Source organism: Mycobacteriales bacterium (assembly GCA_035690485.1).
Taxonomy (GTDB): domain Bacteria; phylum Actinomycetota; class Actinomycetes; order JAFAQI01; family DASSKL01; genus DASSKL01.
This window is the reverse complement of sequence record DASSKL010000084.1, coordinates 1-53,599: the sequence shown is the minus strand read 5'-3', so window position 1 is coordinate 53,599 and position 53,599 is coordinate 1. Positions and strand designations below refer to the sequence as shown.

47 protein-coding genes are annotated in these 53,599 nt (G+C 71.6%); 9 read left to right on the top strand and 38 right to left on the bottom strand.

Annotated elements, in window-relative coordinates; translation table 11 throughout:
* Both VFJ21_12890 and htpX read right to left on the bottom strand, forming a co-directional pair.
* On the bottom strand, positions 1–239 hold a 239-nt coding region (locus VFJ21_12890), incomplete at its 3' end, for a CorA family divalent cation transporter (protein ID HET7408016.1).
* A gap of 85 nt (positions 240–324) precedes the next feature.
* Positions 325–1,209, bottom strand: a complete 885-nt coding sequence (gene htpX, locus VFJ21_12885; protein HET7408015.1) for a zinc metalloprotease HtpX — start codon at positions 1,207–1,209, stop codon at positions 325–327.
* A gap of 155 nt (positions 1,210–1,364) precedes the next feature.
* On the opposite strand from htpX, the gene VFJ21_12880 reads away from it, so the two are divergent.
* The 4 genes from VFJ21_12880 to VFJ21_12865 all read left to right on the top strand — a co-directional run bounded on the left by VFJ21_12880 (position 1,365) and on the right by VFJ21_12865 (position 7,224).
* Positions 1,365–3,212, top strand: a complete 1,848-nt coding sequence (locus VFJ21_12880) for a 2-oxoacid:acceptor oxidoreductase subunit alpha (GenBank protein HET7408014.1) — start codon at positions 1,365–1,367, stop codon at positions 3,210–3,212.
* The gene (locus VFJ21_12875) at positions 3,205–4,272 is read left to right on the top strand and encodes a 2-oxoacid:ferredoxin oxidoreductase subunit beta (GenBank protein ID HET7408013.1); all 1,068 of its coding nucleotides are present in this window, start codon (positions 3,205–3,207) and stop codon (positions 4,270–4,272) included. The genes VFJ21_12880 and VFJ21_12875 overlap by 8 nt, the downstream gene beginning before the upstream one ends.
* A 127-nt stretch (positions 4,273–4,399) precedes the next feature.
* Positions 4,400–6,736 carry a molybdopterin cofactor-binding domain-containing protein gene (locus VFJ21_12870; GenBank protein HET7408012.1) on the top strand — a complete coding sequence of 779 codons (2,337 nt, stop codon included), beginning with the start codon at positions 4,400–4,402 and terminating at the stop codon, positions 6,734–6,736.
* Between the two features lie 11 nt (positions 6,737–6,747).
* Complete coding sequence (locus VFJ21_12865) at positions 6,748–7,224, top strand: (2Fe-2S)-binding protein (protein ID HET7408011.1); 477 nt, start codon at positions 6,748–6,750, stop codon at positions 7,222–7,224.
* A gap of 14 nt (positions 7,225–7,238) precedes the next feature.
* Here the strand turns inward: VFJ21_12865 and VFJ21_12860 are convergent, their stop codons facing one another.
* Positions 7,239–8,012 carry a sugar phosphate nucleotidyltransferase gene (locus VFJ21_12860; GenBank protein HET7408010.1) on the bottom strand — a complete coding sequence of 258 codons (774 nt, stop codon included), beginning with the start codon at positions 8,010–8,012 and terminating at the stop codon, positions 7,239–7,241.
* Between the two features lie 52 nt (positions 8,013–8,064).
* The gene (locus tag VFJ21_12855; GenBank protein HET7408009.1) at positions 8,065–8,547 is read right to left on the bottom strand and encodes an NUDIX domain-containing protein; all 483 of its coding nucleotides are present in this window, start codon (positions 8,545–8,547) and stop codon (positions 8,065–8,067) included.
* A 35-nt stretch (positions 8,548–8,582) separates the two neighbouring features.
* Here VFJ21_12855 and VFJ21_12850 point away from each other — a divergent pair, with 35 nt between their 5' ends.
* Together VFJ21_12850 and VFJ21_12845 are read left to right on the top strand one after the other, a co-directional pair.
* Positions 8,583–10,322: an acyclic terpene utilization AtuA family protein gene (locus VFJ21_12850; GenBank protein ID HET7408008.1), complete on the top strand. Its 1,740-nt coding sequence runs from the start codon at positions 8,583–8,585 to the stop codon at positions 10,320–10,322.
* A gap of 3 nt (positions 10,323–10,325) precedes the next feature.
* Positions 10,326–11,006, top strand: a complete 681-nt coding sequence (locus VFJ21_12845) for a glycerophosphodiester phosphodiesterase (GenBank protein HET7408007.1) — start codon at positions 10,326–10,328, stop codon at positions 11,004–11,006.
* On the opposite strand, the gene VFJ21_12840 is transcribed toward VFJ21_12845, so the two are convergent.
* From VFJ21_12840 to VFJ21_12750, 19 genes are all read right to left on the bottom strand, one after another.
* The gene (locus VFJ21_12840; GenBank protein ID HET7408006.1) at positions 10,982–11,977 is read right to left on the bottom strand and encodes a polyprenyl synthetase family protein; all 996 of its coding nucleotides are present in this window, start codon (positions 11,975–11,977) and stop codon (positions 10,982–10,984) included. The genes VFJ21_12845 and VFJ21_12840 overlap by 25 nt on opposite strands.
* Before the next feature lie 33 nt (positions 11,978–12,010).
* Complete coding sequence (gene nuoN, locus VFJ21_12835) at positions 12,011–13,579, bottom strand: NADH-quinone oxidoreductase subunit NuoN (protein HET7408005.1); 1,569 nt, start codon at positions 13,577–13,579, stop codon at positions 12,011–12,013.
* On the bottom strand, positions 13,576–15,141 hold the full coding sequence (locus tag VFJ21_12830; GenBank protein ID HET7408004.1) for an NADH-quinone oxidoreductase subunit M: 1,566 nt from the start codon (positions 15,139–15,141) through the stop codon (positions 13,576–13,578). The genes nuoN and VFJ21_12830 overlap by 4 nt, the downstream gene beginning before the upstream one ends.
* A gap of 1 nt (position 15,142) precedes the next feature.
* Positions 15,143–17,032, bottom strand: coding sequence for an NADH-quinone oxidoreductase subunit L (gene nuoL / locus VFJ21_12825; GenBank protein ID HET7408003.1), 1,890 nt, complete (start codon positions 17,030–17,032; stop codon positions 15,143–15,145).
* A gap of 62 nt (positions 17,033–17,094) precedes the next feature.
* Entirely contained in the window at positions 17,095–17,394 is a 300-nt protein-coding gene (gene nuoK / locus VFJ21_12820) for an NADH-quinone oxidoreductase subunit NuoK (GenBank protein HET7408002.1), read from the bottom strand.
* A gap of 52 nt (positions 17,395–17,446) precedes the next feature.
* On the bottom strand, positions 17,447–18,223 hold the full coding sequence (locus tag VFJ21_12815) for an NADH-quinone oxidoreductase subunit J (protein HET7408001.1): 777 nt from the start codon (positions 18,221–18,223) through the stop codon (positions 17,447–17,449).
* Positions 18,220–18,837: an NADH-quinone oxidoreductase subunit NuoI gene (gene nuoI / locus VFJ21_12810; GenBank protein ID HET7408000.1), complete on the bottom strand. Its 618-nt coding sequence runs from the start codon at positions 18,835–18,837 to the stop codon at positions 18,220–18,222. Before nuoI ends, VFJ21_12815 begins: the two co-directional genes overlap by 4 nt.
* Position 18,838: 1 nt before the next feature.
* Positions 18,839–20,134: an NADH-quinone oxidoreductase subunit NuoH gene (gene nuoH, locus VFJ21_12805; GenBank protein ID HET7407999.1), complete on the bottom strand. Its 1,296-nt coding sequence runs from the start codon at positions 20,132–20,134 to the stop codon at positions 18,839–18,841.
* Positions 20,131–22,584 carry an NADH-quinone oxidoreductase subunit G gene (locus VFJ21_12800; protein HET7407998.1) on the bottom strand — a complete coding sequence of 818 codons (2,454 nt, stop codon included), beginning with the start codon at positions 22,582–22,584 and terminating at the stop codon, positions 20,131–20,133. The genes nuoH and VFJ21_12800 overlap by 4 nt, the downstream gene beginning before the upstream one ends.
* Positions 22,584–23,888 (bottom strand): NADH-quinone oxidoreductase subunit NuoF, encoded by a 1,305-nt coding sequence (nuoF, locus tag VFJ21_12795; GenBank protein HET7407997.1) that lies wholly within the window; start codon positions 23,886–23,888, stop codon positions 22,584–22,586. The genes VFJ21_12800 and nuoF overlap by 1 nt, the downstream gene beginning before the upstream one ends.
* On the bottom strand, positions 23,885–24,541 hold the full coding sequence (nuoE, locus tag VFJ21_12790; protein ID HET7407996.1) for an NADH-quinone oxidoreductase subunit NuoE: 657 nt from the start codon (positions 24,539–24,541) through the stop codon (positions 23,885–23,887). The genes nuoF and nuoE overlap by 4 nt, the downstream gene beginning before the upstream one ends.
* On the bottom strand, positions 24,541–25,842 hold the full coding sequence (locus VFJ21_12785) for an NADH-quinone oxidoreductase subunit D (GenBank protein ID HET7407995.1): 1,302 nt from the start codon (positions 25,840–25,842) through the stop codon (positions 24,541–24,543). Before VFJ21_12785 ends, nuoE begins: the two co-directional genes overlap by 1 nt.
* Entirely contained in the window at positions 25,839–26,492 is a 654-nt protein-coding gene (locus VFJ21_12780; protein HET7407994.1) for an NADH-quinone oxidoreductase subunit C, read from the bottom strand. Before VFJ21_12780 ends, VFJ21_12785 begins: the two co-directional genes overlap by 4 nt.
* Complete coding sequence (locus VFJ21_12775; GenBank protein ID HET7407993.1) at positions 26,489–27,058, bottom strand: NADH-quinone oxidoreductase subunit B family protein; 570 nt, start codon at positions 27,056–27,058, stop codon at positions 26,489–26,491. The genes VFJ21_12780 and VFJ21_12775 overlap by 4 nt, the downstream gene beginning before the upstream one ends.
* 6 nt (positions 27,059–27,064) lie before the next feature.
* Entirely contained in the window at positions 27,065–27,427 is a 363-nt protein-coding gene (locus VFJ21_12770) for an NADH-quinone oxidoreductase subunit A (GenBank protein HET7407992.1), read from the bottom strand.
* A gap of 33 nt (positions 27,428–27,460) precedes the next feature.
* The gene (locus tag VFJ21_12765; protein HET7407991.1) at positions 27,461–28,741 is read right to left on the bottom strand and encodes a geranylgeranyl reductase family protein; all 1,281 of its coding nucleotides are present in this window, start codon (positions 28,739–28,741) and stop codon (positions 27,461–27,463) included.
* Positions 28,742–28,858: 117 nt separating this feature from the next.
* The gene (locus tag VFJ21_12760; protein HET7407990.1) at positions 28,859–29,332 is read right to left on the bottom strand and encodes a response regulator transcription factor; all 474 of its coding nucleotides are present in this window, start codon (positions 29,330–29,332) and stop codon (positions 28,859–28,861) included.
* Positions 29,333–29,468: 136 nt separating this feature from the next.
* Complete coding sequence (locus tag VFJ21_12755; GenBank protein HET7407989.1) at positions 29,469–29,786, bottom strand: DUF4229 domain-containing protein; 318 nt, start codon at positions 29,784–29,786, stop codon at positions 29,469–29,471.
* A 78-nt stretch (positions 29,787–29,864) separates the two neighbouring features.
* Positions 29,865–31,640 carry a hypothetical protein gene (locus tag VFJ21_12750; GenBank protein ID HET7407988.1) on the bottom strand — a complete coding sequence of 592 codons (1,776 nt, stop codon included), beginning with the start codon at positions 31,638–31,640 and terminating at the stop codon, positions 29,865–29,867.
* A gap of 343 nt (positions 31,641–31,983) precedes the next feature.
* On the opposite strand from VFJ21_12750, the gene VFJ21_12745 reads away from it, so the two are divergent.
* Positions 31,984–32,241, top strand: coding sequence for a BldC family transcriptional regulator (locus tag VFJ21_12745; protein HET7407987.1), 258 nt, complete (start codon positions 31,984–31,986; stop codon positions 32,239–32,241).
* 41 nt (positions 32,242–32,282) lie between these two features.
* On the opposite strand, the gene ccsB is transcribed toward VFJ21_12745, so the two are convergent.
* The 14 genes from ccsB to VFJ21_12675 all read right to left on the bottom strand — a co-directional run bounded on the left by ccsB (position 32,283) and on the right by VFJ21_12675 (position 50,998).
* Complete coding sequence (gene ccsB, locus VFJ21_12740) at positions 32,283–33,275, bottom strand: c-type cytochrome biogenesis protein CcsB (GenBank protein ID HET7407986.1); 993 nt, start codon at positions 33,273–33,275, stop codon at positions 32,283–32,285.
* A gap of 2 nt (positions 33,276–33,277) precedes the next feature.
* The gene (locus tag VFJ21_12735) at positions 33,278–34,939 is read right to left on the bottom strand and encodes a cytochrome c biogenesis protein ResB (GenBank protein HET7407985.1); all 1,662 of its coding nucleotides are present in this window, start codon (positions 34,937–34,939) and stop codon (positions 33,278–33,280) included.
* 16 nt (positions 34,940–34,955) lie between these two features.
* On the bottom strand, positions 34,956–35,789 hold the full coding sequence (locus VFJ21_12730; protein HET7407984.1) for a cytochrome c biogenesis protein CcdA: 834 nt from the start codon (positions 35,787–35,789) through the stop codon (positions 34,956–34,958).
* Entirely contained in the window at positions 35,786–36,397 is a 612-nt protein-coding gene (locus VFJ21_12725) for a TlpA disulfide reductase family protein (protein ID HET7407983.1), read from the bottom strand. The genes VFJ21_12730 and VFJ21_12725 overlap by 4 nt, the downstream gene beginning before the upstream one ends.
* Before the next feature lie 78 nt (positions 36,398–36,475).
* Positions 36,476–37,114: a histidine phosphatase family protein gene (locus tag VFJ21_12720; GenBank protein ID HET7407982.1), complete on the bottom strand. Its 639-nt coding sequence runs from the start codon at positions 37,112–37,114 to the stop codon at positions 36,476–36,478.
* On the bottom strand, positions 37,111–38,409 hold the full coding sequence (gene hemL, locus VFJ21_12715) for a glutamate-1-semialdehyde 2,1-aminomutase (protein HET7407981.1): 1,299 nt from the start codon (positions 38,407–38,409) through the stop codon (positions 37,111–37,113). Before hemL ends, VFJ21_12720 begins: the two co-directional genes overlap by 4 nt.
* 20 nt (positions 38,410–38,429) lie before the next feature.
* A complete protein-coding gene (locus VFJ21_12710) occupies positions 38,430–42,152 on the bottom strand; it encodes an ATP-binding cassette domain-containing protein (protein HET7407980.1) in 3,723 nt (1,240 codons plus the stop codon).
* The gene (locus tag VFJ21_12705; GenBank protein ID HET7407979.1) at positions 42,149–43,804 is read right to left on the bottom strand and encodes an ABC transporter substrate-binding protein; all 1,656 of its coding nucleotides are present in this window, start codon (positions 43,802–43,804) and stop codon (positions 42,149–42,151) included. The genes VFJ21_12710 and VFJ21_12705 overlap by 4 nt, the downstream gene beginning before the upstream one ends.
* Before the next feature lie 75 nt (positions 43,805–43,879).
* Positions 43,880–45,319 carry a hypothetical protein gene (locus tag VFJ21_12700; GenBank protein ID HET7407978.1) on the bottom strand — a complete coding sequence of 480 codons (1,440 nt, stop codon included), beginning with the start codon at positions 45,317–45,319 and terminating at the stop codon, positions 43,880–43,882.
* 112 nt (positions 45,320–45,431) lie between these two features.
* Positions 45,432–46,433 (bottom strand): porphobilinogen synthase, encoded by a 1,002-nt coding sequence (gene hemB / locus VFJ21_12695; GenBank protein HET7407977.1) that lies wholly within the window; start codon positions 46,431–46,433, stop codon positions 45,432–45,434.
* On the bottom strand, positions 46,430–48,001 hold the full coding sequence (locus tag VFJ21_12690) for a uroporphyrinogen-III synthase (GenBank protein ID HET7407976.1): 1,572 nt from the start codon (positions 47,999–48,001) through the stop codon (positions 46,430–46,432). The genes hemB and VFJ21_12690 overlap by 4 nt, the downstream gene beginning before the upstream one ends.
* Positions 47,998–48,918, bottom strand: coding sequence for a hydroxymethylbilane synthase (gene hemC / locus VFJ21_12685; protein HET7407975.1), 921 nt, complete (start codon positions 48,916–48,918; stop codon positions 47,998–48,000). Before hemC ends, VFJ21_12690 begins: the two co-directional genes overlap by 4 nt.
* 38 nt (positions 48,919–48,956) lie before the next feature.
* The gene (locus VFJ21_12680) at positions 48,957–50,273 is read right to left on the bottom strand and encodes a glutamyl-tRNA reductase (GenBank protein ID HET7407974.1); all 1,317 of its coding nucleotides are present in this window, start codon (positions 50,271–50,273) and stop codon (positions 48,957–48,959) included.
* Entirely contained in the window at positions 50,270–50,998 is a 729-nt protein-coding gene (locus VFJ21_12675; GenBank protein HET7407973.1) for a redox-sensing transcriptional repressor Rex, read from the bottom strand. The genes VFJ21_12680 and VFJ21_12675 overlap by 4 nt, the downstream gene beginning before the upstream one ends.
* Before the next feature lie 215 nt (positions 50,999–51,213).
* On the opposite strand from VFJ21_12675, the gene VFJ21_12670 reads away from it, so the two are divergent.
* Positions 51,214–52,017: a crotonase/enoyl-CoA hydratase family protein gene (locus VFJ21_12670; GenBank protein HET7407972.1), complete on the top strand. Its 804-nt coding sequence runs from the start codon at positions 51,214–51,216 to the stop codon at positions 52,015–52,017.
* Positions 52,018–52,169: 152 nt separating this feature from the next.
* Here the strand turns inward: VFJ21_12670 and VFJ21_12665 are convergent, their stop codons facing one another.
* The gene (locus tag VFJ21_12665; protein HET7407971.1) at positions 52,170–53,105 is read right to left on the bottom strand and encodes a patatin-like phospholipase family protein; all 936 of its coding nucleotides are present in this window, start codon (positions 53,103–53,105) and stop codon (positions 52,170–52,172) included.
* A gap of 138 nt (positions 53,106–53,243) precedes the next feature.
* Here VFJ21_12665 and VFJ21_12660 point away from each other — a divergent pair, with 138 nt between their 5' ends.
* Positions 53,244–53,594 (top strand): hypothetical protein, encoded by a 351-nt coding sequence (locus VFJ21_12660; protein ID HET7407970.1) that lies wholly within the window; start codon positions 53,244–53,246, stop codon positions 53,592–53,594.
* The last annotated feature ends 5 nt before the right edge of the window (positions 53,595–53,599 follow it).

Sequence of the window (53,599 nt, the reverse complement as noted above, 5' to 3'; positions counted from 1 at the left end):
ATGAACAGGTGGTCCTCGTAGCGGTCGAGCTTGGGGCGCTGCCGCTCGTGCGTCGCGTCCTCGACGGCGAGCGGGTTCAGCCCGAACTCCTCCGCGATCAGCGCGAGCTCCTCGGGCCTGGGCTCGCAGAGATCCATCCAGACGATCGTGTCCGGCTCCGCCAGGTAGTCGGACGTCTGCGCGGGCGGGAACCCCTCGGACTCGAGGTTGCCGTTGCGGTAGACCCGCGTGCTGATCACCGGCTAACGGTAACCGCCGGGGAAGTGGAGGCCGGTCCGCGCGCGCGGGGGTCGCGCACGGGCCGGCCTCCGGCTCTGGGGCGCCTCAGTAGCGCACGAGACCGGCCATCGCCTCGAGGCGGCGGATGCGGTCGTGGATCGGCGGGTGCGTCGAGAACAGCCGCGCCACACCCGCAGCGGGGCCGAACGGGTTCGCGATCATCAGGCTGGACACCGGCTGCACCTCGGGCGTGGGCGCCAGCGGCCGGGTGCGGGTGCCCTGCTCGAGCTTGCGCAGGGCGGACGCGAGCGCCAGCGGGTCGCCGGTCAGCCGCGCCCCGGACGCGTCGGCTTGGTACTCCCGCGAGCGGCTGATCGCCAGCTGCACGAGCGTCGCGGCGATGGGCCCGAGCACGATCAGCAGCAGCTCGCCGACGAGGCCACCGCCCTCGTCGTCGTCACGACCCCCACCGAAGATCATCGCCCACTGGGCCAGGTGGGCGAGGTAGACGATGACCGCGGCGAGCGCGCCGGCGACCGAGGAGATGAGGATGTCGCGGTTGGCGACGTGGGAGAGCTCGTGACCGAGTACGGCGCGCAGCTCGCGCTCGTCCATCAGGCCGAGGATGCCCTCGGTGACGCAGACGGCGGCGCGGCGCGGGTTGCGCCCGGTCGCGAACGCGTTGGGCGCCGTGGTCGGGGAGACGTAGAGCCGCGGCATCGGCATCCGGGCCGCCGTGGCCAGCTCACGGACGACGGCGTGCAGGCGCGGCTGTTCCCACTCGCTGACCGGGTAGGCCCGCATCGACCGAAGCGCGATGCGGTCGGACAGGAAGTAGGCGACGCCGTTCAGCCCGAGCGCGAGGACCAGCGCGACGACGAGTCCGGTCCGGCCGCCGATCAGGGACCCGACGAAGAGGATCATCGCCGACAGCAGGCCGAGCAGCAGAGCGGTCTTCAGCCCGTTGTGGCTGCCGCCGTGGTGGTGCATCTCCCCTCCCGGACCGGTTGCCCTGAGAACGCCGAGCACCGGCGCCGCGTTCCCACCGGAGATTGATCGGCCCGGCCGTCGAGATGTTGCGGACGCACGTACCATGTGCGGTGCACGCCGTCGGCGCCGGGTCGACCGTGCCGGAGGTTTCACCCGTGCCCAAGCAGCTTCACGAGCTCGACCGCGTCATCATCCGGTTCGCCGGCGACTCCGGCGACGGCATGCAGCTGACCGGCGACCGGTTCACCTCCGAGACGGCGGCGTTCGGCAACGACCTGTCGACGTTGCCGCAGTTCCCGGCGGAGATCCGCGCGCCGGCCGGGACGATCTTCGGCGTCTCGTCGTTCCAGCTGCACTTCGCCGACCACGACATCATGACGCCGGGCGACCGGCCCGACGTGCTGGTCGCGATGAACCCGGCGGCGCTGAAGGCCAACGTCGGTGACCTGCCGGCGGGCGCCGACGTGATCGTCAACACCGACGAGTTCACCCAGCGCAACCTCACCCGGGTCGGCTACACCGCCAACCCGCTCGAGGACGGCAGCCTCGCCGACTACCACGTGCACGCGATCGCGCTGACGTCGATGACGGTGACCGCGCTGGAGTCCTTCGGCCTCGGCAAGAAGGAGGCCGAGCGGGCCAAGAACATGTTCGCGCTCGGGCTGCTGTGCTGGCTCTACAACCGGCCGACCGAGCACACCCGCGAGTTCATCGAGCAGAAGTTCGCGAAGAGCCCCGAGATCGCCAAGGCCAACGTGGCGGCGTTCGAAGCCGGCTGGTCCTTCGGCGAGACGACCGAGGCGTTCTCGGTGCGCTACCAGGTCAAGCCGGCACCGATGCCCTCGGGCGTCTACCGCAACATCACCGGCAACGTCGCGCTGGCCTACGGCCTGATCGCAGCCAGCCAGCTGACCGGGCTCGACATCTTCCTCGGCTCCTATCCGATCACCCCGGCCTCGGACATCCTGCACGAGCTGAGCAAGCACAAGGCGTTCGGCGTACGCACCTTCCAGGCCGAGGACGAGATCGCGGGCGTGGGTGCGGCCCTCGGCGCGGCCTTCGGCGGCGCGCTCGGGGTGACCACGACCAGCGGCCCCGGGGTGGCGCTCAAGACCGAGACGATCGGCCTGGCGGTCACCCTCGAGCTGCCGCTGATCATCTGCGACATCCAGCGCGGCGGCCCGTCGACCGGGCTGCCGACCAAGACCGAGCAGGCCGACCTGCTGCAGGCGATGTTCGGCCGCAACGGCGAGGCACCGGTGCCGATCGTCGCGGCCCGCTCCCCCGCCGACTGTTTCGATGCGGCGATCGAGGCCGCCCGGCTCGCGACGAAGTACCGCGTGCCGGTCTTCCTGCTCTCCGACGGCTACCTGGCCAACGGCTCGGAGCCTTGGCACATCCCCGACGTCACGACGCTGCCCGACCTCACGGTGACGTTCGCGACCGAGCCCAACCACGACGGGGAGTTCTGGCCCTACCTGCGCGACCCCGAGACGCTCGCGCGGCCGTGGGCGCTGCCCGGCACCCCGGGGTTGGAGCACCGCATCGGCGGTCTGGAGAAGGCCGACGGTTCGGGCAACATCTCCTACACGCCCGACAACCACGACCGCATGGTCCGGCTGCGGGCGGCCAAGGTCGACGGCATCGCGCGCGACATCCCCGACCTCGAGGTCGACGACCCGTCCGGGCAGGCCCGCGTGCTGGTGCTCGGGTGGGGCTCGACCTACGGGCCGATCGGTGCGGCGGTGCGCAGCGTGCGCAACAGCGGCGGCCAGGTCGCCCAGGCGCACCTGCGCCACCTCAACCCGTTCCCGGCCAACACCGGCGACGTGCTGCGCCGCTACGACAAGGTGCTGATCCCGGAGATGAACCTCGGGCAGCTGGCATTGCTGATCCGGGCCCGCTACCTGATCGATGCGGTCTCCTACAACCAGGTCCGCGGGGCGCCGTTCACCGGCGACGAGCTCGCGGGCGTGATCCAGGACGTGATGAGAGATGTCTGACGGGGCCGCGCACCCGGTGTCGCTGCTGGGCCAGTCGGGGCTGGCGCTGATCCCCGCCGCCGACGCACCGCAGAACGCCAAGGACTACAAGACCGACCAGGAAGTCCGCTGGTGCCCGGGCTGCGGCGACTACGCGATCCTCGCCGCCGTGCAGGGGCTCATGCCCGACCTCGGCATCAAGCGCGAGAACGCCGTGTTCATCTCCGGCATCGGCTGCTCCAGCCGGTTCCCCTACTACATGAACACCTACGGCATGCACTCGATCCACGGCCGGGCGCCGGCGATCGCGACCGGCCTGGCATCGGCCCGGCCCGACCTGTCGGTGTTCGTGATCACCGGTGACGGCGACGGCCTGTCGATCGGCGGCAACCACCTGATCCACGCGCTGCGCCGCAACGTCAACATCACGATCCTGCTGTTCAACAACCGGATCTACGGGCTGACCAAGGGGCAGTACTCGCCGACCTCCGAGGTCGGCAAGATCACGAAGTCGACGCCGATGGGGTCGCTCGACCAGCCGTTCAACCCGGTGTCGCTCGCGCTCGGCGCGGAGGCGACGTTCGTCGGGCGCACGATCGACTCCGACCGCAAGCACCTGCAGGGTGTGCTGCGGGCAGCGGTCGAGCACCGCGGCGCATCCTTCGTCGAGATCTTCCAGAACTGCAACATCTTCAACGACGGCGCGTTCGACGTCCTCAAGGATCCCGACAGCCGCGAGTCGGCGATGGTGCGGCTCGAGCACGGGCAGCCGGTGCGCTTCGGCAAGGACGGCGAGAAGGGCATCAAGCTGATGCCGGGCGGGATGCAGGTCTGTGCCGGCGACGACCCCGACGTCTTCGTCCACGACGCCCACGCCGAGCAGCCCGCGATCGCGTTCATGCTGTCGCGCCTGGGCAACGTCGACGGCGCCGGCGTCACGCCCGTCGGCATCTTCCGCTCGGTGCAGCGGCCGGCCTACGACGACCTGCTGCGCGACCAGATCTCGGCAGCCCAGCAGGGCGGCGGCCGCGGTGACCTCGGCAGGTTGCTCACCAGCGCCGACACCTGGCAGATCGCCTGACCGGTTCCGATCGCGCACCTCATTTCCCGTAGTGCGGGCGCAACACTGAGGCGCAGCATCCGTTAGATCGGATATGTACCAGTCCGGGCTGCTGCCCGGAACCGGCTCGGTGCGGCGAGGTGGCGCGATGCAGGACGGGCTCGACGACGGCGCACTCGGTGAGCTGACCCGTCGAAGGTTCATGGGCTACGTGATCGCGGGACCGACGCTGATCGCGGCGGCGAAGCTCGGCTTGTTCCCGGCCGGCACGACCGCGATGTCGCCAGTGCCGACGCCCGACCAGATCTCGGACGTGGTCGACCTCAACGACCTGCTCACCAACGCGGCGAAGCCGACCTCGGGCCTCATCACGGTGGTGATCGAGCGCGACGGCAGCGCGTCGTTCGCCATGCCGCGGTGCGAGACCGGCCAGGGCATCACGACGTCGACCGCGATGCTCATCGCGGAGGAGCTCGACCTTCCGGTCGACAAGGTGCACGTCACGCTCGCCGACGCCCGACCGGAGCTGATGTTCAACCAGGCGACCTACGGCTCCAACACGACGATCTCGACCTACACGCCGTTCCGCGTCGCGGCGGCGGTGGCGCGCCGGCAGCTGCTGCAGGCCGCCGCGATCGAGCTCGACGACGACATGACGCGGCTGCGCACCAGCGGCGGGCACGTCCTCGCGCCCGACGGCACGCAGCTGTCCTACGCCGACCTCGCCGAGCGCGCGGCGAGCACCGTCACCCAGCCGGTGGAGGTGACGCTCAAGGACCCGTCGCAGTTCACGGTCATCGGTACGCCGCAGAAGCGGGTGGACGCGGTCGAGGCGGTCACCGGCCGCAAGCGCTACGCCATGGACATGGACGTCGCGGGCGCGCTGCCGACGATGATCTGCCGGGCGCCGACCGTCAACGGGACGGTGCGCGCGGTCCGCAACACGGCGGCCGTCACGGCGATGCCGGGCATCACCGACGTCGCACCGATCTCGACCGGCGTGGCCGTGCGCGGGCAGACGTTCGGCCAGTGCATCGACGCCGTCCGGGCGCTGGACGTCGACTGGGGACCCGGACCGGTCGACGGCGAGTCCGACGCCACGATCCTGGCCAGGCTCAAGGCGGCCGAGATCCCGCTCGCCGTCCCGTCACTGCCGGCCGGTGCGCGGACCGTCGAGAAGCTGTTCACCTTCTACTGGAAGAGCAACAGCGCGCTCGAGCCGCAGACCGCCATCGCCGACGTGAAGAACGGTACGGCGGAGGTCTGGGCCTGCATGCAGACGCCGATCTACGCGCAGCAGATGGTCGCGCAGCAGCTGGGCATCAGCCAGGACGCAGTGACCGTGCACGTCGTCACCGGCGGGGGCGCGTTCGGCCGGCGGATGTTCCCGAACGTCGCGGTCGAGGCGGCGGAGGCGGCGCAGAAGTTCGGTAAACCGGTGAAGCTCATGTGGCACCGCACCGACGAGTTCCGCTACGGGCGGGTGCACCCGATGTGCATCTCGCGGGTGCGGGCGACCTACACCGCCGGCAGCGTGCTGTCGTTCGAGCAGCGGCACACCAGCGTCGCGACGGACTACACGATGGCACTCGGCGAGATGCTCAGCGCCAACGGCGCGAAGCTCGTGCCGCTCGGCCTCGGCAACTTCCTCGAGTACTCCCAGTCGGTCTTCGAGACGACGACCAACGTGCCCTACAACTTCGGCGCCGTCACCCAGGCGCTCAACGAGATCATGGCGTGGGACACGTTCAACACCGGCAGCAACCGCAACCTGTACAACCCCGATGTCGTGACCGCCGTCGAGCTCGTGGTCGACGAGCTCGCCCGGCTGATGGGTCAGGACGCCTACGCGTTCCGGCGCACGTTCCTGCGCGACGCCCGGGCCCGCGCCGTACTCGACGCCGTCGCGAAGAAGGGCTCGTGGGGGCGGGCGATGGCACCCGGCACGGCGCAGGGCATCGCCCTGCACACCGAGTACAAGGGCGCGACCGCCGCGCTCGTCGAGATCGACGCGCGGCCGCAGACCACCAGCCGTCCGGTGGCCGACGGCGTCACCGGACCGCGGGTGACGAAGGTCGTGTTCGCGATCGACGCCGGTCTGCCCATCAACCCGCTCGGGCTCGAAGCCCAGATGATGGGTGGGATCATGGATGCGATCGGCCAGGTGCTGACCGAGAGCCTGCACCTGCGCAACGGCGCGTTCCTCGAGGGCAGCTGGGACAACTACTTCTACAGCCGGCAGTGGAACACCCCGCCCGAGCTCGACGTCATCGTGCTGCCACCCACCACCGGCGAGCCGGGCGGCGCGGGCGAGTTCGGGGTCGCGGCCACAAAGGCGGCCACCGCGTCGGCGCTGATGCGCGCGACCGGGCAGCTGCCGACCGAGTTCCCGGTCAACCACAACCGGCCGCTGGGCTTCGAGCCCTACCCGACGGTGCCGTCGATCCCGCAGTCACCGACCGACGGCCTGCACCACACCTACTGACAGGAGTCGCCGTGCCCGTCCACACCTTCGTGCTCAACGGCGAGCGGGTGAGCGTCGACTGCGCCGACGACGTGCGCCTGCTCTGGGTGCTGCGCGACCTGCTGGGCGTCACCGGCCCGAAGTACGGCTGCGGCCTCGACGTCTGCAAGGCCTGCACCAGCCACATCAACGGCAAGGCCTTCAACCCGTGCTCCGTGCCGGTGGCGGACATCCAGCCGACCGACGAGGTCACCACCATCGAAGGGCTGCCGGCAACCGTCGGCCGGTCGCTGCACCCGATGCAGGAGGCCTGGCTGGACCACGACGTGCCGCAGTGCGGCTACTGCCAGCCCGGCCAGATCATGGCGGCAGTGGCGCTGGTGAAGGAGGCCCGCGCCAGTGGACGCACGATCACCGACGCCGACCTCGACGGCATCCGCAACGTCTGCCGGTGCGGCACCTACCACCGCATCCGGGAGGCGATCCAGGCCGGCGCTGCGCAGATGTAGCGCCCGCCACCGGGTCAGCCGGCGAGTGAGGCGTCGACGGTGAGGTCCTCGCCGACGCGGATGGCTTCGACGAGGCGTTCGCCACGGCGTACGACGCCACCCGGCCAGACGACGGAGCGCACCAGCTCCCCCTCCACCCGGGCACCGGCGCCGACGACGCTCTCGCCGCCGGAGGCGTGCAGGTTTGCGCGCAGGTAGTCCGCGGGGCTGCCGCAGTCGACGAAGAACGCGCCGGTGGGTACGACGCCGAGCCGGCCGGCCGCTTCGGCCTCGCGCCAGACGACCTCGTAGAGGCCGGCCGGCTCGGGAGCGAGCCGGGAGATGTCCGTCCACGGCAGCAACGACATCCCGGCGAACCGCCACTGCCCACCGAAGTCGACGCGGCGCTCACCGGCCGGGACGACGAGCACCTGCGGTCGTTCGCCGTCCCAGGTCGAGACGAACGCCTCGACGTCGACGCCGGAGGTGTAGGCGTCGGCATTGGCGACGAGCAGACCCCGCCCGGCGACCCAGTCGCGCAGCGCGCCGACGGCGCCGGCGGTGCCCAGGGCTCGTGGTTGCTCGACCGACAGGTGGGCCCGGGCGCCGACGTGGGCGACGATCTGCTCGGCGAGGTGGTGCGCGTTGACTGCGACGTCGTCGGGTCCGCGGCAGGGGAGCGTGGCGAGCACGCGGTCCAGCAACGGCACGTTGCCGACGGGGCACAGCGCCTTGGGCCGCAACAGCGTCAGCGGCCGCAGCCTGGTGCCGGCCCCCGCTGCCAGCACCAGCGCCGCCAGGTCGCTCACGACGTGGCGGAGACAGCGTTGTGCGGTCGCGCGACCAGCAGCATCGACCCGCTCATCGCAGCTGCAGCACCTGGCTCGTCGGGCCCGTCAGGGCCGGCAGCGCGTCGAGCCGATGCCATCCGACCTCGAGGATCTCCGGTCCGCGGCGGCGCGGCTCGTCCGGCAGGTCGGCCTCCCAGCGGAAGACCACGTCGACCCGCCGAGGGTCCGGGTCGACGTTGGCCGTGGGAGGCGGCAGCTGGCCGGCGTCGAGCTCCAGTCGCAGCTCCTCGCGCAGCTCGCGCACCAGCGCCTGCGCCGGCGACTCGCCACGGTCCAGCAGGCCGCCCGGGAGCGCCCACCCGTGCGTGTGCCGCTGACGCACCAGCAGCACCTCGGTGGCCCCACCCCGCGGCGTACGCGTCACGACGAGCACCGCACCCACCGTGTAGCACGGCTTGACGGCGCGGACCAGCAGGCGCCGCAGGGGCGGCGGCAACCGGCGGTAGGTCGACAGCGCCGCGGCCTCCGCCCGGCGGGCGGTCCTCGATCGCACCCGCCCACCCTACGGAGCAGCGTTAAGGTCCGGATATGAGCGAGCCGATCCGGATCGGGAACTGCTCCGGCTTCTACGGCGACCGGTTGTCCGCCATGCGCGAGATGCTCGGGGGCGGCGAGCTCGACGTGTTGACCGGCGACTACCTCGCCGAGCTCACGATGCTGATCCTGTTCCGTACCCGGTTGAAGGATCCCGACAAGGGCTACGCGTCGACGTTCGTCCGCCAGCTCGAGGAGTGCCTCGGCCTCGCACACGACAAGGGGGTCCGGATCGTCGCGAACGCCGGCGGTCTCAACCCGGCCGGCTGCGCGAGCGCAGTGCGCCGACTCGCCGCCCGGCTCGGCATCCCGGTCTCGGTCGCGCACGTCGAGGGTGACGACCTGATGCCGAGGCTGCCGGAGCTGCGGGGGGCCGGCGTCGACCTGGCCAACCTCGACACCGGCGCGCCCCTCGCCGCCGACCCGGTCACCGCCAATGCCTACCTCGGCGGGTGGGGCATCGTGGCCGCGCTCGCCGAAGGCGCCGACGTGGTCGTCACCGGCCGCACGACCGACGCGTCGCTCGTCGTCGGGCCCGCGGCCTGGCACCACGGCTGGGCCCGCGACGACTGGGACGCGCTGGCCGGCGCCGTCGTCGCCGGGCACATCCTCGAGTGCGGCGGGCAGGCGACCGGCGGCAACTACGCCTTCTTCACCGAGGTGCCCGATGTCGAGCACGTCGGCTTCCCGCTGGCGGAGGTGCACGCCGACGGGTCGAGCGTCATCACCAAGCACCCCGGCACCGGTGGGCAGGTCAGCGTGGGCACCATCACGGCGCAGCTGCTCTACGAGATCGGCGGCCCGCGTTACCTCGGCCCCGACGCGACCGCGCGATTCGACTCGATCCGGCTGATGCAGGAGGGGCCGGACCGGGTGCGCGTACACGGCGTCGTCGGCGAACCGCCGCCGTCGACGGCGAAGGTCTGCATCAACCTGCTGGGTGGCTACCGCAACTCGATGACGTTCCTGCTCACCGGGCTCGACGTCGAGGAGAAGGCCGCGCTGGTCCGGCGCCAGCTCGAGCCGGTGCTGTCACGGGTGCAAGAGTCCGACGTCAGCCTGGCGCGCACCGACCACGAGGATCCCGAGACCAACGAGCGCGCCGTCGCGCAGCTGCGGATCACCGTGAAGGACCCAGACGCGACGCTCGTCGGCAGGGCGTTCTCGAGCACCGCGGTCGAGCTGGCACTCGCGTCGTACCCCGGCTGCACCATGACGGGACCGCCCGGTGACGGGTCTGCCTACGGCGTCTACTGGCCGGCGCTCGTGCCGGCCGCGACGGTGTCGCAGCGGGTGGTCCTCGACGACGGCCGCACCGTCGAGGTGCCGCCCACGCTCGCGGCCGGCGGCGAGGCGGCCGTGGCGGCGGCGCCCGCGGCAGCCGCGCCGGGTGGCGCGACCCGCCGGGTGGCCCTGGGCGCGGCATTCGGGGCCCGCTCGGGCGACAAGGGAGGCAACGCGAACCTCGGGGTGTGGGCGCGCAGCGACGCGGGCTATGGCTGGCTGGCCGAGCACCTGACCGTCGACGCGCTGCGCACACTGCTGCCGGAGGCAAAGGACCTCGAGGTCGAACGGCACGAGCTGCCGAACATCCGCGCCCTCAACTTCGTGCTGCACGGCCTGCTCGGTGCGGGCGTCGCCGCCTCGACCCGGCAGGACCCGCAGGCGAAGGGTCTGGGCGAGTGGCTGCGGGCCCGCCACGTCGACCTGCCGGTCGCGCTGCTCGAGGACTGACCGGTGCTGGTGTTCGCCCACCGGGGCGCGCGGTCGCTCTCGTTGGAGAACACCGTGCGCGCGTTCCGGCTGGGCCTGCGCAACGGCGCGGTCGGGCTCGAATCGGACGTGCGGGTGACCGCGGACGGTGTGCCCGTGCTCGCGCACGGCGCCCGCACGATCACCGGGCTCACGATCGCCCGGCGCACCCGCGCGCGGCTGCCGCGATGGGTCCCGTCGCTCGCCGACCTCTACGAGGGCTGCGGCACGGACTACGAGCTGAGCCTCGACGTGCGGGACGACGCGGCGATCCCCGCCGTGCTGGCCGTCGCCGGGGACTACGACGCCACCCACCGGCTCTGGCTGGTGACCGAGTCGTGGGAGGCGGCAGTGCAGTGGCGTACGACGCACGGCGACGGCTTCCGGCTCGCCCACTCGGTGCCGCAGCTCCCGGACGACCTGCCCGCGCACGCGACCCGGCTGGCGGCCGGCGGCATCGACGTGCTGAACGCTCCGGCCCGGTGCTGGACGGCGGACACCGTCGAGACGTGTCACGACGCCGAGCTGATGGCGTTCGGCTGGCGAGTGCTGTCGCGGCGCACCCGGCGCCGCGCCGAGCAGGTCGGCCTCGACGGGATCTACACCGACTGGCCGTGGCTGCTGGCCGCAGCGACCGACGGTCAGCCGGTGCGAGCGACGACGTAGTCGCAGAGCGACTCGAGCGCGTGCCGGGCCGGGCCGGCGGGCAGCGGGGCCAACGTCGCTCGGGCGTCGTCGGCCCACTGCTCGAGGGCCTTGCGCGCCTCGGCCATGACCGGGTGCGGCCGCAGCAGGGCCAGGACGTCGGCGAGCCGGCCGTCGTCGGTCAGATCGCCGTCGAGCAGGTCGCGCAGCTGCGGGTCGATGCCGCTGTCGGGTCGGAGCGCGAGCAGCACCGGCAGCGTGCGCACGCCCTCGCGCAGGTCGGTGCCCGGCGTCTTGCCGCTCTCTGTGCTCTCGCTGGCCACGTCGATGAGGTCGTCGGAGAGCTGGAAGGCCACGCCGATCTGCTCGCCGAACCTGGTCAGCAGGTCGGTCACCTGCGGGTCGGCGCCGGCCATCATGCCACCGAAGCGACCCGACGTCGCGATGAGCGAGCCGGTCTTGTCGCCGACGACGCGCAGGTAGTGCGCGACCGGGTCGACGCCCGACTCGGGGCCGACCGTCTCGCGGATCTGCCCCTCGCAGAGCCGCTCGAATGTCTGCGCCTGGATCCGCACCGCCTCGGGTCCGAGGTCGGCGAGGATGTCGGAGGCGCGGGCGAAGAGGAAGTCGCCGGTGAGGATCGCGATCGTGTTGGTCCAGCGGGAGTTGGCGCTCGGGGCTCCGCGGCGTACGTCGGCCTCGTCCATCACGTCGTCGTGGTAGAGCGTCGCCAGGTGGGTCAGCTCGACGACGACCGCCGCCGGCACCACCCCGCTGGCCGTGGGGTCACCGAACTGCGCCGCGAGCAGCACGAGCAGCGGGCGGAAGCGCTTGCCGCCGGCGTTGACCAGGTGCCGCGACGTCTCGGTCACGAACGGGTAGTCGCTCCGCGTCGAGGCGAGCAGCTGGACCTCGACCGCGTCGAGGCCCTCCTGCAGGTCGCGCCGCAACGCGGCGTCGACGGTGTCGATCCCGAACAGGCTGGACGACACGGGTCTCCTGGCGGTGGGTGACAGCGCGGGCTGTCAGCGGACGAACGGTACGGCGTCGCGGGCGAGGTGCAGGAACGGGTCGGGGTAGACGCCCAGCACCACGGTAACCGCGACCGCCATTGCCAGCGCCACGGCGGTGAACACACCCGGGAGCACGATCGTCGGGCCGACGGCCACGGGATCGGAGAAGTACATCAGCACGATGACGCGGATGTAGAAGAACGCCGTCACCGCGCTCATCACCAGGGCGACGATGACCACCGGCGTGGCGCCGCCGTCGATGCCGGCCAGGAACACGGCGTACTTGCCCGCAAAGCCGCTGGTGAGCGGGATGCCGGCGAGCGACAGCAGGAACAGCGTGACCACGCCGGCGAGCAGCGGGGCCCGCTTGCCCAGGCCCGCCCAGCGCGACAGGTGGGTCGCCTCGCCGTCGGCGTCGCGGACGAGGGCAAGGATGCCGAACGCGCCCACCGTGGTAACGCCGTAGGTCAGCAGGTAGAACAGCGAGCCCGACAGCCCGCGGCTGCTCGCGGCGATGACGCCGACCAGCACGAACCCGGCGTGCGCGATGGAGGAGTAGGCGAGCATCCGCTTGAGGTCCTGCTGCGTCACCGCGAACACCGCGCCGATGATCATCGTGAGGATCGCGACGGCCCACAGGATCGGGCGCCAGTCCCAGGTCAGCGGGCCGAAGCCGACGTAGAGCACCCGCAGCAGCGCGCCGAACGCGGCGACCTTCGTCGCCGCAGCCATGAACGCCGTGATCGGCGTGGGCGCACCGTGGTAGACGTCGGGGATCCAGACCTGGAACGGCGCGGCGCCGACCTTGAACAGCAGGCCCATGCCGAGCAGTCCGAGCCCGAGGTAGAGCAGCGAGTCGTTCTGCGCGGCGGTCTGCACGGCGTCGTGGATGCCGCTCAGCAGATCGGTGTTGGCGTAGCCGTAGAGCAGCGCCAGGCCGTAGAGGAAGAAGGCCGACGAGAAGGCGCCGAGCAGGAAGTACTTCAGGGCCGCTTCCTGGCTGAGCAGCCGCCGGCGCCGGGCCAGCCCGCACATCAGGTAGAGCGGGAGGGAGAGCACCTCGAGGGCGACGAACATCAGGAGCAGCGAGTTGGAGGCGGGGAACAGCAGCATGCCACCGACCGCGAGCAGGAACAGCGGGAAGACCTCGGTCTGCATGCGCCCACCGGCGGCGAGCGTGCGCTCCCCCACCGAGCCGGGTAGCTGGGAGGCCGCCGGGGTGAACGCCGACCCGCCCATCGCGGCGGAACGCTCGGCGACGAGCAGCACGGAGGCGATGGAGATCACGAGGATCGTGCCCCACAGGTAGAGCGAGGGGCCGTCGACGGCGACCGCGTCACGCGCGGTCAGGTAGACCCCGCTGTCGGCGATGACGATCGTCGCGATCAGCGCGCCGACGAGGCCGGTGAGGCTGACCACGACCTCGAGCAGCCAGCGCTGCGCCGCCGGCGCGAACGCCTCGACGAGCACGCCCACCGCGGCCATGCCGAGGACGATGAGGATCGGCGAGATCGCGAAGTAGTTGATGTTCGGCGTGTGGAACTGCGGCGCGGCCAGCAGCAGGGTCGAGGCGCCGCTCACGGCTGCTCCTCCGGGGACGCGACGGACGGTTGATGGTCACGCACGCCCGTCAGGTGCAGGGTCTGGGCGACCGCCGGGTTGATCGCGTCGAGCAGCGGCTTCGGGTAGAAGCCGAGCGCGATGATGAGCCCGATCACCGGCGCGATCACCCAGGCCTCGCGACGGGTGAGGTCGCGGGCTCCCTCGACGCCCTGGCGCACCGGCCCGTGCATCGTGCGTTGGTACATGATCAGGATGTAGAGCGACGCGAGCACGATGCCGAACACGGCCGCAACGGCGAGCGCACGGTGCGTCAGGAACGTCCCGATGAAGACCATGATCTCGCTGACGAAGCTGTTGAGCCCGGGCAGCGCGAGGCTCGACAGACCGGCGACGAGGAACACGCCGGCGAGCCACGGCGCGACCTTGCCCATGCCGCCGTAGTCCTCGATGAGGTTGCTGCCACGGCGGGTCGCCATGAAGCCGACGATGAGGAACAGCCCGGCCGTCGAGAAGCCGTGGTTGACCATGTAGAGCGTCGCCCCGGCGCCGCCCTGCTGGGTGAAGGCGAAGATGCCGAACACGATGAAGCCGAAGTGCGACACCGAGGTGTAAGCAATCAGCCGCTTGAGGTCGCGCTGACCGATCGCGAGCAGTGCGCCGTACAAGATGCTGACCACGGCGAACCCGCAGATGACCGGCCCCCACGTGGAGGCGGCATGGGGGAACAGCGGCAGGCAGTAGCGGATCATGCCGAAGGTGCCGACCTTGTCCATGACGCCGACGAGCAGCACGGCGCCGCCGGTCGGTGCCTCGTCGGCCGCGTCGGGCAGCCAGGTGTGCAACGGCCACAGCGGCGCCTTGATGGCGAAGGCGATCATGAAGCCGGCGAACAGCCACCCCTGCAGCGTCGGCGAGATGTGGTTGTGGACCTGGAGCAGCTCGGTGTAGTCGAAGGTGCCGCCGCCGGGCAGGTGCTGTGCTGCCGCGACGTAGAGGCCGATGACCGACGCGAGCATCAGCAGCCCGCCGAGCAGGCTGTAGAGCAGGAAGTTCACCGCGGCGTAGGAGCTCTTGGCGCTCCCGGGGCTGCCGATGATGAAGTACATCGGCACGAGCATGGCTTCGAAGAAGATGTAGAAGAGGAACACGTCCAGCGACGCGAAGGCGCCGATCATCAGCGTCTCGAGCAGCAGGATCATGACGAAGTACGTCGTCGGGCTGCGCCGGCCCAGCTCCCGCTGGTCCCACGAGGCCAGGATGACGATCGGGACGAGCAGCGTGGTCAGGCCGATCAGCACGAGCGCGATGCCGTCGGCGCCGAGCTCGTAGTGCACGCCCCAGCTGGCGATCCACGTCTTCTTGGTGACGTACTGGAACAGCGCGCCGCCGGTGTGGAACAGCGCACTCATCCAGACGTCGACGACGAACGTCACGATCGCGGTCACCAGGGCGGTCAGCTTGACCAGCTGCGGCCGGTCCTTGGGCAGGAAGAGGATGGCCACGACACCGAGCAGCGGCAGGCCGCCGAGCAGGGTCAGCCAGGAGAAGCCGCCGCTGGTAGCACTCGTCAGGCCGCCCATGTCAGCCCACCGTCACGAGGATCAGGGCGGCCGCGATGCCGATCGCGCCGCCGAGCATCGACAGCGCGTAGGAGCGGACGAAGCCGTTCTGGATGCGCCGGCTGCGTGACGACGTGCCGCCGATCAGCGCGGCGGTGCCGTTGACCGCACCGTCGATGCCGCGCCCGTCGAAGAACACCAGCGCCCGGGTGAGGTACTGGCCGGGCCGCATGATCACCGACTCGTTGAACGCGTCGAAGTAGAGGCCGCGGCGGGCAGCCACCGTGGCGCCGCTGACTGCGACCGGCGCGGTGGTCGGCACCGGCCGCAGGTAGACCCGCCAGTAGGCCGCCGCGATGCCGCCGAGCATCGACGCCAGCGACAGCACGGTCAGCACCCAGGGCGACATCGTGTGCAGGCCCTGCTCGGCGGGCTTGCCGAGCACGGGCTCGAGCCAGTCGGACAGGCCGTTGCCGATGAGCAGCACCCCGCCGGCCAGCGCCGAACCGGCCGCGAGGATCGCCATCGGCACGGTCATCACCTTCGGCGACTCGTGCGGGTGCACGTCGTCGGTCCAGCGGCGCTCGCCGAAGAACGTCATGATCATCAGCCGCGTCATGTAGCACGCGGTGAGGAAGACGCCGAGCAGCGCGACCGACCCGAGTGCCAGGCCCTCGACCCCGCCGAGGTCGAACGCCGACTCGATGATCTTGTCCTTGGAGAAGAATCCCGCGAAGCCCGGGAATCCGATGATCGCGAGGTAGCCCATGCCGAACGTCACGAACGTGACCGGCATGACCTTGCGCAGCCCGCCGTAACGTCTCATGTCGACCTGGTCGTTCATGGCGTGCATGACCGAGCCGGAGCCCAGGAACATGTTGGCCTTGAAGAAGCCGTGGGTCAGCAGGTGGAAGATGCCCCAGACGTAGCCGATGGGGCCGAGGCCGACAGCGAGGAACATGTAGCCGATCTGGCTGATCGTCGACATCGCGAGGACCCGCTTGATGTCGTCGTAGGCCAGGCCGATCAGCGCACCGATGACGAGCGTCAGGGCGCCGACCGCGGCCACCGCCATCCGCGCGTCGGGTGCGCCGTCGAAGATCGGGTTGGACCGGGCGATCAGGTAGACACCCGCGGTGACCATCGTCGCCGCGTGGATCAGCGCCGAGACGGGGGTCGGGCCCTCCATCGCGTCAGCGAGCCAGGTGTGCAGCGGGAACTGCGCCGACTTGGCGCAGCCGGCGAGCAGCAGCAGGAAGCCGACCGCGGTGAGCGTGGTCTGGTGCGTGTGCCCGGCAGCCTGGAAGATGTCGCTGAAGCTGACCGAACCGAAGTCGGCGAAGAACAGCATGATGGCGATCGACAGGCCCATGTCGCCGACGCGGTTGACGACGAACGCCTTCTTGGCCGCGGTCGCCGCGGTCGGCTTGTAGTGCCAGAAGCCGATGAGCAGGTACGACGCGAGGCCGACGCCCTCCCAGCCGACGTAGAGCAGCAGGTAGTTGTCGGCGAGCACCAGCAGGAGCATCACCGCGACGAACAGGTTGAGGTAGGCGAAGAACCGCTTGCGGTTGGGGTCGTCGGCCATGTAGCCGACCGAGTAGATGTGGATCAGCGAGCCCACGCCGGTGATGAGCAGCACGAAGCACATCGACAGCGGGTCGAGCAGCAGCGCCGCATCGACGTGCAGCGAGCCGCTGGGGATCCAGTGGAAGAGCATCTGGTCGAACTGCCGGTGGTGCGCCGATTCGCCGAGCAGCGACACCAGCAGCACCAGGGCGATGACGAAAGAGCCGAGCGGAGCGGCCACGCCGAGCCGGTGGCCCCAGCTGTCACCGCGACGGCCCGACAGCAGCAGCACCGCGGCACTGACGATCGGCAGCAGGATGAGTACGACGGTGAGGTCGTAGATCCCGTGCGCGGCGGCGTACGGCGCAGCATGACTCACGACGTTGCTCACAGCGTCCATTCGCGTCAGTACTTCAGCAGGTTGGCGTCGTCGACCGACGCGGAGCGCCGCGTGCGGAAGATCGTGATGATGATGGCAAGCCCGACCACGACCTCGGCGGCGGCCACCACCATCACGAAGAACGCGATGATCTGACCGTCGAGCGTGCCGTTGAGCCGCGAGAACGTGACCAGCGTCAGGTTGACCGCGTTGAGCATCAGCTCGATGCACATGAAGACGACGATCGCGTTGCGCCGCAGCAGGACCCCCGTGGCGCCGACCGTGAACAGCACGGCCGACAGGAAGAGGTAGTAGTCGACGTTCATCGCGAGGCCCCCGCGGAGTGGTGAGCGCCGGCGAGCAACTTCGTGGGGTGCGTCACTTGTCGAGCTCCTTCTCGACCTCGCCGACCCGCGGCCGGGCACCGGAGACCTGCAAGATCTCGGGCACGCTGCCTTCGGCGATGCTGCCGTCGGGCAGCAGGGCCGGGGTGTCGACCGCGTCGTGGTTGGCGTAGACGCCGGGACCGGGAAGCGGTGACGGGGTGCCGCCGGGGCGGAACCGCGCGAGCATCAGCTCGCGCTGCGACAGCTTGCGCACCAGCCGCTCGCGGTGCGCCAGCACCATCGCGCCCAGCGCGGCGGTGATGAGCAACGCGCTGGTCGCCTCGAACGCGATGATGTAGCGGTCGAACAGCAGGTTGGCGACGCCGGTCACGTTGCCGTCGGAATTGGCCTGCGCGAGGCCGCCGGGGTGCGCGGTGATGACCGCAGAGCCGATGGCGGCGATCAGCAGGACGACGATGCCGAGGCCGAAGAGGACGGCGACCGGCCGCTGCCCCCGGATCGTCTCGATCAACGAGTCGCTCGAGTCGACGCCCACGAGCATCAGCACGAACAGGAACAGCATCATGATCGCGCCGGTGTAGACGATCACCTGCACGAACGCGAGGAACGGCGCGTCCTGCGCGGCGTAGAACGCCGCCAGGCACAACATGTCGATCGCAAGGAACAGCGCCGCGTGCACGGCGCTGCGCGCCGTCACGAGCAGGATCGCGGCGACGAACGCGATCGGCGCGAGGATCCAGAACAGCGCCGCCTCGCCGGCACTCGTGCCCGCGCCACCGGAGGCCAGGTGCAGCGCGACGCCGGTCATGCGTCGGCTCCGGATCCGGAGGACGCGCCCCGCATCGTCGGGCCCGTGCCGGTGGCCTGCTCTGGGTCGAGCCGCCCCTCGATGTCGGGGTCGCCGGGGACCGCGGAGGCGGCGAGGCCGGTCCCGTCGTAGTAGGCCTGCTCGTCGTCGCCGAGCCGCATCGGGTGCGGCGGCTGCTCCATCCCGGGCAGCAGCGGCGCGAGCAGCTGCTCCTTGGTGAAGATGAGGTCGCTGCGGCTGTCGTCGGCGAGCTCGTACTCGTTGCTCATCGTCAGCGCGCGGGTCGGGCAGGCCTCGATGCACAGCCCGCAGAAGATGCAGCGCAGGTAGTTGATCTGGTAGATGCGGCCGTAGCGCTCGCCCGGCGAGAAGCGCGCCTCGGGGGTGTTGTCGGCCCCCTCGACGTAGATGGCGTCGGCCGGGCAGGCCCAGGCGCACAGCTCGCAGCCGACGCACTTCTCCAGACCGTCGGGGTGACGGTTGAGCACGTGCCGGCCGTGGTAGCGCGGCGCGGACGGCCGCTTCTCCTCGGGGTACTGCTCGGTGTTGACCTTGCGGAACATCGTCGCGAAGGTCACCCCGAACCCCTTGATGGGGTTGAGGAAGTCGGGCAGCTCAGGCACCGGTCACCTCCGCGGTCGTCGTCACCGTGTCGCGCCCGGCGGCCCGGCCACCGGACACGAGGTCCAGGTCGGGCACCGGGAACGACGACTGGTCCTCGACCAGGTCGTCGGGTTGGCGGAGCTCGCGGATGTCCCTGCGCGCCGGCCACACGGCGACCGCGAGCAGCACGATGGCCAGCGGGATGCCGATGTAGGCCATCAGCGACGTCCGCGACAGGCCCTCGATGCTGTACTGCCGGACCGCAGCGACGACCATCAGCCACACCAGCGCCGTGGGGATCAGCCACTTCCAGCCCAGGTGCATGAACTGGTCGTAACGCATCCGCGGCAGCGTGCCGCGCAGCCAGATGAAGATGAACAGGAATGTGAACAGCTTCATCAGGAACCACAGGATCGTGATCCAGCCGCTGTCGGCGCCGTCCCACAGCGAGAACGGCCAGAACGGTCGCCAACCGCCGAAGAACATCGTGACCATCAGCGCGGAGACCGTGGTCATGTTGACGTACTCCGCGAGGAAGAACATTGCGAACTTCAGCGAGGAGTACTCGGTGTGGAAGCCGCCGACGAGCTCCCCTTCGGCCTCCGGCAGGTCGAACGGTGCGCGGTTGGTCTCGCCGACCATCGAGATGCCGTAGATGATGAACGACACCGGCAGCACCCAGAAGAACCACCGGCTGTGCTGCGCGCCGACGATCTGTGACGTCGACAGGGAGCCGCTGTAGAGGAAGACCGCGACGAACGACAGGCCCATCGCGACCTCGTAGCTGATGACCTGCGCCGCCGAGCGCAGGCCGCCGAGCAGCGGGTAGACCGAGCCGCTCGCCCAGCCGCCGAGCACGATGCCGTAGACCCCGAACGACGACGCGGCGAGGATGAAGAGGATCGCCACCGGCAGGTCGGTGACCTGCAGATGCGTGTGGTGGCCGAACATCGACACGGTCGCGCCGAACGGGATGACGGCGAACGCCGACAGCGCCGCCACCGTCGAGATGATCGGCGCCAGCACGTAGACCGGCTTGTCGACCATCGCCGGGATCAGGTCTTCCTTCAGTGCGAGCTTGATGCCGTCGGCCAGACCCTGCACGAGCCCGAACGGGCCGACCCGGTTGGGGCCCAGCCGCTGCTGCATCCGCGCCACGACCCGGCGCTCCGCCCAGATCATGAACAGCACCGTCAGCACCAGGAACAGGAAGACGACGATGCACTTGACGAGCACGACGTACCACGGGTCGGGCCCGAAGGAGGGCACCTCCTGGCTGTGCGCGGCGAGCAGCATCGCGCCGGTCATGCGGTGACCCCCTTGTCGGCGCTGAGGCGTACGACGCCGCCGTGGTCCGCCCCGAGCTGCTCGCGCACGTGCGACCCGGGTGAGTGGGTCGGCAGCCAGACGACGTCGTCGGGCAGGTCGGCGAGCACCAGCGGCGCAGTGACCGACCCGCGGTCGGTGCTCACCGTCACCGGGTCACCGGCGGCGACGCCGAGCCGCTGCGCGGTGGCCGGGGACAGGTGCAGCCGCAGCTGCCGCCGGGTGCCCGCCAGGTGCGGCTCGTGGTCCTGCAGCCGCCCGTCGTCGAGCAGCCAGTGCCAGGTCGCAAGGACCGCCTCCCCGGCGCCGGGGCGCGCGGGTGCGCCCGCGGCCACGCTCGGGCCGGCGGGCCGGGCGCCGTTCCAAGCACCGAGCGCGCGGATCTGGTCGCGGATCGCGTCGAGGTGGGGCGTGTCGATGTCGAGGCCCATCTCCTCGGCGAGCGTGTGCAGCACGCGGAAGTCGGGCAGCGCACCGGTGCCGCGCAGCGTCGGCTCGAACGAGCGGACCCGCCCCTCCCAGTCGAGGTAGGTGCCCCCCTTCTCGACCGCCGGCGCGACGGGGAGCACGACGTCGGCACGCAGGGTGACCGGGCTCTCGCGCAGGTCGATGCTGATGACGAACGGCACCTCGTCGAGCGCCGCGTCGAACAGCTGCGGGTCGGGGGTGTCGGCCGGATCGACACCGGCGACGATCAGCGCGTCGATCTCGCCCGCCAGCACGGCCTGCAGGATGGCGGTGGCGTCGCGGCCGGGCTCGGCCGGCACGTCGTGGGCCCAGCAGTCGGCGACCTGGCGGCGCGCGTCTGCGTCGGCCAGCGGACGGCCGCCGGGCAGCAGGTCGGGCAGGCAACCCGCGTCGAGGGCGCCTCGCTCCCCGGCCCGCCGCGGCACCCAGGCGAGCTTCGCGCCGGTGGCGTCGGCGAGCCGGGCCGCCGCGGTCAGCGCGCCCGGGACCCGGGCCATCCGTTCGCCGACGAGGATCACCGCTCCCGGCGTACGCAGCGCGTCGGCGGCCGCGGAACCGTGCTCGCCGGCGGCCGACGCGTCGGCCCCCGACAGCGCCGCGAGCACGCGCGCCTCGTCGCCGGGGACCGCCTGCAGCAGGCGACCGCGGGTCTTGGTGACGCTGGGCGTGACGAACGGCGCGATCGAGAAGACCTGCAGCGCCTTGCGCGACGCCTTGCGCAGCCGCAGGAAGACGATCGGCGACTCCTCCTCGGGCTCGAAGCCGACGAGCAGCACCGCCGGTGCGTCCTCGAGGTCTGCGTAGGTCACGTCGAGATAGCGACCGGCGACCCGGGCGGCGAGGAACTTCTGCTCCTCCACCGAGTGCGGGCGGGCCCGGAAGTCGATGTCGTTGGTGCCGAGTGCGACGCGGGCGAACTTCGCGTAGGCGTAGGCGTCTTCGACGGTCAGCCGCCCGCCCGTCAGCACCCCGACCCGGCGACCCGCCGCGGTCAGCGCCTGCGCAGCGGCGGCGAGGGCCTCGCTCCACGACGTCGGCTGCAGGTATCCCTCGTCGTCACGGACCCGCGGCTCGGTGACCCGGTCGTGGAACGCGTAGGTGAACGCCCAGCGACCCTTGTCGCAGTTCCACTCCTCGTTGACCTCCGGGTCGTCACCGGCGAGGCGCCGCATGACCTTGCCGCGACGCCAGTCGGTGCGCTGCTGGCAGCCGGAGGCGCAGTGCTCGCAGATGCTGGGCGTCGACACGAGGTCGAAGGGGCGGGCGCGGAACCGGTAGGACGCGCCGGTCAGCGCGCCGACCGGGCAGATCTGCACGGTGTTGCCGCCGAAGTAGGACTCGAACGGCTCCTCTTCGAAGATCGCCACCTGCTCGAGTGCGCCGCGCTCGAACAGCTCGATGAACGGGTCACCGGCGATCTGCTGGGCGAACCGCGTGCAGCGGGTGCAGAGCACGCAGCGCTCGCGGTCGAGCAGGATCTGGCTGGAGATCGCGATCGGCTTCGGGTAGGTGCGCTTGACGTCGTGGAAGCGGCTCTCCGCGTAGCCGTTGGCCATCGACTGGTTCTGCAACGGGCACTCGCCACCCTTGTCGCAGATGGGACAGTCGAGCGGGTGGTTGACCAGCAGGAACTCGATGTTGCCGGCCTGCGCCTTCTCCGCCACCGGCGAGGTCATCTGGGTGCGCACGATCATGCCCTCGGTGACCGTCGTCGTGCAGGCGGCGAGCGGCTTGCGCTGGCCCTCCACCTCGACGAGGCACTGCCGGCAGGCGCCGATCGGGTCCAGCAGGGGGTGCTCGCAGAAGCGCGGGATCTGGACGCCGATCTGCTCGGCGGCGCGAATGACGAGCAGGCCCTTCGGCACCGACATCTCGATGCCGTCGATCGTGACCGTGACGTGGTCGGCCGGGCGTTCGGGCAGCCCGCCCTCGCCGTTGGACGCGCTGGTCGAGGTGACAGTCATCAGCCGCGTGCTCCTGCGGCGGCGAACAGCGTGGACGCCGTCGGGTCGAAGGGACAGCCGCGCTCGGCGAAGTGCGCGACGAACTCGTCTCGGAAGTACTGGATGGAGGACACGACCGGACTGGTCGCGCCGTCGCCGAGTGCGCAGAACACCCGCCCGAACATGTTGTCGCACACGTCGAGCAGCGTGGTGATGTCCTCCTCGGTTCCGGTGCCGCGCTCGAGCCGGTCGAAGATCTGCACCATCCAGAACGTGCCTTCGCGGCAGGGCGAGCACTTGCCGCAGGACTCGTGGGCGTAGAACTCCGTCCAGCGCTGGACGGCGCGCACGACGCACGTGGTCTCGTCGAAGATCTGCAGCGCCTTGGTGCCGAGCATCGAGCCGGCCGACTGCATGCCTTCGTAGTCCAGCGGCACGTCGAGGTGCTCGGCCGTCAGCAGCGGCGTCGACGACCCGCCGGGAGTCCAGAACTTCAGCCGGTGACCCTCACGTACGCCGCCGGCCAGGTCGAGCAGCTCGCGCAGGGTTACGCCCAGCGGGGCTTCGTACTGGCCCGGCCGGGTCACGTGCCCGGACAGCGAGTAGATCGTGAAGCCGGGCGACTTCTCGGTGCCCATCTTGCGGAACCAGTCGGCCCCGCCGGCCACGATGGCCGGCACGCTGGCGATCGACTCGACGTTGTTGATGACCGTCGGGCTCGCGTAGAGGCCCGCGACGGCCGGGAACGGCGGGCGCAGCCGCGGCTGCCCCCGATAGCCCTCGAGCGAGTCGAGCAGCGCGGTCTCCTCGCCGCAGATGTAGGCACCCGCGCCCGCGTGCACGACGACGTCGAGGTCGTAGCCGGTGCCGAAGACGCCCTTGCCGAGGTAGCCCTTCGCATAGGCGTCCGCGACCGCGGCCTGCAGCCGGCGGACGATGTGCAGCACCTCGCCGCGCACGTAGATGAAGGCCTGGTTGGCACGGATCGCGTAGGACGAGATGACGATGCCCTCGAGCAGGGTGTGCGGGCTCGCCAGCAGCAGCGGCATGTCCTTGCAGGTGCCGGGCTCACTCTCGTCGGCGTTGACCACGAGGTAGTGCGGCTTGCCGTCGCCCTGGGGGATGAAGCCCCACTTGTTGCCGGTGGGAAAGCCGGCGCCGCCACGACCGCGCAGGCCGGAGTCCTTGACGAGCTGGATGACGGCGTCGGGCTCCATCGCCAGCGCCTTGCGCACGGCCTGGTAGCCGCCCTGCGCCTCGTAGGCGTCCAGCGTCCAGGAGCGCTCCTGGTCCCAGTTGGCCGACAGCACAGGCGTGAGGTTCACTCCGCACCCCTCTCCATGGCGGGTGCGCTGTCGCCGCGCTCGCGGGCGAGCTTGAGCCCGACCAGGGTCTCGGGACCGGCCGAGGGACCCTCGTCGGCCCGGCCGTCGTAGAAGCCCGCGAGCACGCGCGCCGCCTCCCGCCAGGTGCACAGCGTCGCGCCGCGGGTCGGCATCGGCGGGTCGCCCGCCCGCAACCGGTCGACCAGCTGGCGGGCCGACTCCGGCGTCTGGTTGTCGAAGAACTCCCAGTTGACCATCACGACCGGAGCGAAGTCGCAGGCGGCGTTGCACTCGATGTGCTCCAGCGTCACCTTGCCGTCGTCGGTCGTCTCGTCGTTGCCGACCCCGAGATGCTCCTTTAACGCCGCGAAGATCGCGTCACCGCCCATGACCGCGCACAGCGTGTTGGTGCAGACGCCGACGTGGTAGTCGCCGACCGGCTCGCGCTTGTACATCGTGTAGAACGTCGCGACCGCGGCCACCTCCGCCTTGGTCAGCCCGAGCTCCTCGGCGCACAGCGCGATGGCGTCGGGGGTCACGTAACCCTCCTCGGCCTGGCACAGGTGCAGCATCGGCAGCAGCGCGCTGCGCGGCTGCGGGTAGCGCGCGATGATCTCGCGGGCCTCCGCCCGCGTCTTCTCACTCAGTGCCACTAGCGGTCCACTCCACCCATGACGGGGTCGATGCTCGCCACGCTGGCGACGACGTCGGCCACCATGCCGCCCTCGCAGAGCGCGGAGACGGCCTGCAGGTTCGTGAACGACGGGTCGCGGAAGTGGCACCGGTAGGGCCGGGTGCCTCCGTCGCTGACCATGTGCACGCCCAGCTCACCGCGCGGCGACTCGATCGCCTGGTAGACCTGCCCGGGCGGCACCCGGAAGCCCTCGGTCACCAGCTTGAAGTGATGGATCAGCGCCTCCATCGACGTACCCATGATGTGGCGGATGTGGTCGAGGGAGTTGCCCAGCCCGTCGGGACCGAGAGCCAGCTGCGCCGGCCAGGCGATCTTCTTGTCGGCGATCATCGTCGGTCCGGGCCGCAGCCGGTCGAGCGCCTGCTCGATGATCTTGAGCGACTCGCGCATCTCCTGCATCCGCACCAGGTAGCGGGAGAAGTTGTCGCCGTCCGGGTGGGTCGGCACGTCGAAGTCGTAGGTCTCGTAGCCGCAGTAGGGCATCTCCTTTCGGAGGTCCCACTGCAGGCCGGCCGCACGCAGCATCGGCCCGGTGACGCCGAGGGCCACGGCCCCGGCGACGTCGAGGTAACCGGTGCCCTTGAGCCGAGCCTTCCAGATCGGCTGCCCCGTGAGCAGCTTGTCGTACTCGTCGATCCGCTCCGGCATGATCTTCAGGAACTCGCGGATCTTCTCGACCGCGCCGGGTGGCAGGTCCTGCGAGACGCCGCCCGGCCGCACGTAGTTGTGGTTCATCCGCAGGCCGGTGATCATCTCGAAGATGTCGAGGATGATCTCCCGCTCACGGAACCCGTAGAGCATCATCGACATCGCGCCGAGCTCCATGCCACCGGTCGCCAGCCACACGCAGTGGGAGGCGATGCGGTTGAGCTCCATCATCAGCACGCGGATCACGTTGACCCGCTCGGGGATCTGGTCGGTGACGCCGAGCAGCTTCTCGACCGCGAGCGAGTAGGCCGTCTCGTTGAAGAACGGCGACAGGTAGTCCATGCGCGTCACGAACGTGACGCCCTGCACCCAGTTGCGGTACTCGGTGTTCTTCTCGATGCCGGTGTGCAGGTAGCCGATGACGACCCGCGCCTGAGTGACGGTCTCGCCCTCGAGCTCGAGCACCAGGCGCAGCACCCCGTGCGTCGACGGGTGCTGCGGGCCCATGTTGATGACGATCCGCTCGGCCTCCAGCGGGTCGACACTCTCGACGATCGTGTCCCAGTCGCCCCCGCCGACGGTGAAGACGCGCTCTTGTGTCGCCTCGCTCATGCGTAAGCCCTCCGCTCGTCCGGCGGTGGCACCTGGGCGCCCTTGTACTTCACGGTCACGCCGCCCAACGGGTAGTCCTTGCGCTGCGGGTGGCCCGGCCAGTCGTCGGGCATCTCGATGCGGGTCAGCCCCGGGTGGCCGTCGAAGATGATGCCGAAGAAGTCCCAGGTCTCGCGCTCGTGCCAGTTGGCGCCCGGGTAGACCTCGACGACCGACGGCACGTGCGGGTCGTCGACCGTGACCGACACCTCGAGCCGCAACCGGCGGCGATAGGTCATCGACAGCAGCTGGTAGACCGCGTGCAGCCGGCGGCCGGACGGGTCGTTCGGGTAGTCGGTGCCGGACACGCCGCTGCACATCTCGAACCGCAGCGCGGGGTCGTCACGCAACCGGCGTACGACGTCGAGCAGGCGCTCCCGGCGCAGGTGCAGCGTCAGCTCTCCCCGGTCGACGACGACCCGCTCGACCGCGTCGCCGAAGTCGGGCACCACCCGCTCCAGCGTGTCGGTGACCTCGTCGAACCAGCCGCCGTAGGGCCGTGGCGACGACGCCGGCCGCAGACCGCGGACGACCAGGCCGCCGAAGCCGGAGGTGTCGCCGCTGCCCTGGACCCCGAAGGCGCCGTGCCGCTCTACCGGACCCTCGCTCATGCGGCACCACCGAGCGGCGTGCCGGCCGAGCGGGCGGTGTCGCGCTCGATCGGCTTGAGGTAGGGCGACTCGCCGATCTTCGTCGGCGGCAGCTTGCCGGACAGCGGGCCGGTGCGGATCTTGTCATGCAGCTTGAGGATCGAGTCCATCAGCATCTCCGGCCGCGGCGGGCAGCCGGGGAGGTACATGTCGACGGGTACGACGTGGTCGACGCCCTGCACCACGGCGTAGTTGTTGAACATGCCGCCGCTGGACGCGCAGACGCCCATCGCGATGACCCACTTCGGGTCGGGCATCTGGTCGTAGATCTGCCGCAGCACGGGAGCCATCTTCTGGCTCACCCGACCGGCAACGATCATCAGGTCGGCCTGCCGCGGCGTCGCCGAGAAGCGCTCCATGCCGAAGCGCGCCAGGTCGTAGCGACCGGCCCCGGTGGCCATCATCTCGATCGCGCAGCAGGCCAGCCCGAACGTCGCCGGCCAGACGGAGTTCTTGCGGGCCAGCCCCACCGCCTGCTCGACGGTGGTGAGCAGGAAGCCGCTCGGCAGCTTTTCCTCGATGCCCATGTCAGCTCACTCCCAGTCCAGCCCGCCGCGACGCCACACGTAGGCGTAGACGACGAAGACGGCGGCGATGAACAGGACCATCTCGACGAGCCCGAACCAGCCGAGGTGGCCGAACGCCACGGCCCACGGGTACAAGAAGATGATCTCGATGTCGAAGACGATGAAGAGCATCGCCGTCAGGTAGTACTTCACCGGGAAGCGGTGCCCGGCGAACGCCTGGGGCGTCGGCTCGATGCCGCACTCGTAGGCCTCGAGCTTCGCGCGGTTGTAGCGCTTGGGCCCGGCAAGCGCGCTCGCCGCGATCGAGAAGACCGCAAAGCCCAGCGCGAGCGCGAACAGGATGACGATCGGCGCGTAGATCCCGAGCATGGTGCCTCCTCTCTCGTGGTCGGACGGTGCGCGTCAGGCGGCCGGGGCGAGCTTGGTGAGCGCGTTGATGATGCGGTCGTGGGTGTCGGCGGAACGCGGGTCGGTGAGGTTGGCCAGCAGCTTCAGCGTGAAGCGCATCAGCGTCGGGTGCGGCAGGCCGTGCCGGGTGGCGAGCTTCATCACCGACGGGTTGCCGATCAGCTGCACGAAGATGCGGCCCAGCGTGTAGTAGCCGCCGTAGGCGTCCTTGAGCGCCCGCGGGTATGCCTGCAACGCGCGCTCCCGGGCCACGCCCTCGGGCCGCGCGAGCGCCTGCACCACGACGTCGGCGGCCATCTCGCCGGACTCCATCGCATAGGCGATGCCCTCGCCGTTGAAGGGGTTGACCATCCCGCCGGCGTCACCGAGAAGCAGCGCGCCGTCGCGGTAGTGCGGCTGGCGGTTGAAGCCCATCGGCAACGCACTGCCCCGGACCGGACAGGTGGCGTTGTCCTCGACGTAGCCCCACTCCGCGGGCATCGACGACAGCCACCGCGTGAGCAGGTCCTTGTAGTCGGTGTTGCGGAAGGCCTCGCTGGTGTTGAGGATCCCGAGCCCGACGTTGCTGGTGCCGTCGCCCATGCCGAAGATCCAGCCGTAGCCGGGCAGCAGCCGGCCCTCCCCCGGTCGGCCGTCCCACAGCTCGAGCCACGACTCGAGCCAGTCGTCGTCGTGGCGGGGACTGCGGTAGTAGCGGCGTACGGCGACGCCCATCGGGCGGTCCTCGCGCTTGCGCAGCCCGAGCGACAGCGCGAACCGGCTGGAGTTGCCGTCGGCGACCAGCACCACCTGCGCGCAGTGGGTGGCCCCGTCCTTGGTCGTGACGCCGACGACCCGTCCGGTGCGCTCGTCACGCACCGGACCCGTCACGGCCGTGCGCTCGTGCAACCGGGCACCGGCCTTCTGGGCGGTGCGGGCGAGCAGCTCGTCGAAGTCGGTGCGCGGGCGTACCAGGCCGTAGTCGGGGTAGGTGGCGAGATCGGGCCAGGGCAGCTGCAGCCGCATGCCGCCGCCGATGATGCGCAGGCCACGGTTGTGCAGCCAGCCGGCTTCGGGAGAGGTGTCGATGCCCATGCGCAGCAGCTGGCGGACCGCGCGCGGCGTCAGGCCGTCGCCGCAGACCTTTTCCCGGGGGAACTCCGCCTTCTCCAGCAGCAGGACGTCGATCCCCGCCTGCGCGAGGTGGTAGGCCGCCGTCGAGCCTGCCGGCCCGGCCCCGACGACGACGACATCAGCCGCGGAATCGACCGCTGTCGCGGGCATGCTCGGGGGCATGGGCTTTCCTCGGCGGGGTGTGCGGGTCCGGTCATCGGCTCTTCCGTGCGCTTGTGAACGCCTTCACGAGCGCGGAGCCAGTGTAGGCGCCGACCCCCGGCCGCCTGGAGACCGCCCCTACCTTCGGCAGGCCTCCCGCAGCCGCTGCACGATCTCCAGGGCACCCGCGTCCTTCTCGACGTAGGCGTCTGCACCGCGCCGCAACGCGGTGGCCGCGTAGCTAGCCGCCTCGAAGGCCGAGAACACCACGATCGTCGCGTCGGGCAGCAGCCGGCGCAGACCGGTGAGCGCGTCGAAGCCGCTCATGACCGGCAGGCCGAGGTCGAGCACGACGAGGTCGGGCCGCTCGGCGGCGGCGGCTGCCAGGGTCTGCACCCCGTCGACCGCGCGAGCGACGACCTCGAAGTCGTCCTCCATCTCCAGCAGCAGGCACAGCAGCTGGTGCAGCCCGGGCGCGTCCTCGGCGACGAGGACCCGGGTGCGGCGGGTGCGCGCGGTCCTGGCCCGCGCTGCGGCGGGGCGCGGCTCGGCGGGGCCGGCGGTGGCCGTGGACGGTGCGCACGACGTGGCTGCCATGAGCACAGTGTTCATGGAAAGAAGGTCGGCGTCTGTAGCACGGGACTACGTGACGACTTCGGTCCATATCGGACGGGTGGGGCGGATCACCCACACGGGCCCACGAGAGCGAGTGCCGCACCCCCCGGTCGGAGTGCTCCCTATGGACCAGTCAGTCGTCGGACGGGGACCGGCGGGCGAACATCTCGTCGACCGCGGCGTCCTCGGCCGCGGTGCGCTGCGCGAACTTCACCCGCCGTTGCTGGATCTGCCGGCTCAGTGCCTGCCCCACCACCACGCGCTGGCGGCCGAGCACGAACCAGCTGGCGATGCCCGAGAGCACGAGGGCGAAGAGCGCGAGCAGCATCCCGCGGAAGCCCGCGAGCCACAGGATGCCGCCGAACAGGAGCAGCAGGCCGAGCCGCGCCACGTTGTAGAGCAGGAACGCGCGCCCGGGCCCGCCGGCCTCAGGTGTCGGTGTCGACGTCATCACTGCCAATGTACGACGCAGGGGCCCGGCGGTGGATCGCCGAGCCCCTGCAGTGAGGGGGTCACCCCGTGGTTCTGGTCAGCCCTGCACCGACCGCCAGCGCCGGATGCCGAGGGCGGCACCGACGAGGACGAGCGCGGTCAGCGGCACCCACCCGGCGAGTCCGGTCATCGGCAACGGGCTGCCCGACGGCGTGCCGGCCGGCGTGCCGCCCGGGGTCGTCTGCGGGGTGGAGGTGCTGCCGGGCCGGGCCTGGGCGAGGTCGCTCATCGACCCGATCGTCAGCGACAGCGGCGATCCGGCGAGGGTGGCGTGCGCCTGCTGCGACTGCGGCACCAGGTTGGCGACGCCGGGCAGCGCGACCGCGTCGGGGATCGACAGCCCGGCCCAGTCGATCTGCAGCGCGGTGACCGCCGCCCGCGCGGCCTGCAGGCCGCCGACCGGGTCGAGCGAGGTCGACTTCTGCAGGACCTTGACCACCGGCACCGGCACCTTGAGGTCCGGCAGCTGGGGGACGCTCGACAGCACCGAGGACAGCTGACCCAGCAGCCCCGAGATCTTCGACTGCACGCCGCTGAGCGTGCTGCCGACGAGGCTGGTGATGTCGGCGGTGCTGCTACCCGTGACCGCCTTGAGGATGTCGGTGTTGGCGACCTTCAGCCCCTCGACGGTGCCGGTCACGTCCGCCTTGTGGGTGGTGCCGGCCTCGGCGAGCGTCGAGACGTCGAGCTTGGCCAGCGAGACCAGCGGTGTCCCGTCGAGGATGCCGAGGATCTGCGTGACCAGCGGGCCGGTCACGCCGGACAGCTGGTTGGTGAGGCTCGTCAGCTGCGCCTGCAGCGCGTCGATCGCGGCCTGCAGCTGCGAGATCAGCGTGCTGAGGTTCGAGCTCGACAGCGCCGTCTGGGCACTGGTCAGCGTCGAGCAGGCCGTCGCGAACTGCGTGATCAGACTCGACTGCCCGATGGTCGTGAGCACGGTCTGGATCGCGCTGGGCACCGCCGGGCAGTTCGAGGTGGACAGCGACAACCCGCTGCCCAGAGGCGTGCCACCCAGCGCCGCATTGACCGACGAGATGACCGAGTTGAGCTGCGTCTGGGCGCTCGTGACGGCGCCCTGCAGCTGGCTGAGCTGACTCTGGTCGGAGGTGAGCGTCGCGGTCTGGCTGGTGATCTGCTGCGTCACGCTGTCGATCTGCGACTGCAGCGAGTCGATCTGGGCGTTGACCTGGCTCACGGCCTGGTCGAGGGTCGCGGTCGACAGGCCCAGCCCGTCCACGAGGTTGAGCAGGGTGTCGAGCGGCAGCTTCGACAGGTCGAGGCCGAGCCCGCCGAGCAGGCCCTTGATGGACGGCAGCGACAACCCGGTGAGCGTGAGCTGCTTGCCCGCCGACGAGTCGCCACCGGCGACGTTGGCGAGGTTCGACAGCGAGACGGAGCCGCCGATCGGCAGGCCCAGCACCGACAGCAGGTTCTGGCCGCTGGCGCTGATCTTGGCGAGTGCGCCGGTCGCCGTACGCGTTGCCTGCATCGCCGCGGCGGGGCTGGTGACCGACAGCACGCCCGCGATCGACTGCTGCTGGCTCGGCACGCCCGGTTGGTTCGGCGTCGAGTTGGTGACACTCACGGGCGGCACAGCGGCCGCACCGTCCTTGAGCAGCGGCGTCACGGAGATCGAGGCGATCCCGGCGCCGTTCAGGTTGGAGCTGGAAAGAGCGGCCTTGAGCGCCTGCACCTGGTGGCCGACGGCGGTGACGCCGAGAAGGGTGAGGCTCGAGCTCGAGGAGCCGCCGGCCGGTGTGGCCGTCGCCGCCATCGCCGGTAGCGCCGCGGCTGCGAGCACAGCAGCGGTCACTCCGACGGTTATCCGAGCAGCACGCACGATGTCCCCCGATCATCTCTACGTTGGGGCAAGTTGGACGATTGAGAACGAGGCTCGCGTACGCCGACCAATTGATCCATGGCGAGACATGGCCATCTGCTACTAGTCCGCGGGGGCTAAGCCGAAACGGTGACGGCCTGCTGATCAGCTCGTTGTGCTGACGAGGACAAGATCGGCCGCGTATCGTGACCGGCGGTCGGCGGCGGTTTCGGGGGCACCTGTGCGTCGTTCATGTCACTTTCCTCCGTGAATCGCTGACGGAGCGGTCGTGACCCGTGTACACACACATGTGACGTCTGGGTAAGTGCCCGGAAGGATGGAGGGGGGCCCCGTGGAGGCACGCGAGCGTCTGCTCACACCCGGCGAGGTCGCGAACTTGTTTCGGGTCGACCCGAAGACCGTGACCCGCTGGGCGGCGGCGGGTCGCATCAGCAGCATCCGCACCCCGGGTGGGCATCGCCGCTTCCGCGAGTCCGAGGTCCGCGCCCTGCTCCGCGGCGAGGAGTCGACCCGGCCGGGCGCACCGATCCAGCGCGGCGTCCGCGAGGTCGAGATCGACCCGACGAGGGCCTGACCGCGGCTACCCGCTGACGTCGCGGGCCGCCTTCGCCCGGTTCAGAAGGCGTAGGAGTGCAGGCCTGCGACCACCGTGTTGATCACGTAGTAGTTGACCAGCATGCCCACGAACGCCAGCAGGGCGACCATCGGAGCTGCCTTGCGCCAGGCAACCGTCGACCGGCTGTGCAGGTAGGCCGCGTAGAGCACCCAGGTGATGAACGACCAGGTCTCCTTCGGGTCCCAGCCCCAGTAGCGACCCCATGCCGACTCGGCCCAGATCGCGCCGGCGATGACGGCGAACGTCCACACCGGGAACGCGAACGCGATCAGCCGGTAGGTCGTGCGGTCGAGGCTCTGCGCCGAGGGCATCCGCGCGGCGAGCCCGGCCCACTGCGGCCGGCGGCCGGCGGCCACCTGGTTGTCGTGGCGGCGGCGGACCAGGTGGAGCACGGTGGTGACGCCACCCACCATGAACGTGCCCGTGGCGGTGATGGCCGCGACCACGTGGATCTTGATCCAGTAGGAGTTGAGCGCCGGGACCAGCGGACCCGCACCGACGTAGAGGACGGTGCCGGCCAGGCCGAGGTAGAGCACCACCGGTAGCAGCACGAAGACGCCGAGCCAGCGGACCGGCTGGCGGGTCAGCAGCACGAGGAACGCGCCCACCGCCATCAGCGCGACGGCCGAGCTGAACTCGTACATGTTGCCCCACGGCACCCGCCCGGCCGCGACCCCGCGGGTGACGACCTCGGCCAGGTGCACGAGCCAGCCGCAGACGGTGAGGCCGACGGCGATGCCACCGATGCGTTCGGCCCACGGGTGCGGCGTACGCGACGATGCCTCGACGACGGGAGCCGGCGGCTCCTCGACGTCGCTGCCGCCCGCACCGACCAGGACCCGGGCGGGAACCGCGGCCTGCGCCGGGACGCCCGCGACCAGCGGCGCCGGCCGGCGGACGAACGCGAACTCGGCGGCGTAGGCGAGCATCGCCAGCGAGTAGACGACGACGGTGACTCCGAACAGGTCGTTGCTGATGGAGGCGAGGTGCACGCTCACTCCTGGTTCGGCTGCGCGGTGCCCGTGGCCGCTCGCATCTTCTCGACGAGCCCGTCGAACTCCTCCGCGAACGAGTCGGCATCCGTGCGGGCAAGTCCGCCGACCTCGACCACCGTACGACGCCCGCCGTCGGCTCCCTCAGCGGGGCGCGCACGCACCCAGAGCCGGCGCCGACGAACACGCAGCGACAGGATCAGCCCGAGGACGATCAGCGCCGCCGCGATCAGCGCGACCCGCTTGCCGGGGTCGTGGGTGACCTGGAAGGTGCCGTACTGCTCCAGCCCGGTGAAGGTGATGCTCGTGCCGTCGGGCAGCGTCCAGGTGCTGCCGGGCGTCAGCAGCTTCGAGAGCGGCTGGCCGGACCCGTCGGTGTACTGCGTGAGCTTCGCCAGGTCGAGCGAGAAGACCGACTGCGGCACGCCGTTGTCGAGCCCGAGGTTGCCGTGGTAGGCGGTGAGCACCAGAGCCGGCCGCCGCGCCCCCGGGAACGCCGACACCATGCCGCTGGCCGGGTCGATGGCCGCGGTCGGGGCGAAGAACCCGGCGAAGCCGATCTGCCGCGGTTGCGCGTCGGGCACCTTGATGACGCCGTCGGACAGGAACGTCGCGTCGCGCGGCAGGAACGGCACGGCGGCGTCGAACGCGACGTGGCCCTTCGGGTCGCGCACGACGACGTGCGGCGCGTAGCCGTGGCCGAGCAGGTAGATCTTCACCCCCGCGATGGCCAGGGGGTGGTTGACCCGGATGTCGTAGCTGCGCTGCGGCCCGCCGGGCGAGGTGCGGTAGCGCACGTCCGCGTCGAACGTCCGGGCCTCGCCGTTGGGCTGGTAGCTGGCGTGGAAGCTCTTCAGGGAGAAGGAGAACGGCGCGAGCTCGCGGTCGCCGAACAGGCGGGCAGGGGTGAAGTCGTCGTAGGAGCTGCGGATGTTGGCGAACCCGTCGCCCTCCTTGACGAGCACGTCGCCCTTGTAGCCGAACAGGCCGCCCAGAGCGATGCCGACCAGGAGCACGACGAGGGAGATGTGGAAGAGCAGGTTGCCGGTCTCGCGCAGGTAGCCCTTCTCGGCGGCGACGCTGTGCGCGCCGGCCGCCTCCTCCCGGACGTCGACGCGGAAGCGCCGGCGTGCCAGCACCCCGCGCGCCGCCGAGACGGCTGCGGCGGGGTCGAGGTCGGTGGTGAAGTCGGCGTGGGAAGACAGCCGCGACAGCCGCCGCGGGGCGGCGGGCGGCTTGGCCCGCAGCGCGCGGATGTGCAGCCGGACCCGCGGCGTGAGGCAGCCGATGAGTGACACGAACAGCAGCAGGTAGATCGCGGCGAACCACGGGGCCGCGAAGACATCGAACAGCGACAGCCGGTCGAGGATCGGCGCGAGCGTCGGGTGGGCGGTGAAGAACTGCCGCACCTTGGCCGCGTTCAGCCCGCGCTGCGGAATCAGAGAGCCGGGGACGGCGGCGAGTGCGAGCAGGAAGAGCAGGATCAGCGCCGTCCGCATCGACGTCAGCTGGCGCCAGCCCCGGCGCAGCGCGACGACCGGTGACCGGCGCGGACCCGGCGGCCCCTCGCCGGCCGCCTGGTCCGGCGCGGTGGACAGCGGCGCGATCGGCTCGTCGTCGAAGGCGCCGGCTTCCTCGGGCGGGTGGACGGTGACGTCGGTCATCAGTGTCGGCGGTCCCTCAGACGGCGGTCGTGAATCCGGGCACCAGCAGGCGCAGGTCGATGGTGATGCGGTCCCAGACCCCGGTGACGAGCAGCAGGCCGATCGTGACCAGCAGCAGCCCGCCGACGCGCATCACCCACGCGTAGTGGCGGCGCACGACCGCGAACACCCCGAGCGCGCGGCGGAATCCGACTCCCGCCGCGATGAATGGCAGGCCCAGGCCGACGCAGTAGGCGAAGGAGAGCAGCGCCCCGCGGCCGGCGCTCGCGCTGTCGGCGGCAAGCGTCTGCACCGCACCGAGCGTCGGGCCCACGCACGGGGTCCAGCCGAGCCCGAAGAGCACCCCCAGCAGCGGCGCACCGGCGAGGCCGAGCGCAGGCGTGCGGTGCAGCCGGAACTCCCGCTGAGCGCCGGGCACGAACCCCATGAAGGCCAGCCCCAGCAGGATCGTGACGCCCCCGAGCACCCGGCTGATGACCTCCTGGTGCGCGATCAGCGCGGCGCCGAGGCTGCCGAACAGCGCGCCGTAGCTGACGAACACCAGCGAGAAGCCGAGGACGAACAGCGACGAGCCGACGAGCACCCGGGGCAGGTGCAGGGTGCGTACGGCGACCGCGGTGCCGCCCGGTCCCACGGCGGCCACCGAGGGCGCGGGCCGGTCGCCGGCCAGGTCGGCCCCCGACAGGCCGGTGACGTAGGAGAGGTAGCCCGGCACCAGCGGCAGCACGCACGGGGACAGGAACGACACCAATCCGGCGATCGCCGCGACCGGGATCGCCAGGGCCAGCGGGCCGCTGCTGACTTGGTGCTGGAACGCCGACCCGGCCGACGCGAGCAGGACGCCGGTCATGCCGCGCTCTCCGCCGCGATCTTGCGCACCAGCGACAGCAGCTGCGTGTAGCGGGCCTCGCCGCTGATGCGCGCCGCCTCGCGGTGGTGGCGGTCGAGAATGATCGTCGTCGGCAGCGTGGACGCCGTGGGGCTGAACAGCAGGCCGAGCCGCCCGGGCTGGTCGAACAGCGACGGGTAGGTCACCTGGTGGGTGCGCAGGAACGCCTTCGCGTTGCCGCTGTCGTCCTTGGAGTCGATGCCGAGGAAGCGCACCCCGAGCGACCTGGTGGCCTCGGCGACGGCCTGGAGCGAGGCCGACTCCGACCGGCAGGGCGGGCACCACGACGCCCAGAAGTTGACAACGACCACGTCGCCGGCCCAGTCGTCGACGTTGACCGTGCTGCCGTCGAGCGTGCGGCCCGACAGACCGTGCACGGCGTGCCGGCCCGACGTCGCCACCGTCTGCACGTTGCCGTCGCCGGCGACGTAGTTCTTCGGGTTGGCGGCGGTCGAGTCGACGGCGTTCTTGCCCGAGCAGCCCGCCAGAGCCAGCACCGGCAGGAGAACCGCCGCTGCGATCGCCGCACGCCGGCGGCGCGCCGCAGGAACGGCGGGCGCAGGGAGCACGGCGGAGACCCATCCGGACGACGGCACAGCGGTCGGGCCCATTCTCACCCGCTCACGACCGGAGCGGGGTGCCGGGTCTCAGGCGCCGGGTGGTCCGGCCTGAGTGACGAGCGCGGCGGCCGGCTCGCGGTAGCCGATGGAGACCAGCCGGTCGTCGGCGTAGGTCAGCGACGTCACGCTGGCGAGACCGCAGATCCGCCGGTCGGGCCGGTGCCACAGTCGCCGGCCCTCGAGCGCCCGGCGGCCGATCCAGATCGGCAGCTGGTGGCTGACGAGCACCACTTCGTGACCGCGAGCTGCGCAGCGGGCGTCCGCGATCGCCGCGAGCATGCGAGCAGCGACCTCGGCGTAGGGCTCCCCCCACGACGGCTGCATCGGGTTGCGCAGGTGCCGCCAGTGGGTCGGGCGGCGCAACGAGCCGTCGCCGACCCCGAACTGCAGGCCCTCGAAGACGTTCTCGCTCTCGATCAGCCGCTCGTCGACCTCTACCTGCGCGTCGAAGACGCGGGCGATCGGCTCGGCGGTCTGGCGCGCCCGCTCCAGCGGTGACGAGCGCACGAGGACGACGTCGTGGCGGCGCAGCGCGTCGGCGGCGACTTCGGCCATCCGCTCCCCGGTGCTCGAGAGCACGAAGCCGGGCAGCCGGCCGTAGAGCACCTTGCCGGGGTTGTCCACCTCTCCGTGCCGCAGCAGGTGGACGACCGTGCGCCGGCTCATGCGGCCACCTTGGCAGCGGCCCGCGCAGCGTCCGGCAACGCATCGAACACCCGGTCGAGCGCGGCGTCGTCGTGGGCGGCGGACAGGAACCACGCCTCGTAGGCCGACGGAGGCAGGTAGACCCCGGCGTCGAGCATCGCGTGGAAGAACGCCCGGTACTGCGTGACCGACTGGCGCTGCGCGGCCGCGTAGTCGACGACCGGGTCGCCGGTGAAGAAGACCGAGAACAGGCTGCCCGCGCTGTTGACCCGGTGGGCGACGCCGGCGTCGGTGAGCGCGGCGGTGACGTGCTCGCGCAGCAGCGCAGCCGCCCGGTCGACGTGCGCGTAGACGTCAGCGGTGCAGTGCCGCAGCGTGGCGAGCCCGGCCGCGACGGCGACCGGGTTTCCCGACAGGGTCCCGGCCTGGTAGACCGGGCCCGCGGGCGCGAGGCGCTCCATCACCTCCGCGCGGCCGCCGAAGGCCGCGGCCGGCAGCCCGCCGCCCATGACCTTCCCGAAGGTGAAGAGGTCGGGAGTGACCCCCTCGATCCCCCACCAGCCGGCCGGCCCGACCCGGAAGCCGGTGAGCACCTCGTCGAGGACCAGCAGGGCGCCGTGGCGCTCGGTCGCCGCGCGCAGGTGCGCGTTGAACCCGGGCAACGGCGGCACCACGCCCATGTTGGCCGGCACCCCCTCCGTGATGAGGGCGGCGATGTCATCGCCGTGGCGCTCGAACGCTGCGTCGACGGCGGCCACGTCGTTGTAGGGCAGCACGATCGTGTCGGCTGCGCTCGCGCCGGTGACTCCGGGCGTGTCCGGCAGTCCGAACGTCGCGACCCCGCTGCCGGCACTGGCGAGCAGCGCGTCGACGTGGCCGTGGTAGCAGCCGGCGAACTTCACGACCTTGCTGCGCCCGGTATAGCCGCGGGCAAGCCGCACCGCGGTCATCGTCGCCTCGGTCCCGGAGCTGACCAGGCGCACGCGCTGGACCGGCGGGACCCGGCGCACGATCTCCTCGGCCAGCTCGACCTCACCCTCGGTCGGCGCGCCGTAGCCGAGCCCGCGCGCCGCCGCGGCCGACACCGCCTCGACGACGGCCGGGTGCGCGTGGCCGAGGATCATCGGCCCCCACGAGCAGACCAGGTCGACGTAGTCCGCCCCGTCGACGTCGACGAGGTAGGGGCCGTGGCCGCGCGCGATGAACCGTGGCGTCCCGCCGACGGCACCGAATGCGCGCACCGGCGAGTTGACCCCACCCGGGATCAGCGCCCGCGCCCGGTCGAACAGCTCCTGGGAGGCCGGCGCGTCGTTCACCCGCTCATCCTCTCAACCGCTCACGCCGGTGCGGGCGCCCGCCTGCTCCCGCTGCGGTTGATCGCAGCGTCCTCGGTGCCGAGGTAGGACTCGATGACCCGCGGGTGCTCGAGCACCTCGGCCGGCGTGCCCTCGGCGATGACGCCGCCGAGCTCGAGCGCCACCATGCGGTCGCACAGTCCGGTGAGCAGCGGCATGTCGTGCTCGATGACGAGGATCGAGCAGCCCGTCTCGTCCTGCACCCGGCGCAGCAACGGCCCGAGCGCCTCGGTCTCCCGCTGCGCGACACCGCCCGACGGCTCGTCGAGCAGGACCACCTCCGGGTCCTGGGCGAGGATGCAGGACAGCTCGACGATCCGGCGGGTACCGGTCGACAGCTCGCTGAGGAGCCGTTCGGCGTACGACGTGAGACCGGTCATCGCGAGCAGCTCGCGCACCCGCCCCGCGGCCAGCGCCTCGGAGTCGGTCGACGCCGGCAGCCGCAGGCCCGCGGCGACCAGGTCCTTCGACAGAAGGTGGCGCTCAAGAGACACGGCCACGGTCTCCGCGACAGTCAGCGACGGGAACAGCCGGGCCTCCTGGAAGGACCGTCCCAGACCGATCCAGGCGCGCTCGTTGGCGGTCAGGTGGTCGACCGGGTGGCCGCCGAGCAGGACCCGACCTCCATCGGCCGGCAGGAAGCCCGAGATGACGTCGAAGAGCGTGGTCTTGCCCGCGCCGTTGTGGCCGATCAGGCCGAGGATCTCGCCCTTGCGCAGCGCGAGGTCGATGCCGTCGAGGGCGCGGATGCCGCCGAAGGACTTCGTGATGCTCTGCACCTCGAGGATCGGCGGCAGCTCGGGGTCGAAGAGCCGCGCGACCGGCTCCTCCTTCTTCCGGCGCCGGGCCGTGCGCGCGGGGGCGCGCGACTCGGGTGCGGCCGCGCCGGCGATGAAGACCGAGCGCAGCACGTCGGGGCGCTCCAGCAGCTCGGCGGTCGGGCCGCTGAACCGCACCTGACCCTTCTCCATGAACACCGCCCGCTCCGCGAGCTCGAGCGCGACGTTGACCGACTGCTCGACGACGACGACGGTGACGCCCGCGGCGTTGAGCCGGCGCACCACGTCGAGCAGCTGGCCGACGACGGTCGGCGCCAGGCCGAGCGACAGCTCGTCGATCAGCAGCAGCTTGGGCCGGGTCATCAGCGCCTGGCCGAGCGAGAGCATCTGCTGCTCGCCGCCGGACAGGTCCCCGGCCGCCTGGTCGGCGCGTCCGCGCAGCACCGGGAAGAGGTCGAGCACCTCCTCGCGGGCGGCCTCGACGGCCGCGGCGTCGTGGCGGATGGTCCACGCCGCGAGCCGGAGGTTCTCGGCCACGGTCAGGGTCGGGAAGACGCCCCGGCCGCCCGGCATGAGCGCCATGCCCGACCGGGCGAGCAGGTCGGCACGCCGGCCGGTGATCTCGTCGCCGCCGAAGACCACGTGCCCGCCGCCGGTCGGCGACAGGCCGCTGACGGCCTTCAGCAACGTGGACTTGCCGGCCCCGTTGGTGCCCAGGAGCGCGACGATTTCGCCTTCCTGCACGGAGAAGTCGACGCCGAACAGCACCTGCACGCTGCCGTAGCTCACCTCGACGCCGCGGCACCGCAGCAGCGCGTCGCCGTCGTCGGCCTCGTGCACGGCGGCCGCGACCTCGGCCGCCTCGCTGACGCCGACCTGCTCGCGCAGCAGGTCACTCGACGGCACGTCGAGCCCCGACTCGATGCCGCGACGGCGAGCGACGATCCGCAGCAGCCGGTCGCGCACCAGCTGCAGCGCCTCGCCGAGACCACCGGGCAGCACGAGCAGCAGGAAGAGCAGGCCGCTGCCGGTGATGATCAGCTGGTAGGCCGGGAAGGCCCGGACGGCCAGCTCGACGGCGGCGACACCGAGCAGGGCTCCGGAGATCGAGGCGAGCCCACCGATGACCGCCATCGAGAAGACCAGCAGGCTCTGCGACGGCTCGTAGGTGTGGAAGCCGATGCTCTGCAGCAGCAGCGCGTGCAGCCCGCCGGCGACCCCCGCGACCGCGCCGGACAGCACGAAGCCGACCAGCTTCACCCGCGTGGTGGGGACAGCCATCGCCGCGGCGGCGCGCTCGTTGTCGCGGGTGGCCAGCATGACCCGGCCGGGCCGAGTGCGGCGCAGCCCGACGACCAGCCCGATGACGAGCAGCAGCATGCCCAGGCAGAGGTAGTAGAGCGAACGCTCGGACTGCAGGTCGAATCGCTGCCAGAGCACCGGACGCGTGTAGCTCTGCGGGATCAGCGACGCGAAGTTCGTCGGGTTGAGGAAGAAGGAGTCGACCGCGACCGCCAGCGCCAGGGTCGTCACCGCGAGGAAGAGCCCGCGGATGCGCAGCGCGGGCAGGCCGACCGCGATGGCCAGTGCGGCGCCCGCCGCGGCGGCCGCGACGAGGCAGACGAACAGGTCGACGTTCCACCGCATGATCAGGTCGCCGGTCACGACGCCGCCGATGCCGACCAGCGCGAACTGCCCCAGGCTCACCTGGCCCGCCCAGCCCGAGAGCATGACCAGCGAGACCGCGACCATGCCGTAGACCAGGGCGATGCTGAACAGGTTGGTCTTGCCGGGCCCGGCGACCAGCGGGGCGATCACCGCGGCGGCCAGCACGCCGGCGCCGACCAGCCCGCGCCCGATCCGCACCTCCGGCAGCCGTGCCAGCACCTGCGGGATCGGCTTGAGGGTGCCGGCCGACACCCACGTCGAGTCGGTGTCACGCGCGCGGCCCGCAGCCCTGCGCTGCAGCAGCAGCGCCACGAGGATCACGACGAGGAAGGCCACCGTGGCCGCCGACTGCTTGCTGATGTTCCAGCGCACGAGGGCGTCGAGGACCCCGAGACCCACCCCTGCGCCGAAGGCGACCGGCAACGACTCGAGCCGGGCGACGACGGCCGCCGCCAGCGCCGGCAGCAGCAGCTGCGGCCCCGCGCCGGCCGAGAGCACGAGACCCTGCGACGGGGCGCCGAGGATCGTCGCCAGCGCCGCGAGCGCGCCGGCGAGCACCCAGACGAGGGTGGAGAGCCGGCGGATCGGGATGCCGAGCAGCATCGCCCGGTCGCCGTTGTCGGCCACGGCGCGCACGGCGATGCCCGCATCCGTGCGCAGCAGGAACCAGCCGAGCCCGCCGATGACCAGCGGCACGACCGCGATGATCAGCAGGTCGTTGCCGCTGAAGATGACCGGGTCGATCGAGGTGCTGGCCTTGGACAGCGGCGTCTCGAAGCTGCCGATCAGCGGCGGGCCGCCGACCCACCTCGGGATCAAGAGCTGGAATCCGCCGACGACCTGCGCGAGGCCGATCGTCGCGACGGTCAGCACCAACCGGGGAGCCGTGAAGAACCGGCGTACGACGAGGATCTCGATCAACCCGCCGATGACGGCGCCGGCCGCGAGGCCGACGACGATCGCCAGCCCCCAGTTCCAGTGCCGGCCCAGGTAGAGCTCGACCGTAAGGGTCGCGGCGAGCCCGCCCAGGGCGCCGTAGGCGAAGTTGATGATGCGGCTGGCCCGGTAGGTCAGCACCAGGCCGAGCGCCAACAGCCCGGTGATCGTGCCGTACTCCGCGCCCTGCAGGACCACGCCCCGCGGGATCTGCGACGGGGCGATCGCCGGCGCGACCAGCACGACCAGCACGGCGCCGGCGAGCCACAGCGCCCAGCGGGGCGCCCGCACCTCGCGCAGCGACTGCAAGGTCGGCGTCACTGGTAGGCCTTCACGTGGTCGGCGGTCGGCCAGTGACCCTGCTTGTAGCGCTCGCTCGAGGTGACGTAGGCACCCTGCTTGCCGTTGTACTTCGAGATCCTGGTCGGGTCCCAGTAGATCTCACGGGCGTCCTGGGTGGGCGTGTAGTGCCCGGGCCCGAAGCCCCAGGTGCCGTACTGCCCGGTGCCGCCGGGGTAGCGGAACATGCCCTGCTCGAAGGTCTGCGGCGTCAGGTCCGGTCCGGCCAGCTGCACGCCGAGCGCGAGCATGTACATCTGCTGGTAGATCAGGTCCACGGCGTTGGCCGGGGTGTCGCTGTTGACGCTCTTGTACGCCGCATAGCCGAGCGTCGCGCGCTGCGGCGGCTGCTCGGCCGCGTAGCTGATGCCGAACGCGTGCGCCCACTCGGTCTGGTCGAACAGCTGGCCGACGATGTCCTGGTCGGTCAGCGCGGTACCGGTGACCACCCACTCGGGGATGTAGTTCTGCTCCTTGGCCTTCGACGTCAGGTAGACCGGGATGACCGGGTCGCAGCCGCAGATCACCGTGGTGACGCCTTCGGACTTGAGCTTGGCGATGATGCTCGCCGCCTGGCTCGACATCGTCGACAGGTTGAGGCTGTAGGCGATCGTCTGCGGCACCGGCTTGCCGGCCTTCTTCACGATCGCGAGCCCGGCCTTGACGCACTCCTGGTACCAGGGGTTGTCGGGCGCCAGGATCACCGGCTTTCGCGGCTTGCCCTTGAGGTCGCCGCCGGCGTGCTCGGCCGGCTTGCCGAGCACCTGCTTGACGCCGACCTCGCTGACGGTCTCGGTGATGACCGAGCAGTCGGTGGCGATGCTCCACATGTAGGGCCGTCGCTCGGTCATCCACTCGCGGGACAGGTAGGGCACGCCGAAGCCGACGACCTTCTGGCGCGCGAGCGCGTCGCCGTACGGCTCGGTGGTCGCGCTCATGTCGGCGAACGCCTTGATCTTCTGCCCGACGGTGATCGCGTCGGCGTTGGCCTCCTGCTGGCCGCCGCCGAGCAGCTCGTTGGTCTGGCTGCCCTGGCCGTTGTAGAAGACGAAGTTCAGCTTGCGCCCGTAGAACTGGAAGTGCGTGTTGAAGTACTTCGCCAGGCCGAGCACCGTGCGCTGGATGTCGCCGGGGGTGTCGGAGAACGACGCGCCCCCGAGAGAGGCCAGCGTCTGCTGGAAGCCCGGGTCGCTGGTCTGGCGGAAGGCCACCGTGATCGAGTCCTTGGTGACGCCCCTCGAGGTGGCGCCGCCGTTGCCGCCGCTGAACGCGATGCAGGGCGGGGAGTAGGGGTCGCCGGGGACCTGCTTGGTGCGGCCGGGGCAGGCGCTGGTGCTGGCCGGGATCGAGGCCTGCGGCGTGACCGCCGAACCCTGGCCACCACCACCCGAGCCCGCGGTGTTGCCGGACGCCGTGCCGCCGCCGCTCCCGCCGCCCGGGGCGGAGCCGGTGGTGCTGCCGCCGCCGGCATCCACCCCGGAGCCGGACCCGCCGCCGGTGCCGCCGGCCACGCGCAGGGTGACCTGCTCGCGGGCGACGGTCGGCACGAACGCGGCCACCAGCACGAAGACGAGGACGAAGCCGATCAGCGGGCCGTAGCCGCGGAGCAGCCGTCGATCCGAGGGCGTGAACATGGAAGTCCTCCTGCGCCGCCGGGGGGCGGGGTCGGCCGGGATGGTGCGGGGGGCGGGAGCGGCGAAGCCGGGCTGCTAGAGCCGCAGCTCGCTCAGCCGCTGGCCGCGACGGCGACCGAGGACCACGTCGGCCACGCCGACCGCGAAGATCGCGCCGAGCGCGCCGAGCCCCACGGCGACGGCCGGGGTGTTGTCGCAGCTGCCGCCAGAGGGGTGCGTGCTGGAACACGTGCGGCTATCGACGACCGGCGACGCGGCGACGGTCGGCGCGCCGCCGGTGCTCGGGCCGCCGCTGGCGCTGTCGGCGACGGAGGGCAGCGAGCCGCCCGTACCCGACAGCGACGGCATGCCGCCGGCACCGCCGGCAGGCAGGTCGATCGGGCCGCCGGAGACCGGGCCGCCGAGATCGCCACCGAAGTCGCCGAAGGGGTTGTCGTAGACGATGCCCTCGCTGCCGGCCTGGATGCCGCCGATGTTGAGTGCGACGGAGCCCGCACCCGTCAGCGGGCCGGTGCCGATGTCACCGAGCAGGAAGAGCGTCGACGTCTTGCAGCTGACCCCGGTCATCGCCTGGAACAGCGCGTCGCGCACCGGCTGGCCGGCGCCGAGCGCCTGGCCGAGGGTCTGCTGGCCGACTTGGTTGTTGGCCATGCCGATCACCATCGGCGAGAGCTTCACGGACCCGTCGTCGGTCGCGACCTTGCCGGGGAGCTTGATGTAGGTCCCGAGCGGCGCCAGCGCCTTGTTGAGACTGTCGATCACGGTGCTCAGGGAGTTCTGGTCGAAGGGCACGGCCTGCCCGGCCAGCTTGATCGCGCCGATGGTGAACGTGCCGTCGGCCTTCTCGATCTTGGAGTTGGCTCCGGTCTGCTGCACGGCGTGCCAGGTGAGCCCGTCGAGCTCGACCAGCCCGCCTCCGAGCAGCACCTTGCCGAACGTGCTGGTGGCCTCGGCGATGCGGGCCTTGTCGGGGACCAGCCTTCCGCTCGCCTCGCTGCTACCGCCCTCGATCGTGATGACGCCGGGGACACCGAGCGACACTCCGGTGGTCTTCGCGTAGCCGGAGGGGGTGCCATCGGCCTCGACGTGCTCGGTGCCGACCGCCGCGGGCGGCATCTGGCCGGCCTCGGTCTTGTCGGCCGACTCCTTCTGGCCCATCGACTCGACGATGAGCGGCTGCGGGATCTGGTCCTTCGAGATGGTCGGGGCGCTGCCGTCGCAGCCCTCGGCGGTCAGCGTCGTGCCGATGATGCCGAGGTCGAATGTCTGCGACTGCGCCTTGCCCTGGCTGCCCTCGTAGCCGCCGATCGCGACGCCCTGCGTGATCGCGTAGTTGAGCCCGCCCGTCGCCGGCGCCAGCTGCAGGCCTTGGGCCAGCGCGGTCGCCGAACCGGGGATGAACTCGTCGGCGGCGGCTGCCTGTGTAACGAGCAGCGCCGGCACCGTCGCACCAGCCGCGATGGCGAGCGCCCCGACGAGCGCGAGCCGACGGCTGCTGTGACGCCGATCACTCACCGACATGACCCCCTAGTGGCCTCGATGGGCGCAAACCGGGACGAGTCCGGCCAACTTATTGAACGAACGTCCAGCATCTCTAGGGGGGTCCAACGACGCAGATCGTGCGGGGTTACGCCTGCAGGCGCGCAGCCACCTCAACGGCCCAGTAGGTGAGGATCATGCGGGCACCGGCCCGACGGATCGCGGTCACCGTCTCGAGGATCGTCCGCTCGCGGTCCAGCCAGCCCTGGGCGGCGGCCGCCTCCACCATCGCGTACTCGCCGCTCACCTGGTAGGCGGCGACCGGCACGTCGACCTCCTCCGCCACCCGGCGTACGACGTCGAGGTAGGCCAGCGCAGGCTTCACCATGACGGCGTCGGCGCCCTCGGCGAGGTCGAGGCGCACCTCGCGGAGCGCCTCGAGCGCGCCGCCCGGGTCCTGCTGGTAACCCGCACGGTCGCCGAACTGCGGCGCGCACTCGGCGGCATCGCGGAAGGGTCCGTAGAAGGCCGAGGCGTACTTCGCGGCGTAGGCGAGGATCGCGACGTGCGCGAAGCCGGCGCCGTCGAGCGCGGCCCGGATCGCGGCGACCTGGCCGTCCATCATGCCGCTGGGCGCGACGACGTGGCTGCCGGCGGCGGCCTGGGCGACGGCGATCGAGGCGTAGCGCTCGAGCGTCGCGTCGTTGTCGACGTCACCGTCGGCGGTGAGCAGGCCGCAGTGGCCGTGGTCGGTGTACTCGTCGAGGCACAGGTCGCTCATGAGCACGGTCGCGTCGCCCACCTCCGCGACCAGGTCGGCCATGGCGACCTGCACGACGCCCTGCGGGTCGTCGGCGGCCGAGCCCCGGTCGTCCTTGGCGGCGGGGATGCCGAACAGGATCAGGCCGCCGACCCCGGCGTCGACCGCCTCGGCCGCCGCCTTGCGCAGCGAGTCGCGGGTGTGCTGCACGACGCCCGGCATCGAGGCCACCGGCTGCGGCTCACCGATGCCCTCCTTGACGAACATCGGCAGCACGAGGTCGGCGGGGTGCAGCCGGGTCTCGGCGACCAGCCGGCGAAGCGCGGGTGTACGCCGCCAGCGCCGCGGCCGCACCGCCGGGAAGCCGGCGGCGGCCGCCGCGCCGGTCACTTGCCCTTCTTGGCCTTGGCCCGGTTGGCCTTGCCGGGCAGCTCGTCGTCGACCAGCCGGCGTTCGCGGCCGAACTCCGCGAGTGCCTCGGCGAGCGCGGCGGCGGACGCGGTCGACGCCTGGACGTCGACACGCAGACCGTGCTCCTCCGCCGTCTTCGCCGACTGCGGGCCGATGACCGCGATGACCGTCGAGGAGTGGGGCTTGCCGGCGATGCCGACGAGGTTGCGCACGGTCGAGCTCGACGTGAAGAGCACGGCGTCGAAGCCGCCGGTCTTGATCGCCTCGCGGGTCTCGGCCGGCGGGGGCGCCGCGCGGACGGTGCGGTAGGCGGTCACGTCGTCGACCTGCCAGCCGCGCTCCTTCAGCCCCGCGACGAGCGTGTCGGTGGCGATGTCGGCGCGGGGCAGGAACACCCGGTCGAGGTGGTCGAAGACGTCGTCGTACTCGGGGAAGTCCTCGAGCAGGCCCTCGCTCGACTGCTCGCCGCTCGGCACCAGGTCGGGGTTGATGCCCCACTCGCGCAGCGCCTGCCCGGTCATCTCGCCGACGACCGCGATCCGCATGCCGCCCATGGCCCGGGCATCGAGACCGATCTGCTCGAACTTCTGCCGCACCGCCCGGACCGCGTTGGTCGAGGTGAAGACGACCCACTGGTAGCGGCCCGAGACCATGCCGTTGATGGCCCGGTCCATCTGCGCCGGTGTGCGCGGCGGCTCGACGGCGATCGTCGGCACCTCGACGGGCACCGCGCCGTAGGACCGCAGCTGTTCCGACAGCGACCAGGCCTGCTCCTTGGTGCGGGGCACCAGGACCTTCCAGCCGAACAGCGGCTTGGTCTCGAACCAGCTGAGCCGGTCACGCAGCTTCACGACGTCACCGACGACGGCGACAGCGGAGCCGTCGAGCCCGTCGGCCGCGACGTCGGACTCCGCGGTGTCGAGCGTCGTGACGACCGTGCGCTGCTGGGTCGTCGAGCCGCGGACGGTGACGGCGACCGGTGTGCCCGCCGAGCGACCGTGCTCGACCAGCGCGGTCGCGGCCTTGCCGACCTCGCCCGCGGGAACGTGCAGCACGACGGTGTTGGCGGCGGCGAGCGCCGGCCAGTCGGGGTCGGGCGCCCCGGCACGCAGGTCGGCGACGCTCACCATCCGTGCCTTCGCCGACGTCAGCGGTACGCCGGCGTGCACCGGCACCGAGACGGCGGCGCTGACGCCGGGCACGACCTCGAACCCCAGCTTGGCCTTGGCCACGGCGTCGGCCTCCTCGGCCAGGCCGCCGTCGAGGGCCGGGTCGCCGTCGAGCAGCCGCACGACCGCCCGCCCCTCCCGCGCCGCGGCAACCAGGGCCTTGACGGCGGCAGCGGCGTCGAGCCCGGTGGCGTCGACGACCTCCACGTCGTCGCGGCAGCGGCGCAGCAGTGCTGCGTGCCGCTGCGGATCGGCGACCACGACGTCTGCGGCGGCCAGCACTTCGGCTCCCCGCACGGTCAGGAGCCGGTCGTCGCCCGGACCGGCGCCGACGAACGTCACGGGACCGTTGGTCTTCTTCTGCGTCCGCGAACTCACAGGGACCCCGCCCTCTTCTCGGCCTTGCTCACGTCAGTGCTCGTGTGATCCATCAGTCCCGCCGCGCCGAGCTCGAGCAGCTCGCGGGCGAGACGGACCCCTACATCAGCGGCGGCGGCCGGCGCACCGGTCGCGCTCGCCCTCACCGCGTCCCCGCCGTCGACGGCGACCACGCATCCGCGCAGGAACAGTTCCAGCCCGTCGCCGCCATCTGCCACGTCGGCGAGAGCGCCGACCGGTGCGGAGCAGCCCGCCTCCAGCGTCGCGAGCAGCGCGCGTTCGGCAGCGACCGCGGCGCGACTGTCGGGGTCGTCGAGCGCGCCGAGCAGGTCGGCAACCGCGCGATCGTCGGCCCGGCACTCGACCGCGAGCGCGCCCTGCCCGGGGGCCGGCAGCATCTGCAGCGGGTCGAGCACCTCGGTCACCTCGTCGAGCCGGCCGAGCCGGGCCAGGCCGGCGCGCGCGAGCACGATCGCGTCGAAGTCACCCTCGGCGACGGCCCGCAGCCGGGTGTCGACGTTGCCGCGGATGGCGACGATCTCGAGGCCCAGCCCGAGCGCTCGCAGCTGGGCGGCCCGGCGCGGCGAGCCGGTGCCGACGCGCGCACCTTCGGGCAGCTCGGCCAGGGTGGCGCCGGCGCGGGCGACCAGCACGTCGCGCGGGTCTTCCCGCCGCGGCACCGCGGCGAGCGCAAGGCCGGGCGCGGCGGCCGTGGGCAGGTCCTTGAGCGAGTGCACGGCCACGTCGACGTCGCCGCCGAGCAGTCGCTCGCGCAGGGCGGTCACGAAGACGCCGCTGCCGCCCAAGGACGCCAGCGCGGCTCGCGAGCGATCGCCCTCCGTGACGACCTCGACGAGCTCGACCGCCCGGCCGCTGCGCGCGGTGATGGCGTCGGCGACCAGCCGCGCCTGCGCCATCGCGAGGGCGCTGCGCCGGGTGCCCAGCCGGAGCGCATTCACGGCGCACCGTCCTCATCGACGGCCACGTCGGCGCGGGTGACCGCCACGGGCGCGGCCGGGTCGAGATCGAACAGCTCGCGCAGCGCCTCCGCGTAGGAGTCGCCGCCGGGCGCCCCGGCCAGCTCCTTCACCCGCACGGTCGGTGCGTGCAGCAGCTTGTCGACCACGCGCCGGACGGTGTCGCCGATCTCGCGGCGGGTGCGCTCGTCGACGTCGGGCAGCCGCCCGGCGAGGCGCAACAGCTCCGCATCCATGACGTCCTGGGCCTTGGAGCGCAGCGCGACGACGGTCGGTGCGACCCGGGCGGACCGCTGCTGGGACAGGTAGTCGGCGACGTCGTCGGTGACGATGCGGCGTACGGCCTCGACGTCGCGCGCGACCTGCTCACCTTCCAGCACCGCGCGCAGCGCCTCCAGATCGACGAGGGTGATGCCCGGCACCTGCCGCACGGCCGCGTCGACGTCGCGGGGCAGCGCGAGGTCGAGCACGAACAGCGGGCGGTCGGGTCGGCGGCTCATCGCCGTCTCGACCGCGTCGACGCTGACGACCGCGCCGGTCGCCCCCGTGCAGCAGACGAGCAGGTCGACGTCGGCGATCGCGTCGGTCAGGCCGGCGAGTCCCGCGCCGCGACCGCCGAGCGAGTCGGCGAGCCGGGCGGCGTGCGCGGGCGTGCGGTTGGCGACGGTGATGGCCCCGGCGTCGGCCCGCCGGAGCGTTGCGCCCGCCAGCGCCGCCATCGACCCCGCGCCCACGATCAGCGCGCTGCGCCCGACGAGCCCGCCGAGCGCCTGGGCGCCGAGGTCGAGCCCGACGCTCACCAGGGACTGGCCGGCCTTGTCGATGCCGGTCTCGCTGTGGGCCCGCTTGCCGACCCGCAGGGCGCGCTGCACCAACGGGGTCAACGTGCGCCCGAGGGCGCCCTCCTTGCGCGCCACCGCGTAGGCCGATCGCAGCTGGCCGAGGATCTGCGCCTCGCCGACGACCATCGAGTCGAGGCCGCACGCCACGGTGAACAGGTGCTGCACCGCGCGGTCCTCGTAGTGCACGTAGAGGTGGTCGGTGAGCTCATCGAGCGGGATGCCGGACACCTGCGCCAGCAGGTCGGAGATCGCCTGCACGCCGCCGTGGAACTTCTCGACCTCGGCGTAGACCTCCACCCGGTTGCAGGTGGAGGCCACCAGGGCCTCATCGACACCGGGAGCGCGCAGCAGCTCGACGAGCACCTTCGGCACGTCGTCGGCGGCGAGGGCGGCGCGTTCCAGCAGCGCGACGGGTGCGCTGCGATGGGACAACCCGACGACGAGGACGCTCACGAGACCGCCGCCTCGTCGAGGCCGGCGATGGCGGCACGCGCGGCCTCCGCGGCCGCGCTGGTCGCAGCCGCCGTCGTGGCCGCCTTGCGCTGCTCGTGGAAGGCGAGGATCTGCAGCTCGGTCGATAGGTCGACCTTGCGGACGTCGACGCCCCCGGGCACCGAGAGGACGGTCGGGGCGAAGTTGAGGACGCTGGTCACGCCGGCGGCGACGAGCCGGTCGCAGACGTCCTGGGCCGCTCCCGCCGGTGTCGCGATGACGCCGATGGAGACCTCCGACTCCTTGACCACGGTCTCCAGCTCGTCGATGTGCAAGACCTCGAGGCCGGCGATGCGCTCGCCGACGATCGCCGGCTGCGCGTCGACCAGGGCAACGATCTGGAAGCCCCGGGAGCCGAAGCCGGCGTAGTTCGCGAGCGCGTGGCCCAGGTAACCGATGCCGACGATGACGACGTTCCAGTGCTGGGTCAGCCCCAGGGTGCGGGAGATCTGGTAGACGAGGTACTCGACGTCGTAGCCGACCCCTCGGGTGCCGTAGGAGCCGAGGTGCGACAGGTCCTTGCGGACCTTCGCCGAGTTGACCCCGGCGGCGCTGGCGAGAGCCTCGGAGGAGACAGTGGCGGTGCCCTGTTCGGCGAGCGTCGTCAGCGCCCGTAGGTAAACCGGGAGCCGCGCGACCGTGGCCTCGGGGACACCGGGCCTCGCACCGGCGCCGGAGGCGTTCACGATGCGGCGGCGGACGCGACCATGCGGTCAGGGTAAGGCTTTGTGAACGAATGCACAAAGTCACGTTTCACAAGTGCACGAGAGGTGCGTCACGGCCTGCGACGTGCAGGCACACGCCGACGCGGAGGAGCGCGAGGAGTGCGACGTGCTCGACGCGAGACCCCGCACGGCGCACGGGCCGACCGGGCGAGGCGGGCCGGCACTACAGTCGGCGCATGTCTGATCGCGTGAGCGTGTCCATCGACGGAGGCGTGGCCGATGTACGGCTCAACCGCCCCGACAAGATCAACGCTCTCGACCCGGCGATGTTCGCGGGCATCGTCGAGGCCGGAGAGCAGTTGAAGGGCGACCCCTCCGTGCGGGCGGTGGTCCTCTCCGGCGAGGGGCGTGGCTTCTGCGCCGGCCTTGACTTCGGCAGCTTCCAGGCGATGGCGAGCGGCGAGGCGCAGGCGCGACCCACCGCCCGCATCGGCGACACCGACGGGCGCATCACGCACCTCGGGCAGCAGGCCGCCTACGTCTGGCAAGAGCTGCCGGTCCCCGTCATCGCCGCGATCCACGGCGTCGCCCTGGGCGGCGGCATCCAGATCGCGCTGGGCGCCGACATCCGCATCGTCGCGCCCGACGCCCGGCTGTCCGTGCTCGAGGTGCGGTGGGGGCTGGTGCCCGACATGACGGGCACGTGGATGCTGCCACGCCTGGTCGGCCTCGACGTCGCCAAGGAGCTGACGTGGACCGGTCGCATGGTCTCCGGCGAGGAGTGCGTGCGCATCGGGCTGGCCACGCGGGTCTCGGACAGCCCGCTGGACGACGCGCTGGCGCTGGCCCGCGAGATCGCGGCCAAGAGCCCGGCGGCGGTCCGCGGGGCAAAGCAGCTGCTCAACCAGTCGGGCATCGCACCGGTGGCGCAGCAGTTCGCCGACGAGCGGGCGACGATCGGCGGGCTCATCGGCTCGCCCAACCAGGTCGAAGCCGTGACGGCCTACTTCGAGAAGCGCGACCCGGTCTTCAAGGACTGACCCGCGCGTCGCGAGGGGGGTTCGAGCGGAGATTTGGTCGGGCCGCGACGTCCCACGCACTGAAGCCCACTTACAGGCGTGTATGCCACGTCGCGGCCCGCGCGAGGTCTATGTACGCGGATCGCAGCGGCTACACCTTGGTGAGGCCAATGTCACCCATCCGTGACAGGAGCGGGCGTCTCGGTGGTTGGGGCCGCAGCCGGCTTCCGCGCCGCCGGCACCCGGCCTCGGTGCGCGCCGTGGCTGTGCAGGGACAGGAAGCGCTCCGGCCGCGGGCTACGGTCCGCCGCGTCGTCGAGCCAGGCCAGGGAGGTGGCGCGCGCCCGGTCGATCAGCTCGCCACCGTGACGGAAGTCGATCGACGAGACGGCGAGCGGGCACAGCGGCGGGAGCAACCGCAGGTCGACGAGGTCGGCGGCGTTGGCGACGTCGAAGAGGAGCCGTTGCTCGATGAGCAGGGTGAGCGCCTGCAGTGCCGAGCCGAGCGCGGTGGCTGGCGGCCGGTCGAGCGCACAGGCGTAGCCGCCCGGCAGGACGTAGACCCGATCCGCACCGAGCGAGATCGCCTGCATGATGGCGCAGTTGTCGGCGATACCTCCGTCGACCAGGTGCCGCCCGTCGATCGGCACGGCCGGGAACACCGCCGGGATCGCGGCACTGGCCATCACGGCGGTCACCGCGTCGCCCGTCGAGAGCAGCACCTCTTCCCCGCTGCGGACGTCGGTGGCGACGAGGTGCAAGGGGATCGAAGCGTCCTCGAGGCGGTCGAAGCTCAGGTGGTGGCGCGCGAGCCGGCGCAGCGCCTCGCTGGAGCACAGCGACGACACCGCGCCCGCGACCGCACCCGCGGCACGGGCGGCGTTGAGCGGGAAGACGTCTCGGCGGCGTAGCCCCCGCCAGACGTCGCCCAGGTCCTCCAGCGCCGCACGGCCGCCGCCGTGACCCGCAACGTAGCTCGCATTGAGCGCGCCGGCCGACGTGCCGACCAGCAGGTCCGGCTCGACGCCGCGCTCGGCGAGCGCCTGGAGCATGCCGACCTGAACCGCCCCGAGGCTGCCCCCACCGGACAAGACGAACGCCGTGACCATGGCCCCGCCTCTCGCCGCATGCCGCACGGCATGCCCTTGTCTCGGAGCAACACCGTGGCACGACCCGGCGATTCCGCAACCCCTTCCGGAGCGAAAAGCAGTCGATCGACGCGGGCCCGCCGTCGTACGGTCCTGCGCGTGAACGCGCCGATCCGCCAGCGGATGCGGGCGGACCTGACCGTGGCGATCAAGTCGCGGGATGCCGCCCGCGTCACCGTGCTGCGCACGACTCTCGCCGCCATCGACAACGCGGAGTCCGTCGACCCGGCGTACGACGAGGTCGTGGCCACCGGGTTGTTCGCGGACGTCGCCCGACGTCGCGTCGACGAGGCGGAGATTCGCGACATCGTGCGGCAGGAGTACGACGAGCTGATGGAGACCGTCGACACGCTACGGCGACTCGGACCGGACGGCCCGGCCGACGACCTCGCCGAGCAGGCGTCGATCCTCGCGAGCTATCTCGGCTGCGACGAGCCGCTCACCTGCTGAGACGC

Coding starts and splice junctions, on each gene's coding strand:
- htpX (HET7408015.1), bottom strand. CDS start 1,209: ATGCACCACCACGGCGGCAGCCACAACGGGCTGAAGACCGCTCTGCTG.
- VFJ21_12875 (HET7408013.1), top strand. CDS start 3,205: ATGTCTGACGGGGCCGCGCACCCGGTGTCGCTGCTGGGCCAGTCGGGG.
- VFJ21_12870 (HET7408012.1), top strand. CDS start 4,400: ATGCAGGACGGGCTCGACGACGGCGCACTCGGTGAGCTGACCCGTCGA.
- VFJ21_12850 (HET7408008.1), top strand. CDS start 8,583: ATGAGCGAGCCGATCCGGATCGGGAACTGCTCCGGCTTCTACGGCGAC.
- VFJ21_12830 (HET7408004.1), bottom strand. CDS start 15,141: ATGGGCGGCCTGACGAGTGCTACCAGCGGCGGCTTCTCCTGGCTGACC.
- nuoK (HET7408002.1), bottom strand. CDS start 17,394: ATGAACGTCGACTACTACCTCTTCCTGTCGGCCGTGCTGTTCACGGTC.
- VFJ21_12815 (HET7408001.1), bottom strand. CDS start 18,223: ATGACCGGCGTCGCGCTGCACCTGGCCTCCGGTGGCGCGGGCACGAGT.
- nuoH (HET7407999.1), bottom strand. CDS start 20,134: ATGACCGGCGCGATGCTGCTCGCCGCGCACAGCCAGGAGGTGCCCTCC.
- VFJ21_12800 (HET7407998.1), bottom strand. CDS start 22,584: ATGACTGTCACCTCGACCAGCGCGTCCAACGGCGAGGGCGGGCTGCCC.
- VFJ21_12785 (HET7407995.1), bottom strand. CDS start 25,842: ATGAGCGAGGCGACACAAGAGCGCGTCTTCACCGTCGGCGGGGGCGAC.
- VFJ21_12780 (HET7407994.1), bottom strand. CDS start 26,492: ATGAGCGAGGGTCCGGTAGAGCGGCACGGCGCCTTCGGGGTCCAGGGC.
- VFJ21_12775 (HET7407993.1), bottom strand. CDS start 27,058: ATGGGCATCGAGGAAAAGCTGCCGAGCGGCTTCCTGCTCACCACCGTC.
- VFJ21_12770 (HET7407992.1), bottom strand. CDS start 27,427: ATGCTCGGGATCTACGCGCCGATCGTCATCCTGTTCGCGCTCGCGCTG.
- VFJ21_12765 (HET7407991.1), bottom strand. CDS start 28,741: ATGCCCCCGAGCATGCCCGCGACAGCGGTCGATTCCGCGGCTGATGTC.
- VFJ21_12760 (HET7407990.1), bottom strand. CDS start 29,332: ATGAACACTGTGCTCATGGCAGCCACGTCGTGCGCACCGTCCACGGCC.
- VFJ21_12755 (HET7407989.1), bottom strand. CDS start 29,786: ATGACGTCGACACCGACACCTGAGGCCGGCGGGCCCGGGCGCGCGTTC.
- VFJ21_12745 (HET7407987.1), top strand. CDS start 31,984: ATGGAGGGGGGCCCCGTGGAGGCACGCGAGCGTCTGCTCACACCCGGC.
- VFJ21_12735 (HET7407985.1), bottom strand. CDS start 34,939: ATGACCGACGTCACCGTCCACCCGCCCGAGGAAGCCGGCGCCTTCGAC.
- VFJ21_12730 (HET7407984.1), bottom strand. CDS start 35,789: ATGACCGGCGTCCTGCTCGCGTCGGCCGGGTCGGCGTTCCAGCACCAA.
- VFJ21_12720 (HET7407982.1), bottom strand. CDS start 37,114: ATGAGCCGGCGCACGGTCGTCCACCTGCTGCGGCACGGAGAGGTGGAC.
- VFJ21_12705 (HET7407979.1), bottom strand. CDS start 43,804: ATGTTCACGCCCTCGGATCGACGGCTGCTCCGCGGCTACGGCCCGCTG.
- hemC (HET7407975.1), bottom strand. CDS start 48,918: ATGGCGCAGGCGCGGCTGGTCGCCGACGCCATCACCGCGCGCAGCGGC.
- VFJ21_12670 (HET7407972.1), top strand. CDS start 51,214: ATGTCTGATCGCGTGAGCGTGTCCATCGACGGAGGCGTGGCCGATGTA.
- VFJ21_12665 (HET7407971.1), bottom strand. CDS start 53,105: ATGGTCACGGCGTTCGTCTTGTCCGGTGGGGGCAGCCTCGGGGCGGTT.